We start from the raw sequence: 57671 nt of genomic DNA, 5'->3' as shown, positions 1-57671 counted from the left end.
GCTAAACGAAGAGGAACAAAGCTATGCTACAGGATTAAAAAGTTCTTTTGAAGCTATGTCTGAAACGATGAATGGCTTCAATACCAGCATCGCCGATAACCGAATCGCTTTAATCCGCTTGTCCAGCGGGCTTGACTGGATTGATCTGGTTTCGAAGCTTCAAGAAACGATGAAAAGCGCATCAAAATAATGCATGAGCCGGCAGTCTGGTATTCCATTGGACTCGCTCCCGATTTTTCGTTATGATAAGAGAAGGTTATTGAACAGGGGGTGAATCACATGGACTGTATTTTTTGCAAAATAATCGAAGGCGCAATTCCGTCGAAGAAGGTTTTTGAGAACGACAGAATTCTCGCATTCCACGACATACAGCCAGCTGCTCCGGTACATATTCTCATCATTCCGAAGAAACATATTCCGACCATGAATGACGTAACCGATGAAGATGATCCGGTCGTAGCCGAGCTGTTCTCGGTAGCCCGCCAGATTGCCAAGGAGCAAGGGATCGCGGAGTCAGGTTACCGTCTTGTCAACAATGTTAATTCCGATGGAGGACAGCTTGTTTATCACCTGCATATCCATTTGCTAGGGGGAACAAAACTTTCTTCGCAGCTGGCAAATATCCAAAGTTGACACTGCCTTTTGGTTTGACATATAATGAAATTTGATAAACCGTGTTATAGCTCTGGACGGTCTGTTTCGGAGGGAGGGAAAACTGGTGTCTGAAACTAAAGTTCGCAAAAACGAAACTATTGATGCTGCGCTTCGCCGCTTTAAACGTTCCATCGCTAAAGATGGAGTTCTAGCTGAGGTGAAAAAACGCAAGCATTATGAAAAGCCAAGTGTGAAGCGCAAGAAGAAGTCTGAGGCTGCGCGCAAGAGAAAGTTTTAGGAGGATCCTTCCATAATGAACCTGAGCGAAAGATTGACCGACGATATGAAGCAAGCCATGAAGAATCAGGACAAGTTTAAGCTTTCCGTAATTCGTATGATGCGCGCGTCAGTGAAAAACTTGGAAATCGATCTCAAGCGTCCTTTGGACGATAAAGAAGTGCTTGATATATTGAGTCGCGAAATCAAACAACGTAAAGATTCCCTCCAAGAATTTAAAAAAGCCGGCCGTGATGATTTAGTAGCGGGTCTTGAGGTCGAAATTGAAATTATTAGTCAATACCTTCCCGAACAGCTGACTGAAGAAGAGATTCAAGAGATAGTAACGCAGACCATCCATGAACTCGGTGCTTCTTCCAAAGCCGATATGGGAAAAGTTATGAGTGCCCTTTTGCCCAAAACAAAAGGACGCGCTGACGGTAAACTAGTAAATCAGCTCGTACAGCAACATCTCAACTAACTAAACATTCGGACTCACAAAACACCCCTTAACGGGGGTGTTTTTTTGTTTGTTCTGGTTCGAATGGTATAGTATGGAGAGCGAACAATGAAACTTTTTGGCCAGTTGTACGTAGTAGGGAACAATACATGAAAAGAAGGAGGAAGCTTCTTGCACATGAACCGATGGCGAAGAAGATTGTCCACCGCACCTATTGCACTGCTTACGGCTATTTTTCTGGTGACGCTTGCAGGCTTGTTCGTCACTCCGGCGGAGCAGGCGAAGGCGGCGAATGAAATCGGTCCCGCCGTTTATGTTATCCCAGTAAAGCAAACGGTTGAGTCTGGGTTGCAATCGTTTTTGGAGAGAGCGTATAAAGAGGCAGAGGAAGCGAAAGCAGAGCATGTCATTCTCGTAATTAATACGCTTGGCGGCAAAGTGGTGAACGCAGAGAGCATCGGCCATTTTATTCGGGAGAATAAAATTCCGACAACGGCGTTCGTTGAAGGCAAGGCGGTATCGGCAGGCACATATATCGCGCTCAATGCAGATAACATCGTCATGCAGCCTGGCAGCACGATCGGTGCCGCTGCGGTTGTAGATGGATCGGGTAATCTGATTGAAAATCCGAAGACGATCTCATTTTGGACTTCCGAAATGGCCGAGTCGGCGGGCTTGCAGGGGCGTGACAAAAGCATCGCTGCGGCGATGGTTGATCCGAATGTGACGCTGCCTTTGAAGGATAAGATTGGCAGAGACAAGCTTAAGGGCGAGATCCTTACTCTGACAGCCAGCGAAGCGGAGAAGGTCGGCTATTCCGAGCATACGGCTGCTTCTGTCGATGAAGTGGTGAAGTGGCTTGGCCTTGATGGCCGCACGCAGATTGAGGTTGCTCCGTCTCTTGCCGAAAATGCGGCCAGATGGCTCATCAATCCAATCGTTATGACGGTGCTGCTCATCCTAGGCATTGCAGGCATTGTCATCGAAATGCTCGTTCCTGGCTTTGGCGCTCCAGGCATAATCGGGCTGTTGTCGTTTGGCCTTTATTTCTTTGGCCATTACGTTGCCGGATTTGCGGGGATGGAATCGGTTGTCCTGTTCGTAATCGGGATTGCGCTGCTGATTATCGAGGTATTTGTACCGAGCTTCGGAATATTGGGCATACTCGGAAGTGCGTCGCTCATAGCGGGTGTAGTCCTGGCGGCGAATGATCCGATGACGGCATTCATCTCGATTGTCATCGCTCTTGTAGGTGCGATCATTCTGATTGCCATATTCGTAAGATTGAACAAAAAACGCGGCATTTGGAACAAATTTATTTTGCGTGACAAGCTGACGACGGAGCAAGGTTACTTGTCTGCTGATGTGAAGGATTCACTTCTAGGGCTCGAGGGGATGACGATTACGCCGCTGCGCCCAGCGGGTACAGTATTAATCGGCGATAACCGCATCGATGTGGTCACATCCGGCGAATTCGTCGATACGAATCGTTCCGTCAAGGTTATCAAGGCAGAAGGAACCTGGGTAGTCGTCAAAGAAATCGTAAAATAGAGCTGACAATTTAAATACATGGAGGTTGGACAAATGGATCCATTGGTTTCCTTTTTGATTTTGGCCGTAGTCGTTATTATCGTGCTGTCCGTATTTCTAAGCTTCTTCCCGATTATGCTTTGGATTTCGGCACTGGCATCAGGCGTTAGAGTAGGCATTATTACGCTCGTTGCGATGCGCTTGCGCCGGGTTGTGCCAAGCAGAATCGTTAACCCGCTAATTAAAGCGACTAAAGCGGGACTTGGGCTAAACATTAATCAGCTTGAGAGTCACTTCCTTGCTGGCGGTAACGTTGACCGTGTTGTAAACGCGTTGATCGCCGCGCAGCGCGCGAACATTCCGCTTATATTCGAACGTGCGGCTGCCATCGATTTGGCTGGTCGCGATGTGCTTCAAGCGGTTCAAATGAGCGTTAACCCTCGTGTTATTGAGACGCCTATCGTTGCGGCGGTGGCAAAGGACGGCATCGAGGTAAAGGTTAAAGCGCGAGTAACGGTACGTGCCAATATTGAACGTCTCGTCGGCGGTGCGGGTGAAGAAACAATTATTGCCCGTGTCGGCGAAGGTATCGTAACGACTGTCGGTTCGGCTAGTTCCCATAAGGATGTGCTTGAGAATCCGGATATGATATCGCGTACGGTGCTCGGCAAAGGGCTTGATGCGGGTACAGCGTTTGAAATCTTGTCGATTGATATCGCGGACGTAGACGTGGGCAAAAACATTGGCGCACACCTTCAAACCGAGCAAGCTGAGGCGGATAAGAAGATCGCTCAGGCGAAAGCCGAGGAGCGCCGCGCAATGGCTGTCGCGCATGAGCAGGAAATGAAAGCGAAGGTCGTCGAGATGGAAGCTCGCGTAGTCGAGTCGGAATCACAGGTTCCGCTTGCGATGGCTGAAGCGCTCAGAAGCGGGAAAATCGGCGTTTTGGATTATATGAACTTGAAGAATATCGAGGCTGATACGCAAATGCGCAGCTCCATTGGCAAGCAGGATAACTCCCCTGACCACAAAGAAGGCCGCTAATGCGATCGTTTGCAGCGAATAGCGTGACCGAGCCTTGGAGGTGAAGGCATTTTGAAAATTATTGAGTTTCTGATGAATAACATCTTTATCGTTGTCATAATTTTCGGAGCGCTTGCTTCGCTATTTGGCAAAGCAAGCTCGAAGAAGAAGCCAAGGCAAATGCCGGACTTTGGCGGAGGAGGGCTGCCTCGAACCTTGTTTCCGCAAAGCGAACGGGAACCAAGCCTAGATCCGCCCCAGCAGGAGCATACGGAGGGACAGCCCGTTTACCGGACTGATTCTGATCCGCAGCGTCAGCGTTCAGCTTATCCATCGCAATTAGCTAGAGAAACAGACGAGGCCGCAGGAACGTCTCAGATCGCGTCTCTGCAGCGTTCGCTTGAGCGGGCATCGGCAAGCAAAGCATTGGCCCAGGCTACAGCAGAGCGCAAATCAGCTGGTCAGAGCGCTGCTCGAACAACTGTGCAAGCTGACGATCTGCGCAACGCGGTCATATGGGCTGAAATTTTGGGTCCGCCCCGGTCCAAGAGACCGTATCGAAAATAATGAATGAACCGCCTGAGCATACCGCTCCGGCGGTTTTTTTGTTTTCCAAGGCGCATAAGCTTTATGTGGGAGATTCATCTCATAAAAACGTTAACTCTCGCATATTTTGGTACAGTACATGAAAACCGCCAATCCTTTGCTTTGCTCTGGCAAGGCTTAGCTTATGCTTGCTTACATAGCAGGTTTGCTCAACGAACCTTGAAGGAGGCAAAGATTCTTCCATGCGCCGTATAAAAAAGAAATTTCGCAAAGTGACAGCAGAGCTATTGGATATGCCGCATGATGTCGTCTTTGATTTGCCGCGTCTAACGATGATCGGCGATTGCCAGTTATATATCGAAAACCATCGGGGAGTCGTTCATTTCTCGAGCGAACGCTTGCGGCTCGCGCTAAGCAAAGGAGAGCTGGAGGTTACGGGCACCTCGCTCGTCATCCGCACCATATGGACGGAGGAAGTGTTTGTAGAGGGTCAAATCACTAACATTCAACTGATACCCTAAAATAGATGAAAGCAAGCTTGTTTTGCAAAAAAAAAATGTATCGGAGGCGAACGGAATGAGCGGACAAGGTGCCGATTGGTTAAAGGGAATGGTTACCGTTCACATAAGGGGAGGACAACCGGAGCTGCTCGTCAACCGTGCGCTCTCCGGCGGCTTGCAGCTGTCTTCCATTAGATGGACAAGCAGCGGCTTGCTCGAGTTCGAGATCTCGGTTAGCGACTTTTTTGGTCTTCGCCCGTATTTAAAGGAGACAGGCTGCCGGGCGCATGTCACTAAGCGCAAAGGGCTGCCGTTTCTGCTCGTGAAAGCGGAGCGCAGAAAACTATTTGCAGCCGGTATCGTTTTGTTTTTTGCAATCATATTCATGCTTTCGTCCTTGGTGTGGAGCGTTGAGGTGCAAGGCAATGTAAAGCTGACCGAGGATCAAATCCGTCTCGCCGCAAAGCAGGAGGGATTATATCCGATGCAGTGGTCGTTTCGCCTTGCCGATGCCGATGTTTTGTCCAAGCAGCTTGTGCGCAAGCTTCCGGGCTCAACATGGGTTGGCGTAGAGAAGAAGGGCACGAAGGTTATTATTCAAGTGGTGGAAGCTACGATCCCGAAGCTGGCTTCTTTGCAAACGCCGCGTCATCTCGTAGCATCGGCAGACGCTGTCGTGACAGAAATTATCGCGGAGGCGGGCAGGCCCGTAGTCAGAAAAAATACGAAGGTGAAGCAAGGGCAGACGCTGATCTCCGGAACCATTGGCGGAGAAGAGTATTCGCGAACGATCGTTGCCAAAGGCAAAGTAAGAGGCCTCGTCTGGTACGAGTTTGAAATCGCCTCGCCCATGGTTCAGCATGTTAAAGTATACACAGGCGAAAAGAAGACAAAATGGTTTGCGGTAATAGGCTCGCGCGCCCTCCAAGTAAGCGGCTATGGCGATAATCCCTTCAGCGATTCTGAGGCGATACGCCATGAGGAGAAGGCGGCATGGCGCAATTGGTCGCTTCCGATCGGCCGCATGAAGGAAACGATTATGGAGACGCGCATGGAGGAGAGGACGCTGACGGAAGAAGAGGCGAAGAGCGCCGGCATCCTGCAGGCAAAAGCCGATGTGCTCATAAAAGCAGGAAGCGATGCGGTCATCCGAGATGAAATTGTTTTGCATGAAAAGGCGGACAATGGTAAAGTTTATATGAAAGTTCTTTTTGAGGTCGAGCAATCTATCGTTAAGGAAATGCCACTAGTCCAGATGCAGGGAGAATGAGGATTGTTGCAAATTGAGACGAAAGTAGTAAAAATACCTCTAGGCAACGCAGCGGAGGGACTGGCTGTATTCGGACCCCAAGACAATTACTTGCGGCTTATTCAATCGCAGGTTGAATCATCGGTTACATCACGTGAAGCGGAAATTGTCATTTCAGGTCCATCTGAAGAGGTTGATTCGCTAGAACAGCTTTACAATGTGCTCATACAGCTCGTACGCGGGGGCTATCAGCCTTCCGAGAGAGATGTAGCATACGCGCTTGAACTCGCAAGGTCAATGCAAGCAGAAGAGCTGTTAGACTTGTTTAAGAAAGAAATTACGACGACGTACCGCGGCAAGCCGATTCGTGTGAAGACGATTGGGCAGCGCCATTATGTGAAGACCATCCGCAAACGGGATATCGTATTCGGGATTGGTCCCGCGGGAACGGGCAAAACCTATCTTGCCGTCGTATTAGCTGTAGCAGCGCTTAAGGAAGGCTCTGTGAAGCGAATCGTACTGACAAGGCCTGCTGTCGAAGCGGGAGAAAATCTCGGATTTTTGCCTGGCGACCTGCAGGAAAAGGTAGATCCATACCTTCGTCCGCTATACGATGCTTTGCATGATGTGATGGGCCCAGATCAAACAGTCAAAGCGATTGAGCGCGGCATGATCGAAATCGCGCCTCTTGCATACATGCGGGGGCGTACGCTCGACGATGCCTTTATTATTTTGGATGAAGCGCAAAATACAACACCGGAGCAAATGAAGATGTTTTTGACAAGGCTTGGCTTCGGGTCGAAAATGGTAATTACAGGGGACGTTACGCAAATCGATTTGCCGCGAGGCAAAAATTCGGGCTTAATCGAAGCGCAGCGTATTTTGAAAAACATAGAGGAAATAGGCATTATCCTTTTCTCTGAGCAGGATGTCGTGCGTCACTCGTTAGTGCAAAAAATAATTGTAGCCTACAACTGGGATGCTGAAAACAAAGCCTAGAAAGGAATGTCTGCTGCATGAACCAAAACCAGACCGGAAAACAGGAGAGCTTGCGGCCGTCTAAAACGGCGGGCTGGAAGCAAAGCACAGCCGTTCGCTGGGTGCTGATGTTTATGTTTGTGCTGCTATTCTATTTCAGCTTGGCTCCGCATCTCGTTCCCGAAACCTATGATATTGAGGAGGGCGCTGTAAGCGAGAAGGATATTAAAGCGCCCTTCCAAATAAAAGACGAGAAGGCGACAAGGCAGGCGGAAGAGGATGCCGCTGACAAGATCGACGTTATTTATTCGATCGTGCCGGTACGAAACGAGGCGCTGGTTGAGCAAATCTTTGTTCGGATTGAGCAGTTGAATTTGGATGACCAAGTGACCGTTCAAAATAAAATCGATATTTACCGAAATGAAATTCCAGGTCGCTATTCGGAATTCGTTGATAATTTTGTGAAGCTTAACAAGGGCAAAGGCACTTACAACGATACGCTGCTGGAAGAAATGTCGGTCATTACGAAAGAGCAGCAATATACGATTCCGGAAGAAACGTTCTACAAGATGCCGAACTTAACTTCCGAAACCTTAACCGAGATGCGCAAAGTAGCTCGGGATATTGTGCGTAAGCTGTCAGGCGAGCAGCTTCGCGAGGCGGAGACTGCAAGAACACAAGTCGCTGAGCTCGTAAACGCAAGCTCGTTATCTAGCCGGACAAGCAGAGAAATCGTGCAGGAGCTGGCAAGATTCGCGATTATGCCAAACAAGTTTTTGGACAAAGCGGCAACGGATGAGGCTAAAGTGCAGGCGAAGCAAAATACGCCGCCTGTCGTCATTAAAGAAGGGGATCTGATCGTCAAGCGCGGCCAGACGATAACGCCTGATTTGTACAAGCTGCTGGTAGATTCCTCGCTGCTGCAGGATAAGAAGAACTATTGGCCGCAGCTGGGGCTGTTGATTATGTCCTTGATGTTCATCGTTGTGATTTATGCTTATTTGCATCAATCCGGAAGCATCAACGGCATAAAGCCGAAATATAACAATGCGTCGCTGCTTATGTTGTGGCTCATCTTCCTAATAAATGTGATCACAATCCAGATTGTTTCATTGACGCAGACGGATGCCGCGCCGTATGCTGGCTATTTGGCACCTGCCGCGCTTGGAACGATGCTGATTACGCTGCTCCTTGATATGCATTTAGCGATGATCAGTTCGATATTATTTGCGATTATGGGAAGCATTATATTAAATACCAGCCAGAACCAAATTTTCGATTTCCAGTACGGCTTTGTCATTATTGTCGTTTCGTTTGCCGCTATTTTCTCGATACACAGGGCGAGCCAGCGGTCTACCATTTTGAAGGCAGGTATTATGGTGAGCTTGTTCGGCTCCTTTTCCGTCATTACGGTTTTGCTGCTGTCCGAGCAGATGGATCGCATGCCGTTCATTTATTCGGTCGCATTTGCTTTCGGAAGCGGACTAATAACGGCGGTTCTGGTTATCGGCCTAATGCCTTTCTTTGAAATAACGTTTGGCATTTTGTCGGCGCTCAAGCTTGTGGAGCTGTCGAATCCGAACCATCCGCTGCTTCGCAAGCTGCTGACGGAAACGCCGGGCACGTATCATCACAGCGTAATGGTCGGCAATTTATCGGAAGCGGCGGCCGAAGCAATTGGGGCAGATGGCTTGCTGTGCCGCGTGGGTTCGTTTTACCATGATATCGGGAAGACGAAACGGCCGAATTATTTTATCGAGAATCAGACGAATATTGAAAATCCTCACGACACGATCGATCCAAAGCTTAGCAAATCGATCATTGTTGCGCATGCTAGAGATGGTGTGGACATGCTTAAAGGGCATAATATCCCTAAGCCGATCCGGGATATCGCCGAGCAGCATCATGGGTCAACCTCGCTGAAGTTCTTTTATTACAAAGCGGTTAAACAGGCGGAGGAGCAGGGAGTGGAGCCCGCGTTTACCGAGGATGATTTCCGTTATCCTGGTCCGAAGGCGCAATCGAAGGAAGCGGCAGTCGTCGGCATTGCCGATTGCGTGGAGGCGGCGGTGCGCAGCTTGCGCAATCCAACTGTGGAGCAGGTAGAGGCGATGATCCACAAAATTATTAAAAGCAGGCTGGATGATAATCAGTACAATGAATGTGATTTGACGTTGAAGGAGCTTGACAAAATTGCGCAGTCGCTTAAAGAAAGCGTAATTGGCATTTTCCATTCGCGTATTGAATATCCAGATGACGTGAAAACAAAGGAGCGCTTGGCATGAGCTTGCAGCTAGGTTGGAGCAACGAGCAGGATAAATTAGAAATACCTGAGCAGTGGATTACAAAATTAGAACAGCTGTTGCAGCTTGCAGGCGAAGCGGAAGGCATTACGGGCGGCGAGGTATCGCTGACGTTCACGAACGATGAGGAAATTCATCAGCTTAACCGCGAATACCGCGGCATTGATCGTCCTACGGATGTCTTGTCGTTTGCCATGCAAGAAGATGGCGTGGATGAGCTTGACATCATCTTCGAAGTAGAGAGCGAGGACGAGGTTGATCCGATTTCCGGAATGCTTGGCGACATTATTATCAGTGTCGATACGGCACAGGCACAAAGCGAGGAGTATGGCCATTCTTTGGAGCGTGAAATCGGCTTTTTGTTTGTCCATGGTTTTCTGCATCTCATCGGCTATGACCATCAAGACGATGCAACGGAAGCAGAAATGACCGCGAAGCAGGAAGCGATTTTGCAGAAAGCTGGCCTTTCCCGGTAATGAGTAAGTTTATTCATAGCTTCGCTGTTGCGATATCCGGGATCGGCTTCGCGCTACGAACGCAAAGCCATATGCGGTTTCATGCCGTTGCTGGCTTGGCGGCATGCCTTTTAGGGCTAATCGTGTCGCTTGAGCCGTTGGAATGGGCGATTATTTTGCTCGCTATCGCCGTTGTCATAAGCGCGGAAATGATCAATACGGCTGTTGAACAAGCCGTTAATCTGGCTAGCCCGGACATTCATCCGATAGCTAAAGTAGCGAAGGATGTTGCGGCGGGAGCCGTGTTAGTTGCGGCAGCGATCTCGGCTATAATAGGGCTGCTCATCCTTGGGCCGCCCTTATGGCATTTAATGGTGAAATAAGCTGGAATAAAATGAGGGGGATGGTCAGAATGGTATACGAAGGGTTATCGGAGCCGTACACGGAGCTGCTGCTTGCAGCGAAGGAAGCGATGTCTCGTGCATACGTGCCTTACTCCAATTTCCAAGTAGGCGCAGCGCTGCTCGATGATGAGGGACATGTCCATTACGGCTGTAATGTGGAAAATGCGGCGTATAGCCCTACCAATTGCGCGGAGCGCACAGCTTTGCATCGCGCAATCGCAGATGGAAAGCGCCCAGGCCAATTTCAGGCAATTGCCGTAATGGGAGACACGGATGGACCAATCGCGCCATGCGGCGTTTGCCGTCAAGTGTTGGTGGAGCTCTGTGCGCCAGACATGCCCGTTATCATGGGGAATTTAAACGGTCAATGGACGATATCGACCGTATCAGAAATATTGCCGGGAGCTTTCACGCCGGCTTCACTAGTAGATAATAGGGAGCGTTAATTAAACATATGAATCGAACAACATCAAATGAGCGTGACAACAAAAAATTCCGATCCGGCTTCGTCGCTATTATAGGCAGACCGAATGTCGGCAAATCGACGCTGATGAATCATCTAATCGGCCAGAAAATTGCCATTATGTCGGACAAGCCACAGACGACACGGAACAAAATCCACGGGGTCTACACAACGAACGATACACAAATCGTATTTCTGGATACGCCGGGCATTCACAAGCCGCAATCAAAGCTTGGAAACTACATGATGCAAACGGCTGAAAGCGCGCTTCGAGAGGTTGAGGCGGCGCTATTTTTGATCGACGCAGCCGAAGGACTTGGCGGCGGCGACCGCTTCATTATCGAGCAGCTCAAAAAAGTAAAAACGCCTGTTTTTCTTGTTATGAACAAGATCGATAAGGTAGAGCCGGAGCAGCTTCTGCCGATGATTACGCAATACAACGAGCTTCATGATTTTGCGGAGATCATTCCGATCTCAGCGCTCAAAGGAAATAACGTAGAAACGCTGCTCGAGCAGCTGTCTCGTTATTTGCCGGAAGGTCCGCAATATTATCCCGCGGATCAAATTACGGATCACCCTGAGCAATTTGTTTGCTCGGAGCTGATTCGCGAGAAAATTTTGCATATGACGCGAGAAGAAATTCCTCATTCCATTGCGGTTACGATCGAGGATATGCGCGTGAAGGAAAATGGCGTCGTATATATCGGAGCGGTTATATTTGTCGAACGCGACTCCCAAAAAGGAATCATTATCGGCAAAAAAGGCGAACTGCTCAAGGAAGTCGGAAAACAGGCGCGCAAGGATATCGAAGCGCTTCTCGGCTCACGCATTTACCTTGAGCTGTGGGTGAAAGTGAAGAAGGACTGGCGCAACCAGGAACGCGTATTGAAAGATCTTGGTTATCGCCACGATTAACATCAATTGACGTTTTTTGTTAAGGATAGATTGAAGCGGATTATCGCATCCTATTACCGTCTGGAGCAGCATTTCTTGGGACGGAAAGGGATGAATACGTATGCGAAATTTTTCGTGGAAGTATTTTACGTTGACCGGGGATGTCGAGTCCTTCATGCTTTACAAGGAAATCAATCAATTTGGGGCCGATGACTCCAATGCGTTAGCTGTTGATCAAGACGAGCTTGCCATGATGGAATTAGAAGATACATCAGGCTAATGGATCAAAGGTATTATTGAATCGAATGATCAGGTATAGAAGGTTTGAAAAGATAAGCGGGCATAATTTGGATCCAATATGCAATGCTTGTTTTTAACCGCTAAGCGGAGGTTCGCCGCCATGGGACGGCGAATCTCACGTTTTTGCTTTCAGGGGAGAGTTTGCAATATGCTGTATCGTGTCGAGGGAATTGTCATTCGAAGCATGGATTATGGGGAAGGCAACAAAATTGTTACACTGCTCACGAAGACAAACGGCAAAGCGGGTGTTCTTATCCGCGGCGCGAAGAAGGTGAAGAGCAAACATTCTTCACTCGCGCAGCCGTTTACATATGGAGAGTTCGCTTATTTCCGCACAAGCGGACTCGGCACGCTTAATCATGGTGAGATCATTGAATCTCACCATGTTTTGCGTGAAAAGCTTGATTTGGCGGCATATTCCTCTTATGTAGCGGAGCTGACAGACCGCTCCTTGCAGGACGACGAGGCCACAGGTTTTCATTTTGAGCAGCTTAAGGCTTGTCTTTCGGCTTTCCAAGAGGGGAAAGATCCTCAAATTGTCACCCATCTATACGAAATGCGAATTTTGGACCTGTCTGGCTATGCGCCGGCGTTAGATGAATGCGTAAGCTGCGGCAATGTCGTCGGACCCTTTAAGCTCTCTCCCTATATGGGAGGCATTCTATGTACGCGATGCTCCGGCAAAGACCCGCATGCGGTGCTGCTTGGAGAAGGCGCATACAAGCTGCTTCGATTGTTTCGCAGAATGGATATGAGAAGGCTTGGCTCGATCCAAGTTAAACCCGAGACCAAAGCAGAGCTTAAAATTGCGATGCGCAAGCTAATGGATACGCATCTAGGTCTCCAGCTGAAATCACGTAACTTCCTCGATCAGCTTGATAAGCTGATGTAAGCTGTAATGGATTAATATGGTTTTTTTCTACATCTGAGGTCGTAGACCATGCTCCTACTTTTGCATGTTTACATGAATGGAGCGATTGATTTATGCTAGATGATGTCGTTTGAGACTAGTATTTAATTGGAGGGATTCACCTGATGTCAGCAAGGCAAAATAGGCTGGGATTCGTTGTTGCCGGGCTTTTACTTGGCATATTGGTCGCATCGATCGATAATACGATCGTGTCAACCGCCATGGCTACCATCGTGTCCGATCTAGGCGGTTTGGACAAATATGTATGGGTTACATCCGCATATCTCGTAACGGAAATGGCGGGTATGCCTATTTTCGGAAAGCTGTCGGATATGTACGGAAGAAAACGTTTTTTCGTATTAGGCATTACATTGTTTTTACTTGGATCGGTGCTTTGCGGCACGGCGGAGTCGATTACTCAATTGACCATTTACCGCGCTATCCAAGGTATAGGCGGCGGCGCTATGATGCCAATTGCTTTTGCTATTGTTTTTGATATTTTTCCTCCTGAGAAGCGCGGAAAAATGGGCGGCTTGTTCGGAGCCGTATTTGGCACTTCAAGCTTGTTCGGACCGCTAGCAGGGGCATACTTAACGGAATACATCAATTGGCGCTGGATTTTTTATATCAACGTACCGATTGGGCTTGTCGCTCTTGCTTTCATCGTTATTTACTATAAGGAATCGCATTCCCATTCCAAACAAAGAATCGATTGGTGGGGCGCTGCGACGCTTGTTGGGTCAATTGTCTGTCTCATGTTCGCCCTTGAGCTTGGGGGTTCGGAATTCGCTTGGGATTCTGCGCAAATTATTGGCTTGTTTGCCGGATTTGCCGTACTGCTTGGCATTTTCTTATTCGTGGAAACGAGAGCAGCCGAGCCAATTATATCATTCAACATGTTTAAGCAGCGTCTGTTTGCTTCAAGCACGGGTGCCGGCTTATTTTATGGCGCGGCGTTTATTACAGCAGCTTTGTACATTCCGATGTTCGTGCAGGGTGTTTTTGGCGGAACAGCGGTTAGCGCAGGCTTAACTTTGCTGCCTATGACGCTTGGCTCCGTTATCGCAGCACAGCTGGGCGGCGTGCTGGCTAACAAAATGCCGTACCGGAACGTAATGACGTTATCCGCTGTCATCTTCATCGCGGGCATTGTACTGCTTTCTACGATTACGCCGGACACGACACGCTTTATGTTGTCTGTGTATATGTTCCTGACAGGCTTCGGAATCGGTTTCTCCTTCTCGGTTCTTGGCATGTCGTCGATTCACGGCTTCGATATGAGACAGCGGGGAAGCGCCACTTCCACGATGTCGTTCGTTCGCTCGCTTGGAATGACAGTCGGCATTACGATATTTGGCATCATTCAGCGGAATCATTTTACGAGCGGCATGGCCGATGCTTTTGCTGGAAGCGAAGGCGCCGGCCCGATGACGGAAAATGCCCGCGAGCTGCTATCGCCTGAGAAGCGTGCGGAAATTCCGGCGCCAATTATGGAGAAAATCGTTGCGGCTCTGTCCGAATCGGTGTCGGTAACGTTTCTGTGGTCGATCGTTCCCGCAGGTCTAGCCTTGGTTTGTGTGCTTATGATGGGTAACGCAGGCATGAAGGATATTATCGGTAACCGTACCGGCAAAGCGATTCCTGCTGAAGAGATTCGCGGCCACTAATCTTTGGGTGACGTTGTTTGAATTCCTTGTTTGACAATTGCGCTAAAGAAGCATAAAATAGTGCAATATAAATATTGGGCAATGATGGAGAAAGTAATCGTTTCGTGTCGACAAGATTAGCGAGCTGGGAATAGTGAAAGCCCAGTTGGACAAAGCGGTGAACGGGCACTCCGGAGTCGTATCGAACAAAGAGGGTTTGCTCGAAAGCGAGCTAACCAAGTAGGGTGGAACCGCGGGATTATAACTCTCGTCCCTACGTCTGGCAGCAGGCGTAGAGACGGGAGTTTTTTGCATGTCTTCGCCTTTGCCAGAAAATGTCCGGAACAGGACGAAAACAGAGGAAAAAGGAGAGGGTCAGTAATGAATTTTCAAAAAATGATTTTGACGCTGCAGCAATTCTGGGCCGAGCAAAACTGTATACTAGTGCAGCCTTATGACGTGGAGAAGGGTGCGGGAACGATGAACCCGATGACCTTCCTGCGTTCCATTGGTCCTGAGCCATGGAATGTAGCTTATGTGGAGCCTTCCCGCCGTCCGGCAGATGGCCGTTATGGCGAGAATCCGAACCGTCTTTACCAGCATCATCAGTTCCAAGTTATTTTGAAGCCGTCGCCAGACAACATTCAAGAGCTTTATCTAGAGAGCTTGAAGCAGCTTGGCATCGATGCAAATGACCATGATATCCGCTTCGTTGAGGATAACTGGGAGTCGCCAACGCTTGGCGCTTGGGGCCTTGGCTGGGAAGTATGGCTTGATGGCATGGAAATTACGCAATTCACATACTTCCAACAGGTTGGCGGCATTGACGCTAATCCGGTTGCAGTAGAGATCACTTACGGTATGGAGCGTCTTGCTTCTTACATCCAACAAAAAGAGAATGTATTCGATCTGGAATGGGTAGAGGGCGTAACGTACGGAGACGTCTTCAAGCAGCCAGAATACGAGCATTCCAAATATACGTTTGAGACTTCAGATACAGCGATGCTGTTCTCCTTGTTCAACATGTACGAGGAAGAAGCCAAAAAAACGATGGAGCATCATCTTGTGTTTCCGGCTTACGACTATGTGTTGAAATGCTCGCATACGTTCAACCTGCTTGACGCTCGCGGCGCGATCAGCGTAACGGAAAGAACAGGCTACATTACAAGGGTTAGAAATCTAGCGCGCGCTTGCGCATCGACTTATTTTGAGGAAAGAGAACGTCTTGGATTCCCGTTGCTGAAGAAAGGAGTGGAGCAGCATGACTAGAGATTTATTGCTTGAAATTGGTCTAGAGGAAGTACCGGCTCGCTTTGTTCGAGGCGCTATGAATCAGCTTAAGGATAAAATGGTGAAATGGCTGGCGGATTCCCGCATTCAGCATGGCGAAGTTAACGTATACGCGACTCCTCGCCGAATTGCGGTTCTGATTCAGGAAGTTGCTGAGAAGCAATCCGACATGAATGAGGAAGCAAAAGGTCCTTCACGCAAAATCGCGCAAGACGATCAAGGCAATTGGAGCAAAGCTGCGCTAGGCTTCGCACGCAGTCAAGGCGTGGAGCCCGAACAGCTTTATTTCCAAGAGCTTGCTGGCGTTGAATATGTATATGCCAACAAGAGCAGCATCGGCGCAGAGACGGCAGCCGTATTGCCAGAGGGCTTGCTATCGCTTATTACGTCGATGTCGTTCCCGAAAAATATGCGCTGGGGAAGCTATGAGCTTCGATTCGTAAGACCAATCCGCTGGTTGGTTGCGCTATTTGGCCAAGATGTGATTCCGTTTGAAATTACGGGCGTCCAAACAGGAAACGTATCTCGCGGACATCGCTTCCTAGGAAAAGAAGCAACTGTGTCGGCACCTGCCGAATACGTGGAACGGCTGCGCGAACAGCATGTTATCGCAGACGTTAGCGAGCGTGAGCAGCTAATCGTTGCACAGATTGATCGCCTAGCGAAGGAAAAAGGCTGGGAGATCGCAATCAAGGAAGATTTGCTCGAAGAAGTGCTGTTTTTGGTTGAATATCCAAACGTCTTGTTTGGCGGCTTTGATCCGGCATTCCTTCAAATCCCGCAAGAAGTGCTGATTACTTCGATGCGCGAGCATCAAAGATATTTCCCGGTATTTGATGGGGAAGGCCAGCTACAACCGTTCTTCGTAACGGTTCGCAACGGCGATTTGAAATCGATTGAGCTTGTTGCAAAAGGTAACGAGAAGGTGCTTCGCGCAAGGCTTTCGGATGCGAAGTTTTTCTATGAGGAAGATCATAAGCTTACGATTGAGCATGCTCTCTCGAAGCTTGAAAATATCGTGTACCATGAAGAGCTTGGCAGCGTAGCTGACAAAGTAAGACGGATTCGCGCTACTTCCGATCTGCTTAGCAAGCAATTGCTGCTGGATGAGCAGGTAACGAAGGAGATTAGCCGCTCCGCCGATATTTGCAAATTCGATCTCGTATCGCAAATGGTATATGAATTCCCAGAGCTTCAAGGCATCATGGGTGAGGATTATGCTCTGAAAGCAGGAGAGAGCAAAGCGGTGGCGAAAGCGATTAACGAGCATTATCAGCCACGTTTTGCGGGCGATCTAGCGCCATCTGAAATTACGGGAGCAATCGTAAGCTTAGCTGACAAAATAGATACGATCGTAGGCTGCTTCTCGATCGGCATTATCCCGACCGGCTCGCAAGATCCTTACGCACTCCGCAGACAAGCGGCTGGCATCGTGCAAATTATTTTGGCACATGGTCTCAAGCTGCAGTTGAACGAATTGTATGACGCGGCTCTTTCCGTGCATGAAGCTCGCGGCCTAAAACGCGACGCTGCGGAAATTCGCAAGGATCTTTCCGATTTCTTCGCGCTTCGTGTTAAAAACGTATTGTCTGAGCAAGGCGTTCGTTATGATGTCATAGATGCGGTTATGGCTTCGGGCTTTGCCGATCTGAAATCAACAATCGAGCGTGCTACGGTTGTGCAAGCGCTGGCTGCCAGCGATGACCGTTCAGAGTTCAAGCTGTCGGTTGAACAGTTTAACCGCGTCAGCAATCTGGGGTCCAAAGCAGATGGCACAACGGTTGATCCGGCTTTGTTTGCAGAGCAGGTAGAAACAGAACTTTATGAGAAATGGCTGCAGCAGCGGCCGGCATTTAGATCGGCGATTGAAAGCGGCGATATGGCAAAAGCCGTTCAAAGCTTGTCATCTCTGAAGCCTTTTATTCATACTTATTTTGAGAAGGTTATGGTTATGGCGCCGGATGAAGCTGTACGCGCAAACCGTCTGTCTACGCTTGCAGGAATCGCTGAAGATATTGCGATTGTTGCCGATTTCTCGAAGCTAGTTTGGTAATAGGCCCAGTAAGGGAGGATGATGGATCATGTCTCGTTCTAATCCGGAAGTGATCGTATATGTGGTATCCGATGCCGCAGGAGACACAGGGGAGCTTGTTGTACGCGCGGCGATTGCACAGTTTCATCCGATTAATACAGATATCCGCAGAGCTCCTTTTATTACGGACGAAGCCAGCCTCCAGCGGATCGCAGAGCAGGCTAAGCAAGCCGATGCAATTGTGTTGTATACGCTAGTTATTCCGCATCTTCGCGACTGCATGCGGAAGCTGGCTGAAACCTACGCCGTTGTCGCCATCGACCTTTTGGGCTCTTTTATCGAAACGCTGGAGCAGCGAACAGGGCGCAAATCCCGTCAAGAGCCTGGTCTTAACCATGTTCTTGACGCGGACTACTTCAGAAAAGTAGAGGCTGTCGAATTTGCTGTAAAATACGATGACGCAAGGGATACATCCGGTGTTCTGAAAGCCGATATCGTTCTTGTAGGCGTATCGCGCACTTCAAAAACACCTTTGTCCATGTATCTGGCGCATCAAAAATTTAAAGTTGCCAATGTACCGCTTGTGCCGGAGCTAAAGCCGCCTGACGAATTGTTTAAGCTTCCAAAACGCAAAATAATCGGGCTTACAATTGGAGTGCCTTATTTAAATACGATTCGTAAGGAACGGCTCAAAGCACTTGGTTTGCCGAATAATGCATCCTATGCGACTCCTGACCGTATAGAGAAGGAGCTTCATTATGCCGATACCATCATGAAGCAGCTCGGATGCGTCGTCATAGACGTATCTCACCGGGCGGTTGAAGAAACGGCAAGCTTAATTATGGAATATGTACGAATGCCTTAACGGCAGGAGGCAGGATTTTTTATAGTTATGCCGTATATAATAGTACAGGATAAGAATTTGAATTCGAGCGGTGATCTCATATTCGACTAATGCAACCTACTATTGTGGTCGACGCGGATGCATGTCCGGTAAAATCTGAAATAGGCGAGACGGCGAGACGTTTCTCGGTTCGCGTGCTGATGGTCGCCTCTCATGATCATCGCCTTGAGCCGCAGCCTGGCGTGGAAATCGTCCAGGTGGATCGAAGCAATCAATCCGTTGATCTGTACATCGTGAACCATATCGTTCGCGGAGATATCGTCGTAACGCAGGATTTTGGACTGGCATGCATAGCGATCGGCAAAGGCGCCATCGTATTGTCTCCTAGGGGAGAGCAATACTCGGATGAAAACATCGATTATTTGATGGAGCGTAGACATGAGCTTGCAAAACGTCGACGTACCGGAGGCAAAACAAGAGGCCCGAAAGCGATGAATAATGACGATCGTGATCGTTTTCAACAAAAGTTGACAAAAGTTTTGCGAAATGAGCAGGAGAACCATGACGTATAGCGAATATTATTTACGTGTTACTAGGATGAAGGTGATGAACGATGACATACGGTAATAAAATACCGGAAGAGGTCATTGATGCGGTACGCAAGCATTATGACATCGTAGAGACGGTCGGGAAATATGTTCATCTCACGAAGCACGGCAAATATATGAAGGGGTTATGTCCGTTCCATTCGGAGAAGACTCCCTCGTTTACGGTTACGCCGGAGCTCCAAATTTACCATTGCTATGGCTGCGGCAAAGGCGGCAACGTCATTCGCTTTGTTGAGGAAATGGAAGGTTATTCATTTCCTGAGGCGGTACGCGTGCTCGCTTCTGACGCAGGAATGCCCGTCACTTGGGCAACGCCCGACGGGGGCAAATCGACGCCGCATGATGCGGATCGAGCCAAGATCATTGAGGCGCATGAGCTGACCATTAAGCTATACCATCATGTGCTCAATAATACGAAGCAAGGACAAGCTGCAAAGCAGTATTTGCGGGAACGCGGACTCACCGATAAGCTGATCGATCATTTCATGATCGGTTATGCTCCTGAGGAGTGGGACTTGCTGGCTCGGTTTCTAACGAATCGCGGCTTTGATTTGGCTTTAATGGAAAAAGGCGGATTGCTTTCGGCTAAATCAGACGGGAGCGGGTATGTGGATCGGTTTCGCAATCGCATCATGTTTCCGATATGGGATCGAGACGGCAAAGCTACCGCGTTTGCGGGTCGCATTATAGGCGAAGGACAGCCGAAATACTTGAATACCTCGGAGACGATGCTTTTTACGAAGAGCAGGACACTATACAACTTGCATTATGCGCGGCCAGCCATCCGCAAAAGCAAGCAAGTCGTATTGTTTGAAGGCTACATGGACGTCATCAAATCATGGAGTGCAGGCGTGAAAAACGGAATTGCAACGATGGGCACGGCTTTGACCGATGAGCATTGCGCGATTCTTAAGCGGCAGGCTGAAGAGGTTATTGTATGCTATGACGGAGATGACGCAGGACAAGCAGCAGCATTTAAATCAATTCCGATGCTAGAGAGCGCTGGCTTGAAAGTATCGGTGGCGATGCTTCCGAAAGGAAAGGATCCCGATGATTATATAAGCGAATATGGACCGGAAGCATTCTTGCGAGAAACCATGGATCAACCGGTATCTGTAACAAAATTTAAGCTTATATATTCAAGGAAAAACCATATACTGCTAAAAGAAGAAGGTAAAAAAAATTATCTGCTTGAAGCAGTGCAAATTGTTGCGGAGCTTGATTCTTCAACGGAACGCGAGGTCTACTTGAAAGAAATATCCCGCGAGTTCGATATCTCCCTTGACGCCTTGAAGCAGGACTGTCACCAAATCAGACAGGAGCTGCAAAAAAAGAAACCGCAAGGGGATAATAACGACAATTCGTGGAATAATGGTAGGAATGAAAAGCCCAGAAAATCTGGACCGCCCACTCTTATGCCCGCTTACACTCATGCCGAACGAAGGTTGCTGCATGTTATGATGCGGGATAGGGAAGTGGCTCAATCGGTACATGAACGGCTGGGCGATGCGTTTAATGTGGAGGATCATGCAGCGCTTGCTGCTTATTTATACGCTTATTTTGCACAGGGCTACGATCCGGATGTCAGCCGATTTATTGCAACACTGCACGACGACCGATTAGAACGCGCAGCTGCATCTATTCTGATGATGGACGGTGACTTCCCGTTCGACGAAACAACAATGGACGCTTATATCCAGGATATTATCAAAGTACCGCAATATCGGGATATCGAGCGCAAAAAGGAAGAGATGGTACGTGCTGAGCGTACCGGCGATTTTTTGGCAGCAGCACAAATAGCAAGTGAGATTATAACCCTAGAGAGACAGCTTAAAGGGCGACAGGAAGATCGTTTCTAGGGGGGAGGGAGTCGGAACATGGCGAATGATCAACATACTGAACTAGATACCGAACAAAAACTGGATCATGTGAAGGATCAATTGATCGAACAAGGTAAAAAGAGATCTTCTTTGACGTATAAAGAAATTATGGATAAGTTGGCTCCGTTCGATCAAGACCCTGAACAAATTGATGAATTTTTCGAACAGCTCGATGATTTTGGGATTGAGGTACTGAACGAAAACGACGAAGAAAATCCACTCGCAGCCCAAGGGGAAGAGCAAGAGCGTGAGCAGGACGACTTCAATTTCGATGATGATCTTGCATTGCCACCGGGTATTAAAATTAATGATCCGGTACGGATGTACTTAAAAGAAATCGGCCGAGTTCCACTTCTTTCTGCGGATGATGAGGTTGAGCTTGCACAACGGATTGAGAATGGCGACGAAGAAGCAAAGCGGAGACTTGCGGAAGCAAACCTGCGCCTCGTGGTCAGTATCGCAAAACGTTATGTCGGCAGAGGCATGTTGTTCCTTGATTTGATTCAAGAAGGCAACATGGGTCTGATCAAAGCGGTTGAGAAGTTCGATCACCAAAAGGGCTTTAAATTCAGTACGTACGCAACTTGGTGGATTCGTCAAGCCATTACTCGCGCGATTGCTGACCAAGCACGTACGATCCGGATTCCGGTTCATATGGTTGAGACGATTAATAAGCTGATCCGGGTTTCCCGTCAATTGCTTCAAGAACTTGGACGCGAACCGACGCCAGAGGAAATTGCTGCTGAGATGGAGCTTAGCACCGAGAAGGTTCGCGAGATTATGAAAATCGCGCAAGAACCGGTATCGCTGGAAACTCCGATTGGGGAAGAAGATGATTCTCATCTTGGAGATTTCATTGAAGACCAAGAAGCGCTTGCTCCAGCTGATGCTGCTGCATACGAGCTCCTTAAAGAGCAGCTAGAGGATGTGCTTGACACCTTGACCGAGAGAGAAGAAAATGTACTGCGTCTTCGCTTTGGTCTTGATGACGGCCGCACTAGAACGCTTGAAGAGGTTGGCAAAGTGTTTGGCGTTACGCGCGAGCGTATCCGTCAAATTGAAGCTAAAGCTTTGCGCAAGCTGCGCCATCCAAGCCGCAGCAAACGTTTGAAGGATTTTCTCGAATAAAAACTTTATGTTATACAATAGTGACCTTTCTGCACGTGCAGCGAGGTCTTTTTTCTAAGAAACAGACCTTATACATAAGGACTTGTGGATAGGCAAGTCGACCGAAAGGATAGCGGGATTCTATGAATCAGGATCGTCGGCAAATTATCGTGAAAGAAATTGATCACTGGCGGAGAAGCAAGCTGCTGCCGGATCAATATTGTGACTTTCTGCTGAATTTATATGCTGATCAAGAAACGATCCATACAACCAAAGAACAGCATCATACAGTAGGAAAAGCGATTGCTGCTGTTTCAAGAGCAACGGGCATGCAATGGCTGCTTACATTTGGAACTTTTACCTTAATTTCCTTTGTTGTGCTTTATTTTAACGAATTTCATCCTTTATTGCAAATGGCTGTCGTGATAGGCGGAGCGGGCGTTTTTCTAAGGATTGGGCAACGGCTTCGCAAGCGGAATGAAGCGGCTGGATTGGCCATAACGAGCACGGGCATGCTTTTGATTTTAGGCGGCGGATTGTATATGCTGAACGTCCACGGCCTGGATCAATGGGGCTGGAAAACGGGGCTGCTTGCTTTCTGCTCGCTCTTTTGGGTCATTTATGGCATTGCAGCGCGCATTCCCATTTTGCATCTGTGTGGCTGGCTGGCTGCTCTGCTCGTTTACGCTTGGCTGCTGTCGCAATTCATGGAGCATTCCAAATGGTATGAAGTTCAGCTTTACTGGCTTCCGATCGCTTGTTTGTTCGGCTGGAGCAGCTGGTTTGTCAACCGGTGGTCGAAGCAGGTGTCCGCGGTACTATTCTTGACTTGTGCGCTCGTTTGGTTTATGCCTGAGCTTTATGCGATGATGTTTGTAGATGATGCTATTCTACTGCAGTTGCAGCTCATCATAAAAATTGCAGTCGGCGGGATATTATTATTTTCTATGCGAAAAAAATGGATGGTGTGGGTTGTATAATGTTAAAACTTTCAAGACGTCTGCAGCGTATTGCGGATTATGTAACGACAGGCTCGCGTGTCGCTGACATCGGCTCCGATCATGCGATGCTTCCGGTTTATTTGCTTCAAATCGATAAATGTCCTTCTGCGATTGCAGGGGAACTAAATCTTGGTCCCTTCGAGGCTGCAAGAAAACAAGGCGCTGACGCCGGCTTAACTGCCCGCCTAACCGTTCGCCAAGGCGATGGATTAAACGTGCTGCAGCCTGGCGAAGCTGACACCGTCACAATTGCCGGGATGGGCGGCAGCCTAATGAGCTCCATTCTCGAGGCTGGACGGGCAGCAGGGAAGCTTGAAGGGGTTAAGGAGCTAGTGCTGCAGCCCAACGTTGGGGAGGAAGCGGTGCGCGAATGGCTGCTTTTGCATGACTGGCAGTTAACCGCGGAGAGTATCCTTGAGGAAGACGGTAAAATCTATGAGGTTATGCATGCGATCAAGGCTTCGGATGCCAAAAGTCGCAATAGCGAGCTGTATGATGGAAGCTTCTTGAAGCTTAGCCTTGAGACGGATACGATTTTTAAAGTATTGAAGCAAATGGGGCCTTATTTGCTACGTGATCCAAAGCCGGAGCTGTTCAAAAAGTGGCGCCATGAGCTAAATAAGCTTGATCGCATTTGCGAGCAGCTTGCCGGCTCTGAGCTACCGGAGTCCGCTAGCAAGCGTGAACAATTTTTGGCGGAGAAGCATGTGATTGAGGAGGTTTTGTTATGTTTGCCCACGGTCAAACCGTAATTCAGCTGATGGAGCAGCTTGCTCCAAAGCACTATGCGGTTGAAAATGATAAAATAGGGCTTCAGCTCGGCACATTAAATAAGCCGATTACGAAGATTCTGGTTGCGCTTGATGTTACCGACGCTGTCGTAGATGAAGCGATTGAACATGGCGCTGAGCTGATCATCGCGCATCATGCGATTATTTATCGCCCGCTGGCTAAGCTTGATACGTCGACGGCTGCCGGACGCTTATATGAGAAGCTTATCAAAAATGACATTGCGGTTTACATTTCGCATACGAATCTCGATGTAGCGGACGGAGGCATTAATGATTGGCTTGCTGATCTTATCGGTATCGTTCCAGAAGGGCGCCAATGCTTAGAGGAGGTCCATACGGATAAGCTTTACAAGCTTGTCGTATTTGTCCCGGAGAGCCATCAAGAGCAAGTGCTGGAAGCGATTTGGCGCGCAGGCGCAGGCGAGATCGGCAATTACAGCAATTGCAGCTTCAACATAAAAGGGACTGGCACATTTGTTCCCGGGCCGGGTACAACGCCTTTTTTCGGAGCGCAAGGCAAGCTGGAGCAGGTTGATGAGATCCGAATTGAGACGATCGTTCCCTACAGCGTTCACCGCAAAACGGTGCAAGCGATGCTGAAGGCGCACCCTTACGAAGAGGTTGCTTATGATCTTTATCCAATTGATTTGAAAGGCCGTTCATTTGGTCTAGGCCGAGCAGGCAAGCTTGTGCAGCCTGTGACGCTTGGAGAGCTTGCTGAGCAGGCTAAGCAAATATTTGATGTGCCGGCAGTTCGCGTCGTCGGACCGCTTGACCGCGTCGTGCGGAAGGCTGCTGTGCTTGGCGGCTCGGGCGCCCGGTATGTGCGGCATGCGGTTTTTGCCGGTGCGGATGTGCTTATAACCGGAGATATCGATTACCATACGGCGCATGACGCGCTTGCGGCAGGCATGACTATTATTGATCCTGGCCATAACATCGAGAAGGTTATGAAGCAGCAGGTTGCGGATTGGCTAAGCAAGCAGCTTGCGAGCAGCAAATCAGAAACAGAAGTGATCGCTTCAACACTGAATACAGAGCCCTTTACCTTTGTATAAAACTCATTTAAAGTTCGTTTGGCGAAGTTGGCATTTACTATAGGGTTGAACTTTTGTGAAATATCTTGTATACTTATCGACGCTACGGAAAGTTTGACAGACAATCGCTGGCGGCCTTGTTGCCGCGAGAGGAAAGTCCGGGCTCCGCAGGGCAGGATGCTGGATAACGTCCAGTCAGCGCGAGCTGAAGGATAGTGCCACAGAAATGGACCGCCGATGGCCGGCTTTAGAGCCGGTACAGGTAAGGGTGGAACCGTGGTGTAAGAGACCACGAGGAGCATAGGTGACTATGTTCCTGGTAAACCCCATCTGGAGCAAGACCGAGAGGACGCCGCAGCCCCTAAGCTGCAGCCTTAGCCTGAGGCGCGTCCGGGTTGGTTGCTGGAGCCGTATAGCAATGTGCGGCCTAGATAGATGATTGTCGCTTCATCGTGGGAGGGTCGTTCCCGTTTGGACCACCAGAAGTACAGAACCCGGCTTACGGCAAACTTTCCGCACGACCTAACTAACTATAATAACAAAGAGCACCCATCGCATGCGATGGGTGCTTTATTGTTTAAAGAACTTAATGCTCGTATTTCGTTACGATGTGATCCAGCCTGCGTTTAACTTGATCCGGATAGGTTTGAAGAGCGCCTCCGAATTTTGAAGCAGCGTGAAGCGCTTTGTCGACATCGATCTCGCCATAGCCAAAATAGTTGTCCTTGCCTTTATCTCCTAAATCAATCGCTGATTTACGCATAATCTCCATGACCTCGACATTGGACAGCGCCGGATTGACGGAACGGATCAAACCTGCAAGTGCCGCAACATGCGGGCTTGCCATAGAAGTGCCTGATAGCGCTGCGTACTGACTGCCTGGATAGGTGCTCGCTATGCTGTCGCCTGGCGCGGCAACGTCAATGTAGTCGCCATAGTTGGAGAAGGAAGCTTTCTCCTTGCTGCTGTTCGTTGCAGCGACAGCGAATACCTCCGGATAAGCAGCAGGATAGCCTGGGCGATCCGTATTATCATTACCGCTGGCAGCGATCATAACGACGTCATGCTCATAAGCATATTTTATGGCGTCGTGAAGGAAGTCAGCCTGCGCATAGTTGCCTAAGCTCATGTTAATGACTTTGGCGCCGTGGTCAACCGCCCAAATGATTCCTTGGGCAACGGAATAGGTAGAGCCTGCACCGCTGCTGTCGAGTACCTTGACCGGCATAATTTTGTTATACCAGGATAGTCCGGCCACACCCTCGCCATTGTTAACGACGGCTCCGATAATGCCTGATACATGCGTACCATGGCCTACATCATCATCCGGGTCTGCTCCTTCATTAACGATATTGGTGCCTTTCGTAATTTTTCCCTTTAAATCAGGGTGATTGCTTTGCACGCCGGTATCAAGCACAGCAATGATAACTTGGTCATTGCCCTTGGATACATTCCAGCCCTTCTCGGTTTCGATGGACGGTAAATTCCATTGGTATTCCGAATAGAGCGAGTCGTTTGGAATGATGGCATCAGTTGTTTCATTCGTCATATACAGGTAATGCGGCTCTGTATATTCGGTATTCCAAGATTGCTTGAAATATTGGACAAGCTGATCCGTTTCAATGTTTTTGGAGCGGAATATAAACGTATCTCCGACTTGCTTGACCGATTCGGCGCGGATGTCCTTCTTCACGCGATCAAGCTCGTCCGGAGTAAGCGGCTTAGTGAAATGGACAACGACATCGCGTACATGATAGTGGCTGGCATTGCCATTGTCTTCGCCGGTGCGGACCGTCGTATCGGTCGTTGAGTTCGGCTTCACGGATTCAATTTTGTAATTGCCTTCGGCTGGATATGGAACAAGCCTGAGATTACGCAATTGGTGCTTCTCGACAGACTTTACAATATCCTGCTTAATGACGCCGACAACCCCGATGCTGGCGTGCTTGGAATCAGGCACGCCAAGCACCATGTAGCGACTGCCGTTTTTCGCTGTGAAGGCAGGCGATTCATATTTTGCGCCTTTGCTTACTTGTGCTTTGGCCTCGGCGACATACGTTTCGACTTGGCCTTTTTCCGTGGCGGGCAATGTACCGCGGTTAACGCTGCGTTTGCCGGAAATCCAGCTAATATAGGACATGTGCATGTGCTCGTGCATCATTTGCTTGATTTTTTCATCTGCTGCTGGTTTGGAGCCCATGCTTGTGCTCATAAGCTTTTGAAAATCTTTGGAACATTCCGTTGTGCAAAGCATGGAAGTTGCCTTCATGTCATTTTGTAGGGTAGCCATTTTGAGCGTGTGCTCACGCTTAACAGAGAAGCTTGAGCTTTGAGGCGTTTTTTTGACATCCTTTGGAGCAAATATTGACGTTGTAGGTATAAGCAGTGCAGCTAAGGCTAAAATTGTAAGGGCACCAATCCATTTTCTAGACATGCTTGAAACCTCCATTGATCGTTCTAATTGGGCTGTGTCTAATCTATAGGTTCGGGTTTCAAAGCGGAAAATATGCGGACAAAAGAGTCAATCGCCAGTACCACTTCCATGTAATTTGTGGTACGATATTGATGACTGTAGTTTTTACGTGTGTTTGGACTATGAAAGGGGAACTACCTATATGCCATCTGCTAACGTCAAATCGCTAACTGATTCAACTCGAACGAAGCTAAAGGATGCGGTAAATCAACTTGAACCGTTTCTGAATAACAATTCTCTGCTTACATTAACTAATGATGATCAAGGTGAAGAAGCACAAACGTTCTATAAAGGACTATTATCCGATTTGAGACATTTATTGGTGTTTTCTGAAGTCGCGGTTGAAAAACTGGGAGTTTTGCTCAGACGCCCCAATTTTGATACAGATTATGCGGAACGGGTGCTGTATGAGGTTTACCATCAATGCGTAAGCGCGTTTTTCTACCCGAAGAATGAGTGTTATTCCGAGGATGGCCGTTACGCGTATACCGGTCAAGATGCAATTCGTTTCCGTTTCAAACCGAGCCGCGACTCCCGCGATATCGTACTTAACGTTTCAAAAATTTTCGAGGAACTGCGTGACGAATTGGCCTACTACGAAAATGACTACATGACGCAGCGCCGCATGCAAGGACAAAAATAAGGCAGAATGAATCACCTCCGGTCAGGGAAACTTGATAGTGGAGGTGATTTTTTTATGCCAAAAGGCGTGACTTGTAGTGTCGCTAACTGCAGCTTCTGGAAGGAAGGCAACAATTGCGGGGCAAGTGCAATCAATGTTGAAATTGATCAGCATGCCAACGCCCATTTAAACGAAGAGTTTGCCGGGGATGACCTCGGGCTTTATCATCAAGACCAAGCGGAGCAGTCCAAGTCAACTTGCTGTCTTACCTTTAAACCAAAGGAGTGATGGTCGATGGGTAAATATGAGGATGATTATAAACAATTGCTGGATGATCGTGATGATTTTGAGGAAAAAAGCCATCCTATAGTGGGGTCGGATCGCTTGCTTGATGTGAATGAAGAAATGGCAGCGGATTTTGCAATAGGCAATTCTGGCGTGCATGGGGAGCGGAGAGAAGACCGGTACGTTGAAGTGGAACGAACAGATCGGGGAGAACGGGAAGTTGCTCGTTCAGGCGGTTATGCGCTTGGCTGGGTGTCACTCGTATTTGCGATTGTGTCATGGTTTATTTGGCCGGTATTGATGGGAGCTACAGCAGCCGTGCTTGGCTTCATCGCTTATCGACAAGGCGCACGCGGACTCGGTGGTTGGTCTATGGCGATCGGATTAATTGCACTTGCATTAAATTTAATTATCGTGCCCTTTTATTATGCGATTACCTAACTAATATGCAATAAAAAAAGAAGCTCCTTTCCAGCGAATGGGAAGGGGCTTCTTTTTTTGTTATTTCAAGGCTTGCTCACGATGCTTCTGCACCTCTACATTTAATGCCAGCATTTGCCTGTCCAGCAAATGGATCATATCGGCCGAGCCTTTAAGCTGCTCCTGAATATGTGGCGGAATTTGCTCATTAAATTTATAATAGATCTTGTGCTCCAAGCTCGCCCAGAAATCCATCGCAATTGTGCGGATCTGAATTTCGACGAGAACGTTTTCCGTCCGATCCGTAAGGAATACTGGAATTTCAATAAGCAAATGAATGCTTTGGTAGCCATTAGGCTTCGGATTGATCACATAATCCTTAAGCTCAACGACTCTAACATCGCTTTGCTTGCTAATCATATCGACGATTTGGTAAATATCGGTTGAGAAGGAGCAGATCACGCGCACCCCCGCAATATCGCGGATATGCTCTTTGGCATCCTCAAGCGTTATATCTAGACCTTTGCGTTGCAGCTTCTGCATAACGCTTTCCGGCGCTTTAATTCTCGTCTTCATATGTTCGATTGGATTGTAGTCATGAATAAATTGAAATTCTTCATTTAGAATGTTAAGTTTCGTTTCTACGGCATCAAGCGCAAATTTATAAGTTAGAAAAAAATGAGCCCATTGCTTTAGCTGATTGGTTTTCATTTGTAGATCACTCCTGAACTAACGTTTATGTATATGCTTATAATGGTCGATATTATAGGCCAAGTCAAATTTACACCAAACAGAGCTGTCAACAGATAGGAGACTAAACGATGATTATTGACATTCATAACGTATCTTGGGATCGAAACCATAAACAAATTTTGAAAAATATAAATTGGCAGGTGAACGAAGGCGAGCACTGGTGCCTGCTTGGGCTAAACGGCTCTGGGAAAACGACGCTGCTGAATATGATAAATGGGTATATATGGCCAACTGAAGGCAGCATGGCGGTGCTCGGCAAAACGTTTGGGGAGTTTGATTTGCGCGAGCTTCGCAAAAGCATTGGCTGGGTCAGCACCTCGCTGCAGCAGAAGCTGTATGGCAGCGAAACAGCGATAAAGATCGTGCTTAGCGGCAAATTTGCTACAATTGGCTTGTATGACCAAACCGATTCAGAGGATCTCGGCCGAGCGGAAGCTTTAATGAAGGCGCTGGGCTGTACGGCATTGATGGAGAGGACTTATGATACATTGTCACAAGGAGAGCGGCAGCGCGTTTTAATCGCTAGGGCGCTAATGGCGTCGCCGAAGCTTTTGATTTTGGATGAACCGTGTACCGGCCTTGATGTATTTGCGAGGGAGCAGCTGCTGCAGATGGTCGCTGCCGTTGCGGCCGAGAGCAATGCGCCGACGATCATTTATGTGACGCATCATGTTGAGGAGATTTTGCCCGTTTTTACGAAGACGTTATTAATTAAGGAAGGACAAGTCTTCGCAGCCAATGAAACGTCCGACGTGCTGACTTCAGCTCTAATGAGCGAGTTTTTTGAAGTGCCGGTAGATATTCAGCGTCGAGACGGGAGAAACTGGCTGTCTGTGAAGGGGGATTTATGGAATTAGGCTTACAAGACACGGAAATACAACGATACGAACCAAGCAAGTGGGAAAAAACGAAAACATGGCTAACAAACCGGTATGTAACAAGAAATGCCCGTGATCATCTCGTATGGCGAACGGCTACCGGCAGCACCGCCTTGTTCGGATCCTTATCGATGCTTGCTGCTGTCCTTGGGATGCCGACAGGTCTTGGCACAGCAATAGACATCATTATATTTTTAGCTATTAACGCTGCTGCTATGAGCATAGCTGCTATCTTGCTATCATTCCTTTTGAATCTAATGTATCTGCCTTTGCCGCGAAGATTCACAGCAGTTTGGATCTTTGTGCTCGTTGAAACATATATAATCTTATATTTTGCCGAACTTGGCATTATGATGTCGATTGTCGTTTCATTGGCGTTCACACTAGCAGGTGCATTTGCTGGAATTTTACTAGGATTACTATTCAAAATGCGAATAAAACCGGGCAGCAAGGCGCTTCTTGCATTTGGCTTTGCCTGTTTGATAGCCTTTGGTTATGTCTTTATTGATTGGCCGGGACCAGCGGCTGTGCCGCAAAGGGAAAGCACGTTTAACGATCAATTAGCCGATAGCGTTGTTTCTTTGGACTTGCCCAATCCTGCGGAGCAGGGAGCATTTACTTTCCAAGCCTTTACTTATGGAAGCGGGCAAGACAAGCATAGAGCGATTTTTGCGGATGAAGTCGGTGTGAAGACTACCCCAGTCGATGCGTCTGCCCATATAAGCAAATGGTCATCACTCAAAACAAAGTTTTGGGGTTTTGATGAGCATGATCTTCCTTTGAATGGTCGGGTTTGGATGCCAGAAGGTGATGGCCCGTTTCCAATTGCGCTAATGGTTCACGGCAACCATCTTATGGAAGATTTTTCTGACGGCGGATATGGCTATCTTGGTGAAATGCTTGCCAGCAAAGGCATTATAGCCGTTTCCGTCGATGAAAATTTTCTTAATTATTCGGTATGGTCGGGAATTCCCAATAATGATATGAAGGTGCGTGCTTGGCTGCTATTAAAGCATTTGCAGCAAATCAAGCAGTTAAACGATTCAGCAGGAAATCCTTTTTCGGATCGCGTAGATTTAGACAAGGTTGCCTTGATCGGGCACTCGCGAGGCGGGCAGGCTGTTGCGATGGCAGCGGATGCCATGCGGTGGTTCAAAGAGGATAAAACAATGAACAGCCTAAAAGACATTTCGATCCAATCCGTAATCGCGATCGCGCCTACGGACAAGCAGGTAGATGATAAGTCTGCCCGGTTAACCGATGTTAACTATTTAACGCTTCAAGGGGCTAGAGATGCTGACGTGAACAATTTTTACGGCGATCGCCAGTACGGCAGAACAGCCTTCACGGAGCAATCGGATAAGTTCAAAGCGGCATTATATATAGCTGACGCGAACCATAGCCAATTCAATTCAGACTGGGGAAGGATGGATGAGCGCCCGCCCGGCGGCTTGTTCTTGAATCGCCAGGATCTATTGGAAGCTGAGGAGCAGCGCCAAATATCAAAGGTGTATGTCTCGGCATTTCTGCAAGCGACATTACTCGGAGACGAGAGCTACAAGCCTTTGTTTAAAGACTATCGCACGGGATTAGCATGGCTGCCGGAAACGGCATATGTGAATCGATACGAGCAATCCGCTTTTACCGAAATCGCCCGCTATGACGATGGCAAACGGAAAACGGTGCTTAAGGACGGAGGCAAGGCTACTGCGACAGGCATGAAGGAATGGCAGATTGAATCTGCCGAGGACCGCGACGGGAAAAACAAAGGCACAAAAGGAATCGAACTGGAATGGAATAAACCCGGGGCACAATATGAGCTGGAGCTTTCTCCTAAGACGAGTATCGAGGCAGAAGGTTTAACGGAAGGCAATCTTGTGTTCTCTATGGCCAATCTTGAGCGTGATCTTGCCTCGCAAGTGGTTGCAGAAGATGAAGCTGAAACGTCAAACGCTGCAAATGACGCAGATGCCGCCGCTGCGGACACGGGATTGCCGCCGCTGCCAGCAGTTGAAATCGAGCTAACAACGGTGAACGGGGAAAGTGTGGAGCTGGTGCTAGACGATATTATGCCAGTAGCTCCGCCAGCATACACAGCCTTTATGAATCTGTCTTGGCTGGAAGAGCGAATAAAGGAAGAGAAATACAAAGAAGCGACAGAGCCTGTGTTCCAAACCTATGTGCTGCCTATAGATGAGTTTGGCACGGAGGGGAAGCCGATTTTGGCTCAAGAAATCAGCCGGATTACGTTCCGGTTCGTGAGCGAATCCGGGAAAGTCATGCTCGATGATATTGGATTTATGCCATAAGGATAAAAAAAAGCGGGATGCCTGGCAGAAGGCAGTCCCGCTTTTGTATCCTTATTTAACTTAAGCAGCCGAGCTTTCCTTCTCTTCTTTGAAGGTGAAGCTTCTTGCCGCATATAAGAACGGTGTCGAAACAAGGGAAACAATAAATTTAATGACATAAGTCGACAAGAAAATCGACAGCCAAAGCTTATTGTCATAGCCTTCAGCGCCAGCGAATGCAATCGTACAAAAAATGAACGTATCAACAAGCTGGCTTACTACCGTACTTCCATTGTTGCGAATCCAGAGCTGATTTGGAGCAGGACACAGACGTTTTAATACAGAATAGATCTTAACGTCAAGGAACTGGCTGACAAAATAAGCACACAAGCTAGCTAAGGCAATGCGAGGCATAAGCCCGAACAACGTTTCCAGCGCGCCCTGAACCTCAAGCGGAAATGGCTCGTTCAGCGGATTAAAGAGCAGCGCCATTTGCATAATAATAGTTGTGGCAATAAGGGTGAAGAAACCAAACCATACCGCTTTTTTAGCCGCTTTCTCGCCATATTTCTCGTTTAATAGGTCAGAGGCTAAATAAATCGTGCCGTACATGGTGTTGCCGAGCGTAATCGCTATAATCATGCCAAAAGCATGGATATCGATTGTTTTGACTACTTGAATATTGGCAAGCACGGTGGCCATGCCGATCCAAGCGTATATGCCTATCCGCCCGAAAAAACGGTAGGATAAAAGAAATAACGAAAAATGCACGAGCATAAAGATCGCGCCAAACCACAAATTAAACATCTTACATGTAACCTCCTAGTTTTGATAACGCGGGAGTTTTCGAACCGCGGATTGCAAGTATAGTGTATCAATTGACCTGTTTTTCTGCCTTTGTCATTATAAACGCTTCTTATGAGCGCGGCAATAGATTTTCATAAGGCGTTTCACATAGGCGGCAGAAGATGGTAGAATGGATGTTCCGTTTTAGGAATGGTATGATTATGTACTGGTTAGCCTTACTAAATAGTTAAGGAGTGTTATCATGACGAATCCAAATGAACAGTTGCAGCAAGAGCAGCAGCGTGTAAATGGCGTGACGGGGATCATCCGCTCGCGAATAGAGGAATTTCAAAAACAGGTAGGCGGGATGCGCGAGGATATTGTTGATATTCGTCGTAATTTCTGGGATGACGTAACGCTCAATTTTGAGGATGCGGCAGAATCAGCTGAATCGCACGCGAGCATGAAGCAGCAGGCAGAGGTGCTGTCGGAGCGCGAAAGAAGCCATCGCCATGCCGAGGAACAGCTCAAAACGCTATTAAAGCTGGAGCATTCCCCGTATTTTGGCCGAATCGATTTTGTGGAGCAAGGACAAACAAATTCGGAGCCGATTTATTTAGGCGTGGGCTCGCTGCTTGACGAAAGCGGCTATGATTATTTAATTTATGATTGGCGCGCGCCTGTCTCCAGCCTATATTATGATTACGGCCCGGGACCGGTCAAATATGAAACGCCGAGCGGATCGATAAACGGCGAAATGCTGCTCAAGCGGCAATATATTATCCGTGACGGACAGATTCGCAGCATGTTCGATACGGGCGTTACCATTGGCGATGAGCTGCTTCAAGAGGTGCTGGGCAAGCAATCCGACGCTCAGATGAAGAGCATTGTCGCCACCATTCAGCGGGAGCAGAACCGGATCATTCGTAATGAGCGCGCGCGTCTTCTCATCGTACAAGGCGCGGCTGGAAGCGGGAAAACGTCTGCTGCATTGCAGCGCGTGGCTTATTTGCTTTATCGTTATCGGGGCTGGCTGAATGCCGATCAAATCGTTTTATTTTCCCCCAATCCGATGTTCAACAGCTACGTAGCAACGGTGCTGCCTGAGCTTGGCGAACAAAATATGCAGCAAACGACGTATCAGCAATACCTTGAGCACAGGCTTGGACAAACATTTGCGTTAGAGGACCCTTTTTCACAGATGGAATATACGCTCGCCGCTGATCATGACAGCGAATATGAGGCTAGAATCGCCGGCATTACCTACAAATCCGGCGCCGAGTTTATGCGCCTGATCGATGGCTACGCTGCCGCGCTTGGCCAAGAAGGGTTGGTTTTTAAAGCCGTCACCTTTAAGGGGCGTACGCTCATTTCCCAATCGGACATTGCGGAGCAATTTTATAAAAACGACCGTTCCATTTCAATCGGCAACCGCATGCGCTTAACGGCTGAATGGATGTTGAAGGAGCTTACGAGACTAAGCCGAGAAGAGCGCGAGCAGGAATGGGTTAAGGATCAGATCGAGCTGCTGGACCAAGAGGCGTATGCCAAAGCCTTTGAAGAACTGCAGCGAAAAAATCGTTTTGCCGGCAATTCCTTTGATGACTTTGATGCGGAGCATGAGTATTTAGCGGCTATGGTCGTGCAGGCGAAATTCAAAAAGCTGCGCAGACGGGTGAAGCGTTTATCCTTTCTGGATGTGCCCGCGATTTACAGGCGCTTGTTTGAAAACAATCATTCCCTGCTGGAGCGCGTGAACGCGAGCGAGCATAAGCTCCCGGACAAGTGGAAGGAGATCAGCGAGCAAACGCTTGTTATGCTTAAAAGCGGGAATATTTTCTACGAGGATGCGACGCCATTTTTGTATTTAAAAGAAAAACTGGAAGGCTTCCATACGAATACGTCGGTGAAGCATCTGTTTATCGACGAGGCTCAGGATTATTCACCGTTCCAGTATCACTACCTAAAGCGCATTTTTCCTAACTGCAAAATGACCGTGCTCGGTGACCTTAACCAGTCGATATTCGCGCATGCCGTCGCAGGCAACGGATTCGATCCTTTATCGGAGCTTTACAGCGAGGAAGAAACGGAGAAGATCATTCTTACTAGAAGCTACCGGTCTACGCGGCCAATCGTAGCCTTCACGAGCCGAATGATTGACGGAGGCGACCAAATCGAGCCATTTAACCGTGACGGCGAAGAGCCAACGATTACCAAAGCTGATGATGAATCGCAGCTAGCGAACAAGATGAAGGACCGAATCGATCAATTGGTGCAGTCGGGCTATCAATCGGTGGCGGTCATTTGCAAAACAGCTGCTGAAAGCAAACGCGTGCACGCAGCCTTGCAGACTCATCTGCCTAAGCTGCGTTTGGTCGAGAAAGAAACGGTTACCTTTGAGAAAGGGATTATCGTCATTCCTTCTTATCTCGCCAAGGGCGTCGAGTTTGATGCGGTGCTTATTAGCAACGCCAGCCAATCCTATTACGGGCATGAAAGCGAAAGAAAGCTGTTTTACACGGCCTGCACAAGAGCCATGCATGAGCTGCATCTGTTTTATACCGATGAGCTCACGTCATTTATCCGTTAGTTTTATTTTCTTATTTCCGACCATATCTCATGAACTTCAATTTGAAGCTCCGAAGCGATCAGCTCTGCTGTGAGCCTTTGGGGCTTTAATATTTTTCCGTTGCGCAGCTTCGATATCGTTTGAATCGAGATGCCGGTTAAGGCAGATAGGTGACCTGCGGTTATATCTCTTTTGGCCATCCAAATGCGGAGCTTTACCGAGGCGTCGATTTGGTTGTCTATGGGGCGTAAATCCCAGATCACGAAGGCAAACTCGGACACGTCGCCATAGCCGTCGATGATAGGGGCGAGCGTGACGGACATTTCAAGCTCAATGCCGCTTTGCTTGCTTGTTGTAATCGTTATGCTTTTCTCTTTTTTATACTGATAGGCTTCCCGGAGCACTTCTCTCATGGAACCGTGATCCGTATCGGCGATAAACTGCATGAGCGTCTCGTCCTTTAAGTTGCGATCCGCTTCAAACAACAGGGGAGCGAGGCCATCTCTCACAAAACGGACATGCTGGTGGCTGTCCACAATACCGCTGATCAATACTTTGTTTCGTTCCGCTTTCTGCTCAATCCATTTGTAGGGGGTTAAGTCTTCAAAAATAACAAATGCGCGAATACGTTCATCTTGGCTGGATTTGGGCAAGGGCTGCTGATCAATGCGAACGGTGACTTGGCGCTTCAGCTTCGTATAGATGTTTACTTCGCTTTTTAATACTTGCCTGGAATTATCAATTTTATATTTTTTAAGCAAATAGCTGCTTTTTTTGGATTGCAGCTCCGCAAGCGTGTAGCCGGTTAACCGGAGAAAGGCTTGATTGGCATCATCGATACGCACCTCTCGGTCATTTTGACTCAAGAGAATCATCGGCTGATCCATCAGTTGAAAAATTTGGCTATAAATCGACAAAAATGAACACTCCTCTAACTACCATTCCGTTCCTTAACAAACAAGTAAAAGTATAAAATAGCCGAAGGGGACAAACAAGCCCATGAATTTGACATTTTCGTTTCAGTGATTCAAATGGGCGTTTTAGGTTTAATTAATTAAACTCGGTAGCTTAACGCTTACAAATCACGTGCATTTGGTGTTTTGCTTGTAATTAATCGCTCTTAACAAACGTACAGCAGGCTTTATTCTATTTTCATTTCCCGATAATATGGATAGCAGACAACTTCTATCAATAGGTATGAGCTATCAGGCAAACACACAGGGGAGACTGAATATGAACCAATGCAGCATAGAAAACTGTTTGAAGCCGATTAAAGCGAAGGATTTGTGCGCCATGCATCATCAACGACTGCTGCGCCACGGAGATCCCCATACTGTAAGGCCTCGACGCGAGAAGCAAGCCCCGAACTGCAAATGGATCAATTGTCCTAAACTATCGATTACGAAAGGTTATTGTTCTAAGCACTATTACATACAGCGTGTAATGGGGACAGGTCAGATCAATGTCACGAAATCTGACATAAGATAAATGAAGCTGTCGAATATCTATGAAAACAACTGTGTTTTTTTCATCAAACCATGTATAATGTGGTTACGGTAAATCAAGCACAGCTGTTTTTTGCCTATTCATAGATCATCCAACTGGGAGGTGAAACCACGAATGGTTCAAACGGCACCTAACGGATTATCGCACAAGGACCTCTATTTATTTAACGAAGGCAGCTCTTATCACAGCTACCGTTTTATGGGTGCGCACCTCGTCCGTGTGGGCAGAAATGATGGCGTCCGATTTACTGTATGGGCTCCAAATGCAGCAAAGGTTCGAGTTATCGGCGGTTTCAACAAGTGGGATGGGAAGCTTCATCCGATGGAACGTATCGGTACGACGGGCATCTTCACCTTGTTTGTTCCAAAGATCGGCGAAGGCGAATTGTACAAATACGAGATTGTGACTTCCGAAGGGAACGTCATTCGCAAGGCTGATCCGTATGCGTTTTTTGCCGAGCTTCGGCCTGGTACGGCCTCAATCGTAGCGGAGTTGCGCGGTTATGAGTGGGAGGATGAAGAATGGCAGCTTCAGAAGCGGGAGCTTCCAGCCTATTCGAATCCGCTGCTTATCTATGAGGTACACGCAGGCTCTTGGAAGATTAAAGGCAAAGAAGACTTTTTTACGTTTGATGAATTGGCTGATGATTTGATTCCTTATACAGTGGAATTGGGTTATACCCATATCGAGCTGATGCCCATCTCAGAGCATCCACTTGATCAATCATGGGGCTACCAAATTACTGGATTTTATGGCGTAACAAGCAGATACGGCACGCCTAAGCAATTGATGCGTTTTGTTGACAAGTGCCATCAGTCCGGGATCGGTGTTATTTTAGACTGGGTACCTGGACATTTCTGCAAGGATGATCACGGCTTGCGTCTATTTGACGGAAAGCCGATCTTCGAGGGTGCTGACGCTAAGCGCGCTGAGAAGCCGCTCTGGGGAACGCTTGCCTTTGATTTTGGCAAAAATGAGGTCGTAAGCTTTCTAATCTCCAACGCCATGTACTGGATGGATCTCTATCACATCGACGGCTTGAGAGTGGATGCTGTCGCCAGCATGATTAATTTACATATGGACAAACCGCCAGAAATGCACACTTACAACTACCTCGGCGGGCCAGACAACCTAGATGCTCTTCGCTTCATCAAGAAGCTCAATGAAACGGTGTTTCATTATTACCCCGATACCCTTATGCTTGCTGAAGATTCTTCCGCTTGGCCCGCAGTCACAGCACCAACCTACAGAGGCGGCCTCGGATTTAATTTTAAATGGAATATGGGCTGGATGAACGATATGCTGCGCTATATGGCGCTCGATCCGGCCGAACGCTCGCACCACCACCATCTCATCACGTTCTCGCTCCTATACGCATTCTCTGAAAATTATGTTCTACCTCTTTCACATGATGAAGTTGTACACGGCAAACGCTCGCTCTTAAACAAAATGCCTGGAAGCTATGAAGAAAAATTCGCGCAGTTGCGATTGTTTTACGGATATTGGATGACGCATCCCGGCAAGAAATTGTTATTTATGGGCAGTGAATTTGGTCAATTCGACGAGTGGAAAGACGGCGATATGCTCGACTGGATGCTCCTCGATTACGATACGCACCGCAGCATGCAACGATATGTAAAGTCGCTCAATCATATGTACAAGAATGAGCCTTCGCTCTGGGAGCGAGACAGCGATCCCGCATGCTTTGAATGGATTGACGTTCATAATTCAGCACAATCTGTCATATCCTTTATCCGCCGCGGAAAATCCAGCTTTTCCATCATCATTGCCAATTTCTCTAGAAATGACTATCAGCCATTTCGTATCGGTGTTCCAGAGCCAGGTTCTTATCGCTCTTTCATAAATAGCAATGACAAGCAATTTGGCGGAACGGAAACACAAACACAGCTATGCTACAGCAGCGAAAACGTCGCTTGGCACGGTCACGATCAGAGCATTGCGCTTCATTTACCCCCCTTTACATTCCAGTTCATCACCTTAGATCTGGGGGATACACATTGAGAGGGAGTTGGTGTCCATGGGCCGAAAAGAAATGATCGCTATGCTGCTCGCAGGAGGCGAAGGAAAAAGGCTAGGCGTGCTCACTAAGGATTTGGCAAAGCCAGCTGTCTATTTTGGCGGGAAATACAGAATTATTGATTTTACCTTAAGCAATTGCGCGCACTCAGGGATTGATACGGTGGGCGTATTGACGCAATATCAGCCGCTTGAGCTTAATCGCTACCTTGGAATCGGCAGTCCTTGGGGACTTGACCGCCGTGATGGCGGGATGACGATCCTGCCTCCGTTTATGAAACAAAAGGGCGGCGTCTGGTACAAGGGAACGGCGAATGCCATTTATCAAAATATGTCTTTCATTGAACCTTATAATCCTGAATATGTCCTCATTATTTCGGGAGATCACATTTACAAAATGGATTACGAGCTGATGCTGCAGCATCATAAGCGCTCTGGCGCCGACGTGACGATCGCAGGCATCGAGGTGGATTGGAAAGAAGCAAGCCGCTTTGGCGTGATGCACATCGATGATGAGGATCGCATAACCTCATTCGAGGAAAAACCGAAAAATCCAACGAGCAACATCGCATCGATGGGCGTTTATATTTTCACATGGTCGGAGCTTCAAAAATATTTGATTTACGATGAGGCAAGCCGCAGCTCCAATCATGATTTTGGCAAGGATCTGATTCCTGCCATGATGAGGGACGGAAAACGTCTGCATTCCTATCCGTTCAAGGGATACTGGAAGGATGTTGGTACGATCGAGAGCTTATGGGAAGCGAACATGGACCTCATCGCCGACGAGCCGCCGCTAGAGCTTGCCGACGCCGACTGGCGCATCTATTCGGTTAGTCCTAATCAGCCGGCACAGCATATCGGATCTACCGCGGAAGTATCCGCTTCGTTAATAACGGAAGGCTGCATGATTGAAGGCATCGTGGACCGATCCGTTCTGTTCTACGGCGTCAAAGCAGCAAAAAACACGGTTATTACCGAGTCCGTAGTCATGCCTAATGTACGTATAGGTGAAGGCGCGCGCATTTATAGAGCTATCATTGGCGAAGGGGCAGTCATACAAGCGGGCGTTACGATCGGCAGCCCTGATGATGATGCCATAACCGTTATTGCTGTTGATCAATACGTGACGAACGACCATTTGCTGCAGGAGGTGGAGCACTCATGAAGCATAAAGTCATGGGCGTCATCAATCTAATTCATGAGACTGACGAGCTTGAACGACTTACACAGGGACGCTGCCTCGCAACGGTACCCTTTGGCGCACGCTATCGCTTAATCGATTTTGTTCTGTCGAGCATGGTCAATTCGGGCATTTCTAAGGTAGCCGTATTCGCTCATACGAAATACCGCTCGCTTATGGATCATCTTGGCTCAGGCAAGCACTGGGATTTACAGCATCGCCAGAGCGGATTATTTGTGCTACCGCCGGCAACGGACGATATTCAGGAGATCAGCCGCGGCGATCTGTACCATTTCTATCAGCAGCGTGATTATTTTAATCGCTCATCGCTCGATTATGTGGTGATTACTCGCAGCCATATGGTGTGTAATATAGATTTTGAGAAGGTCATTCAATTTCATCTGGAGAAAGAAGCCGATATTACGGTTGTGTGCAAGCAGCAGGAGGATTTGCTGTCGGGCAAAGCCCGCAAGGTGCGGATGAATGATGAAGGCCGCATCACCTCGATTCAAGATCACTATGGACGGATGACCAGCGATATCAGCTCCATGGAGATGTACGTTATGCGCAAGGATTTGCTTATGGAGCTGGTAGAAACCTCGCTTGCGCAGGGCCAGGATCATTTGGTTCGCCATGCTATTTTTTCCAGGCTCGACAAGCTGAACGTTTATGGGTACATGTATGAAGGCTACTTGGGTGTCGTCAATACGCTGAGCAGCTATTATCGCAATAATATGAATTTACTCGATCCCGACGTGTGGAAAGAGCTTTTCTACCAGCCAGGCCCTATCTTTACCAAGGTTAAGGATGAGCCGCCGGCACGGTATTTAGGAAGCTCCAAGGTTACGAATTCGCTTATTGCGAACGGCTGCCGCATTGAAGGCACGGTTACCAATAGCATCATATTCCGCGGGGTACATGTTCAAAAAGGCGCGGTCATCAGCAACAGCATCGTTATGCAAAACGGCGTTATCGGGGAAAATAGCTTCCTCTCGCACAGCATCTTGGACAAAGATGTTCGCGTTGAAGCGGATCGTGATATTAGAGGCGCCGCAAGTTCGCCGTTTCTAGCAGGAAAACGGAAAATCATATAATACAATTTGCTCGCTAGAGCCGTCCTAAAGATGAGACTCCAGTTGGGTTGTTGAAGGCGCTCATACCGCGTCAATTAGAAAGGAGAATCCTATGAACATATTGTTCGCAACCTCTGAAGCGGTGCCGCTAGCGAAGACGGGTGGTCTCGCCGACGTTGCAGGGGCGCTCCCTAAGGCGCTGAATAAACGGGGCGTTGATACCAGAGTCGTATTGCCAAAATATGAAGAAATTCCAGCCGCACTTATTGGGCAGTTCGAGCAAATTGCCCATTTTACCGTATCGTTTGGCTGGCGCAACCAATATTGCGGCCTGCTCAAAGCGGAGTTTGACGGAACGATTTATTATTTGATCGATAACGAGTTTTATTTTAAGCGAAAAGGGCTTTACGGCTATGGCGATGATGCGGAACGGTTCGTTTTTTTCTGCTTTGCCGTGATGGAAGCGGTCCGATATATGGAATTTCATCCTGATATCGTGCATTGCCATGATTGGCAAACCGGCCTCATCCCGTTCCTGCTGAAGACCCGTTATTATTTCGATCCGGCGTGGGCCTACACCAAATCGGTATTTACGATTCATAACCTGAAGTATCAAGGTTTGTTCGGCATCGACCTGCTGAAGGATCTGCTGGGAGCGGGCGATGACATGTTTCTTACCGACAGCTTGGAATTTCATGGTGCCGGCAGCTGCATGAAAGGCGGTCTCGTATATGCAGACAAGCTGACAACGGTCAGCGGCACATACGCGCAAGAGATTCAAACCGAATATTTTGGCGAGAGGCTGGATTCGCTGCTTAGATACCGTTCAGGAGATTTGATCGGAATCGTGAACGGCATCGATGACGAGCTGTTTGATCCGATGAATGATAACGCGCTAGAGGTGCCATACCGGAATTCGATCAGCCGCAAGCGAAAAAATAAAGTAGAGCTCCAGCGCGAGCTGGGACTGCCGCAATCCGAAGAGGTGCCTCTTATCGGAATTGTATCCCGGCTTGTGGAACAAAAGGGCTTTGATCTGATCGCCGCTACTTTCGAGGAGCTGCTTCAAGAGGACGTTCAATTTGTAATCTTAGGTGCGGGTGAAGGGCGTTATGAGCATTTCTTGAATGATGCCGCATATCGCCATCCCGATAAGGTTGCAGTATGGATAGGCTACGACGACAGGCTTGCCCGCCGCATCTATGCGGGCTCGGATATGTTTGCGATGCCTTCTCAATTTGAACCCTGCGGTCTAAGTCAGCTGATTGCGTTGCGCTACCGTACCGTGCCGATTGTTCGCGAGACAGGAGGACTTAAGGACACGGTACAAGCCTACAACGAATATACTGGCGAAGGTAACGGCTTCAGCTTTACGAATTACAATGCGCACGATTATATGTACACCGTACGCAGAGCGTTAGCTCTTTATCGTAATGAGGAAGCTTGGAAGCAAATTGTGTTTAACGGCAACAAGGAGGATTACAGCTGGAACCGTTCTGCCAAAGCCTATATATCCGTTTACTCACAACTTGCAGCGCATCGAAAGGAGAAGGAATCATGGCCCGTCATCTTGTAATCGGCAACGGAAAGATGCTTCTTAATTTGGATCAGCACTGTTATATTCGCGATATTTATTATCCGTACGTTGGACAGTTGAATCATGTAGGCGGTCAGTATTGCCGCTTAGGTGTCTGGGTGGAAGGCGCTTTTAGCTGGCTTGATGAGCCGGAGTGGAGATTCGATTTGGATTATATCGAGGATTCCTTAGTGACGAACATTACAGCGAAGCATGATGGACTGGGAATCGAGCTTCATATGAATGACGGCATTCATCAGCGCGAGTGCATTTATATCAAGCGGGTTGTCGTCCGCAACAGAACAAACGATCCTAAAGAAGTCCGTTTGTTCTTCCATCAGGATTTGATGATCGATGGCACGGAGGTTGGAGATACCGCCGTCTATTATCCGGAGAATCATACCCTGTATCATTACAAACGGAACAACTACTTTATGTTCAACGGCTTCTCTGACGAAGGCGGCATGACGCAATACTCGACAGGCATAAAAAGGTTTCAATCCGCAGAAGGCACTTGGCGCGATGCGGAGGATGGCGTGCTGATGGGCAATTCGATTGCCCAAGGGTCCGTGGACAGTACGATCAGCTTCCGAACGGTCGTTCAGCCGAACAACGATAAGACGATTTATTATTGGATGTCTATCGGCCAAAATCTCGAAGAAGTAAAAGAGCTGAACCAATACGTACAGGAAAATCATCCGGAGAAGCTTCTCAGCCGAATGGTTATTTACTGGAAGCATTGGCTGCGCCGCGCAGAATCCGATCTTGGCGATTTGCCGCATGATGTTGTGAAGATGTTCAAGCTAAGCTTGCTGCTTGTTCGAACGCAGGTTGATGAACGCGGAGCAATATTGGCTGCGAATGATACCGATATTTTGCAGTACAATCGTGACCATTACAGCTATATGTGGCCGCGTGACGGCGCCCTTATTGCTGACGCCATGTCGATGGCCGGCTATCAAAGCGTGATCGCTCCGTTTTTTCACTTTTGCGCGCAAGCCTTATCGCCAGATGGGTATTTGTATCACAAGTACAACCCGGATGGCACCGTTGGCTCCAGCTGGCATCCTTACATCGTGCAGGGAAGCAGACGTTTGCCTATTCAAGAGGATGAGACAGCTCTCGTGCTGTTTGCCTTATGGAAGGACTATTCGCGCAATCAAGTCATTGAGCTGCCGCAGTCGCTGTACAGCAATTTAATTCGAAAGGCAGCAACCTTTCTAAGCTCCTATATGGAGCCATCCTTGTCGCTGCCAAAGCCAAGCTACGACCTGTGGGAGGAGCGCTACGGCATTTGGACGTATACGGCTGCTTCTGTCTATGGCGGCTTAATGGCTGCTTCGTTCTTCACCGATCTGTTCGGCGATTATGAGCGCAGCGACCATTACAAAAAAACGGCAGAAGAGATTAAGCACGGCATCATTACCCAACTGTGGGATGAAGATGCCGGACGGTTCGCGCGCGGCCTTATTCAGAAGGACAATCGCTGGGTGAAGGATATGACGCTCGAGAGCAGCTTGTTTGGCGTTCTTGAGTTTGGCGTATTGCCTGTTGATGATTACCGCGTCGTGCAAACGATGCTGGCGATTAAGGAAGGTTTGCAGGTGAAAACTCATATCGGGGGCGTCGCTCGCTACACGAATGATTATTACTTCCAGCAATCCGGCGAAATTGATAAGGTTCCCGGCAACCCATGGATTATTTGCACGCTTTGGGTAGCTAATTTCGAGATTGATTCAGCCAAATCGCTTGAAGAGCTGGAAGGACCGCGCCGCACGCTGCAATGGGTATCCGATCATGCGCTCAAAAGCGGCTTGCTGCCGGAGCAGCTTAATCCGTTTGACGGATCGCCGCTATCGGTAGCACCGCTAACGTGGTCGCATGCGACGGTAGTCCACAGCGTAAGCAAGTATGCGGCAAAGTATAAGCGTCTTCGATTGGAAGCTGAGGCTAACGGTTTGCTATAAAGCTTCAAAACAAAGAATGAAATAAACTTAAAAAAAGCCTGTATGCATTTTTACGCATGCAGGTTTTTTCTTGATTATTTAGGTTTTTACCGAAAAAACGATCAACTGCATGAAATGGCAAATAATACTCATAATAAGGAACGTTATTTCGACAGAAATAATAAAATATTTTTTCTTTAATGATATTGATTTGAGAAATATTTTTTCATATAATTGAAAAGCTGCTCAGCATTCTTTAAAGACAACTTAGGAGGGCATACCATGTTATTACTTATCGTTTTGGCTGCTATTGTAGTGCTATTGCTGCTCATAACAGTAGCGAAGCTGAATCCGTTTGTCTCGCTTATCGTGACAGCAATTGGCGTCGGGCTTGCTACAGGAATGCCGTTGTTCACGTCAGAAGCAGGCGGGACAGGCATCATCGACTCCATTAAGACAGGCATGGGCAATACGCTTGGTTTCTTGGCTATCGTACTTGCTTTAGGTACGATGCTCGGCAAAATGATGGCGGAGTCCGGCGGTGCCGAGAAAATCGCGCAAACGTTAATTAAACGTTTTGGCGAAAAAAATGTGCACTGGGCGATGATGTTTGTTGCTTTCATCGTGGGTATTCCGGTCTTCTTCCAGGTCGGCTTCGTATTGTTGATCCCATTGGTATTCACGATCGCTCGCCAAACAGGCGTGTCGCTTGTCAAAATCGGCGTACCGCTCGTCGCCGGACTTTCGGTCGTGCATGGCCTTGTGCCGCCGCATCCGGCTGCTATGGCTGCGGTAGGCATTTTTAACGCTGATGTTGGACTCACGATCTTGTATGCGATTATCGTCGGTCTTCCTACAGCGATCATCGCAGGTCCATTGTATGGACAGTGGATTGGCAACCGGATTCATAAATCGGTACCTAAGGAAATCGGGGAGCAGCTGACAGAGGCAGATCCTAACAGGCAGCTGCCGGGCTTTTTCAATACGGTATTTACCGTTCTGGTCCCGGTCATCCTTATGCTCGCTGCCTCCATTGCGGAGCTGTTTCTTGCCAAGGAGAGCTCCTTGTACCAAGCGCTGCGCTTTATCGGAGACCCGGTGACCGCTTTGCTAATCGCAACTGTATATTCCTTCTTTAGCTTAGGGTACTTCCGCGGCCTCAGCAGGGAGAAGGTACTGAAGTTTTCGAATGATTGCTTGGCGCCTACGGCGACGATCTTGCTGGTCATTGGGGCAGGCGGAGCTTTCAACCGGGTGTTGCTTGATTCCGGCATTGGTGAGTATATCGCGGATTTAGCTACATCCTCAAACATTTCTCCTATTTTGCTTGGATGGGGAATTGCGGCGCTCATTCGTGTTGCGACAGGCTCAGCTACCGTTTCGATGATGACAGCGGCCGGCATTGTTGCTCCGATTGCTGCGATCGTGCCGGGAGCTAATCTTGAGCTGCTCGTACTCGCTACGGGCGCAGGATCGCTCATCTTGTCTCACGTGAACGATTCGGGCTTCTGGATGATCAAGGAGTATTTCGGGATGTCGGTCAAGGAAACGCTCTTGACATGGACGGCGCTGGAAACGATTATTTCCGTCGTCGCGCTTGCTTTGATCCTGGTCGTAGACATTTTCGTTTAGCTTTCCATAAAAAAAGGTGAACCGTTAACATTGCAGTCAATGGCTCACCTTTCTTCCGTAAAATGAGACGCGATTAAATTCGGGTTTCCGAGATGGCTTCCCGTACTTTTTCGAGCGATGCTTTCGCTTTATCTTTGTTTAAGAGCATGACATTGACATACAGGGCATCAATTAAGCTAAGCTGCCCAATTCGAGATGCGAGCGCTTCTGAGCGGTAAACCGTTTCCTCTGAGCTTGTATGGAGCGATACATCTGCATGCTGGCTGATTGGCGACTTAGGGAAGCCGGTTATCGCAATTGTTTTTGCGCCATTCGCTTTTGCCGTTTGCAAGATGCGTATCGTGTCTTTATTCGTGCCCGAATGGGAAATGACGACCGCAACATCATCCTTCGTCAGCTGAGCTGCCGACATGAGCTGGAAATGCGCATCCGTAAATGCGAAAGCTTGTTTTCCAGAGCGGATAAATTTATGGAAAGCATCCATCGCGATAACGCCGGAGCCGCCGATGCCGTAGAAGTGAACGCGGTTTGCAGCAGCGATGACGGATACCGCTTTGGCGAAGTCTTCGCCGTCTAAAATTTGAAACGTATTTTCAAGCGTTCGAATGTTTGATTTAAATACTTTCTCGGCGATCGTCTTCTCATCGTCCTGCTCATTGATTTCTTCATAAATTTGCTCGCTTGGCGTCATAATTTCCGAGGCAAGGGCGATTTTCATCGCTTGGTATCCTTTATATCCGATACGCTTGCAGAAACGAAACACGGTTGCTTCCGCAACATTCAAATCTTCGGCAACCTCATTAATGGTGCTATGAATGATTTTTTCGGGATTATCTAAAATATAGTTTGCGATTTTTTTTTCCTTTTCGCTGAATCTTGCATAATAAGAACGGATTTTTCCAAACATGTTTTGCACCATGATCGTTGCTTCTCCTCGCGTAGCAGCTTATTTCAGAAGAAGTATAACATAAATGGAATGTTGATCCTATATTTCATACGTATGCGTTTAGATAGATAACTTAGATTATAAAAATGATTGGGAGATGAAAGATCATGCAAATAGGCATAATTGGTTTAGGGAAAATGGGTTATAACTTGATGCTGAATGTACTGGAGCATAATCATAAAGCGGTTGTTTATGACGTCAATACAGCGGCGATTGAGAAAGCCGAAGAGGATGGGGCGCAAGGCGCAAGCTCCATTAAACAGCTGGTTCAATCGTTATCGGCTCCGCGTGTAATTTGGATGATGGTACCGGCAGGCGAGCTGACGGAGGCTGTAATTCAAGAGGCTGGCGAAGCGCTTGAATCCGGAGATATTTTGATAGACGGCGGCAATTCTAATTATAAAGATACGACTAGACGAGCGGAGAAGCTTGCCGAACAGGGCATTCATTTCCTTGACGTTGGCACAAGCGGCGGAACTTCCGGTGCCAGATCGGGCGCATGTACGATGATTGGCGGCAATAAAGCGGCATTTGAATCAGTCGAGCAGCTGTTCAAGGACATTTGCGTTGCGGACGGATATTTGCATGCAGGGGAAAGCGGCAGCGGACATTTTCTGAAAATGGTCCACAACGGCGTTGAGTACGGCATGATGCAGGCGATTGCGGAAGGGTTCGAGCTGCTGGAAAAAAGCGCATATGACTTTGATTTTGAGAAGGTCGCCCGGGTATGGAACAATGGATCGGTCATCCGGTCGTGGTTGATGGAGCTAACGGAAAATGCATTCGCTAAGGATGCAAAATTGGATGGCTTAAAAGGTATCATGCATTCTTCGGGAGAAGGCAAATGGACGCTGGAGACGGCGCTAGACCTGCAGACGGCAACGCCGGTCATCGCTTTGTCGCTATTGATGAGATACCGCTCGCTTGAAGAAAATACGTTCTCGGGCAAGGTCGTTGCCGCGCTGCGCAATGAATTCGGTGGCCACAGCGTCGTAAGCTCCTAAAGCATCGGATTGAATAAATGCTGGAAGAACGGTATTGTAACAATTGTAGAGCGAACGAATACGTTGCCAGCTATTTGATTGGCATAAGTATGTGGAGGTATAAAGATGACTACTAAATATGTTATCGGTGTTGATATCGGAACGACAAGCACGAAGTCGGTGCTCTTCACTTCTAAAGGCGCTATAGTCGCAAGTCATGGCATTGAATACCCGCTTCACTCGCCGTCTCCGGCTATTGCTGAACAGGATCCGGATGAAATTTTTAATGCCGTTCTCAAAACGATTGGACAAGCCGTTGCTAAAAGCAACGTGCAGGCCCAAGATATTTTGTGCGTTTCCTTCAGCTCAGCGATGCACAGCGTCATTGCTGTAGATCAGGCAGGCGAACCGCTCACAAAATGTATTACGTGGGCTGATAACCGCAGCATGGAATGGACGAATAAAATTAAAAACGAATGGAATGGCCACGAAATCTACTTGCGTACGGGCACGCCGATCCATCCGATGTCTCCCTTGTCGAAGCTCACCTGGCTGCGTCATGACCATAAAGAGCTGTTTGACCGCGCTTATAAATTTATATCGATTAAAGAATATGTATTTTATAAGCTGTTTGGCCGTTACGTCATCGATTATTCCATTGCTTCTGCTACTGGGATGTTTCATTTGAACAACTTGCAATGGGATGAGGAAGCGCTTCGGGTAGCCGGCGTTACGGCAGAGAGATTGTCCGAGCTGGTTCCTACAACGTATAAGCTGGAAGGATTGGAGGAGCCTTATGCGAAGCAAATGAATCTGCTCGCCTCCACGCCTTTCGTAGTCGGGGCAAGCGATGGTGTGTTGTCCAATCTTGGCGTCAATGCGATTGATCCGGGAGTGGTCGCGGTTACGATCGGCACCAGCGGCGCTATCCGCGCGGTAACGGACAAGCCGGTCACGGACCCGAAGGGCAGAATTTTTTGCTATGCGCTGACGGAGAATCATTGGGTTATCGGAGGCCCGGTGAATAACGGAGGCATGATTTTCAGATGGGTGCGTGATCAAATCGGTACGGAAGAGATTGCTTCGGCGAAGCAGCTTGGCATCGATCCTTATGAGCTTCTTACAGAGCTTGCTGCCAAAGCGAGGCCGGGCTCTGACGGGCTGATTTTTCACCCGTACTTAGCTGGCGAGCGAGCTCCACTGTGGGATGCAAATGCGCGCGGCTCCTATTTTGGACTGGGGCTGCACCATAAGAAGGAGCACCTGATTCGAGCGGCGCTAGAGGGCGTTATCTATAATTTGTACAGCGTGCTTATGGCGCTTGAGGAATTGACAGGCAAACCTACCAAAATTCAAGCGACCGGCGGTTTTGCAAGATCCGAACTATGGCGTCAGATGATGGCTGATATTTTTGACCAGGAGCTGCATGTCCCGGAAAGCATTGAAAGCTCTTGCCTTGGCGCAGTCATCTTGGGGTTATACAGCTTAGGCGAGGTGGATTCGCTGGACGTCGTTGCCGACATGGTCGGGGGATCGCATTTTCATCTGCCAAACAAACAAAACGCTCAAATCTACTCCGAGCTGATGCGGATCTATATTCGCGTTTCTCGTTTGTTGACCGAGGAGTACGCGAATATTGCTGCTTTTCAGCAAAAGTGGGTATAGCATAAACGAAAAAAACAGCCGAGCTTGCGGGCTGTTTTTTTTCATGTAGGCGAGGCGAGCATTAGGAGCCGTATTTTTTCAAAATGGTTGAAAGCGTGAGAAGCGGCCAAATATAGTTGTTGCTCGGATAAAAAACGTATACGCTGCCTGGCAAGGCGGCGCCTGTCGGATAGAAATAAGTCCAGTCTCGCCGCTCGAGTGACTGCAATAGCGCTTCAACGCCACGCTCAATCGCTGCATTCGGTTTTGCATGCGCTGCTGTCAGAGCATCCAGCGCCCAAGCGGTTTGAGAAGGCGTGCTGGCATGGAGCGGCATGTAATGCTTCACTTTATCGCTAAGGCAGGATTCGCCCCAGCCGCCGTCTTCATTTTGAATTTCCAACAGCCACTTGATTCCCTTCTTAATGGCGGGATGATCATTTGGAACACCAACAGCAGTCATTCCTTGAATGGCAGCGCCTGTGCCATGAATATAAGCAATTCCCCAGCGGCCGTACCAGCTACCGTCTCGTTCTTGCTGCGAGAGCACCCACTGCACGCTGTCGTCGAGCCATTGGTGGCCGATTGTCATATCGAGTTCATTGCCTAGAAAACTTAGTACACGGCTCGTTAAGTCAACCGTCGAAGGATCGGTAGAAATATCAGCAGAGCCCTCGAACGTAAAAAAGCTTGCCGGCAGCTGCGTGCCTTCCCGTTCGAAAGCGGGCCAGCCGCCATCATCATTCCGCATAGCGAGTACCCAATTGAGGCCTCGCTGCCAGTTCGCATGTAAACCATTGGTGACTGAAGTGTAGTGACGTATGCTCCGAAGCGCGGCTACACTGTCATCGACATCGGGATACAGCGTATTCACGTTGGAGAAGCCCCAGCCGCCTGCCGGCGTATTGGGCAACCGCCGAGCCCAGTCGCCAAGCCTTACCTGCTGCCTGTCTAGCAAATAGTGCCCTGCACGCTCCAAGGCGTTGTGGTTAGGCTGCATTCCTGCTTCACGCAAAGCGTAGCTTAGCATAGCGGTATCCCAAACTTCTGAGGATGCCACTTGAAGATGGGGACGATCTGCGCATATTAATGAAATGGCTCCAGCGAGCAGTTGATTAACAGCATGCGATTGAGGGGAATAGTCGAGTGCAAGCAACGATAATATCATTAATATCGTCGCCGTCGAGAAAGTCAGCAGCGTGCCGTTAGGCTCTATTCGCTCGAACATAAACGCCTCAGCCCGCTCTAAAGCAGTAGGAGAGCTTGGCGGAAGCAGGCTCGTTAAAGGCAAGCTTGCGATAAAGCCGTTCAAAGCCGAAATCCAAGTTGCATCATTTGTGAATGCACGCGATTGGCCGACAAATAAATCGGTTAAAAGCGGCATCGATGGCGTGCGGCGCGCAAATGATTTATTCGCCATAATGAGTGTCGGAACAAGATGGACGCGAGCGTGGCCTGAAAGAGAGAAGAGGTCTAGTCCGATCCCTAGATCGGAGAAAAAAGCTTCCAGCGGAATACGCAATAATCGCGGCCATTCGGCTTGGCCAGTCGCAGCAAAGATGACTTGAGTGAGCAAGTTTTTGGCTTCCGAGAGACCGCCTTGCTTTAAAATAAATTGCTTGGCCATAACCATGCGCGGATCTGATTCATGGTAGAACCTCGCACAGAGCAATGCGTAATAGGCTTCTGCAGTCGCCTCTAAATTCCCCTCTGCTTCATCGGGGTATACCTTCCACGCGCCATTCGTTTCCTGTCTGGATGCGATGCGCGCCGCAAGGTTGCGAATCAAATGCTCATCCGGCCTCTCAAGCAGGCGCAGCAAAATAATAAGATAGCTGTCGGTCATCGTCCCTGAATCAAAGCACATTCGCCAAGCGCCGTCACGCGATTGCTGCCGAAGCAGATCAGCGGTTATATCATCTATCCGTTCACGAATTCGTTTCATATCCATTTGGCGCATTCATCCTTTGCAACCTTAGTTGCTATATATATATGCGCTAGTAATCAGTAACAGTCGGGTATCATTGGGGGCGAATCGGAAGTTGCTGCTGGATCTTAGTCACTGGCGAGAAGCAGCTTTTGAACAAAAACATCGCTTGCCATCGTCGCTGCTCCTTCTCTATGACGGATAATAGAGAAGCTGCGTTCAAAACGATCCCTATTTAAACGCAATTCGCCCATTTCCCCGGATTCCAGCTCTCTTCTGACAACCCAGCGAGAAAGCATCGCGATTCCAAGGCCGGAAATTACCGCTTCTTTGACGCTTTGGCTGCTGTTAAAAACGTAAGAGCGTTTTTGGACAATCTGGGCGTCCTGAGTGAACTGATCGCTGAAAGCACGTGTGCCAGAGCCGCTTTCCCTTAGCACCCATACCTCATTTTGCAGCATATCCGCATCGACAAAATGCGCAGATGCGAGAGGATGGGCAGCGGGGGCGATCAAAATCATTTCATCTTTCATATAGGGTGTTATGACCAAGTCAGCAGCGTTTGCTTCTCCTTCGATAAGCCCCAAATCTAATTCGTTTGCCCGGACTGCTTGCACAATTTCCTCCGTATTTCCAATGGTGACCTGCATCTCAACGAGCGGATATTGCGCAGCGAACGCAGCAAGCCGTTTAGGAAGTACGTATTCTCCGATTGTAAAGCTGGCTCCGATTTGAATCGTCCCCGTCACCTTATCCTGCAGCCGATGAATGTCCTGCTTCGTTCCTTCGTACAAGGATAAAATTTGCTTCGCCGTCTTGTATAGCATATCGCCTGCTTCGGTCAGCCTGACCTGCTTGGGAGAGCGGTGAAGCAGCTTGGCGCCAACCTCATTCTCCAGATTGCGAATATGCAGGCTTACGCCAGGCTGAGATATATTCAGAAGATCTGCCGCTCTTGAAAAATGGCTTTGCTCCGTAACGGTTACAAATACGCGAAGTGCTTCGATAATCATTATAATCCCTCATTGTTAGTTTTGAATTTAGTATGTTTTTCTTAATAATAGCTTGCGTGAGTGACTAATTCAAATTCAATCATAAGTAATCCTGATGATAAAGATCGTGAATAAGTATTTCACTTCATGCTGCCAGAGCCGTATAGTGAAGTCATGCCACACAGCAAGTTTCAGACTGATCGCAGAGGTGAAAGACATGATTACCAAAAACGTAATAACTAATCATTCTTATAAGGGCGTTGGTTTTACGCAGGGCGTTGCAATCACATTGACCATTGCCATTGCGGCTAAATATATCGCGATGCTCCCTTTTTTTAACGTGATGGGACAGCTGGTCGTTGCGATTTTGCTAGGAATAGCCTATAAAGCAATGGCAGGAATACCGGAGCAAGCGGCAAGCGGAATTGCGTTTTCGAGCAAAAGGCTGCTGCGTTTCGGCATTATTTTGCTGGGCTTGCGTCTCCATTTATTCGACATCGCTGCTGCCGGACCAAAGGTGATAGCCATCGCCGCAATCAATATCGCATTTACGATATTTGTAGTGTACGGATTAAGCAAATGGCTGAAAATCGACAAAAAGCTCGGTATTCTTACAGCTTGCGGAACAGCCATCTGCGGCGCTGCGGCGGTCGTTGCGATTGCTCCACAATTGAAGGCAAGCGATAACGAAACAGCCATCAGCGCTGCGACGGTTGCGATCCTCGGAACGATATTTACATTAGTGTATACGATCCTTTATCCTATCCTACAATTAAGCGACGCTGGATACGGCATATTCGCTGGCGCGACGCTCCATGAGATCGCCCATGTCATTGCTGCGGCAGCTCCGGGCGGAAGCGAAGCGGTGGATCTTGCCGTCATTGTCAAAATGTCGCGGGTAGCAATGCTTGTCCCAGTCGCCATTATTATAGGGTTCTGGAACAATCGCCAGACGAGCAAAACAACAAAGACCAGCTTTAAAAATCTGTCGATTCCATGGTTTATTGTTGGTTTTCTAGTTATGAGTGCCGTAAAGACGGCTGGCATTCTCCCGGAGGCGCTCACCGGGCAGCTAATTGTAGCAGCTTATATGCTTATTGCAATGGCGATGGCGGGGCTAGGCCTTGGAGTCGATCTTGTCATGTTTAGAAAATGGGGCAAAAAAACGTTCGTAGCCGGTTTGATCGGTTCGATCTTGCTAAGCGGGCTTGGACTGCTGCTTGTTCACAGCTTTCATTTGGTTTAAGAATCAGCATAGAAAAATGGCGGTACAGGAAAAGCAACCTGTACCGCCATTTTTCAGACGAGCTCGCTGCTTATGAGACAGCATCTACCCAGAATGCTCAACAACCTATCGGGGGATATGGTTTTTGCCGAGGGTACTGTCGAATATTTTTGATGCGTGAATCCGCCTTTAAATCCATCTCATTGCCAATAAGCACACTTGTTGAAGAGGCGATGGCAATGATTGCAATAAGCCCGACTGTAATATTGGGGATGCAATTTGTGCGCTCGAGCCGAATGACCTGTCCGTTATCGAAGTCGGGATCATTAAGAACGGGCAGAGGGTTAGTATACATCGGATAAGACTCAAAAAAAACATCGCCTGCTGTCGTATGGCTTTCTCGGCGCTGCACCGCTATCGCGATCAGTTTGGCATCGGTCTCGGCGCGGTCGCCAAACTGCACGATACAAGCCTCCCCCACGCTTATAATGCTCACCATACCTACATTAGCTGTCCGAATGGGGTAGTCGTTCATTCGCCTATCGCTTCGCTTGATTGGCCAGGCAATGGAAAAGGAGCTAACGGGCCAACGATGACCGATTCCGGGGGCGTATCGAACATAGAATACAAGGATACGGTATCGGTATCGCCTACCTGCAGCATCGATGCGCTGGATACGCCGAGAATTTCAATTTGGCCAACACATAACAGATGGTTAACAACTTTAAAATGAATCATTTATGCCATTCCTCCTGATGCAGGCTCACCAGTCTGCAGCTGCCGCATATAAGCGAGCATTGCAGCGTCGGAGTCCCTTATTGTTTTGGAGAGGACGTTCCCTGCGATAGATGGATCGTTGCTTGCAGCCGTTTGATCCACCGAGCCTTTCATGGATTGCTGCATATAATATTGAATGCGAGTCGGCACCTGTTTGCGGATATCCTCCATAATAATTCTTCTATGGTAAGGATCCAGCGGGATGCAAAGCTCATTCTCATAGGCGATCAGCCTTTGCGGTGCCTCGTCATCCAAATAACGGTTCATTCCTGCAAAGACATCATTGTATAATCCGCTTGGAGGGGGGATAGACGGCCCGGCAGACGGAAAAACCTCAGGTTTTGAAACGGCTAATTGCTCGATGTTGCCGGGAAAGGAATCTTCGTCCGTGCCAGGAGCAGTCATGCCGATATTTAGCGTGCCGTCCAGCTTCTCTACCTTCAATTGATCAAAACGATATTCTATTTTATCTATACTGTAAGTAGGACGTGCTTCAAGCTGCTTTACCTGATCACATAATGCGGCAACTTTCGCTTCAAGCGCTTCGAGTTGTTCTTGCTGCTCTTTGAGCTTATGTTGGACTTCAAGCGACCACACTTGCCAAGGGGAAAGCGGATTAGGCTGCTGCATGAGACTGCTCCTCCTTCATATATTGTAATGATCCGTAGTTGCTAAGTAGGATTTGGCAACGGCACGAACGAGAGCGGATTATCCTGACTGAGCTGCGGAGCGGGACCTGTGAATCCGCCGGTATTGTAGAGCTGAGACAAAGAGCGAATCGATCCTGCACTGCCGACTTGCAGGACCGAACTGTTCGATACGCTCTCAACACGAAGCTGATGAATCGTAATTTGTTGATGTATCGTTAGATTCATATCGCATTCAACTCATTATTCGAACTATCTTGCACATCCGGATCAAGGGTGTTCGTAGCGCTGACAGCATTATTGGAGTTCGTTAAGCTGCCGGTCAAGAAAGATCCTGATCCCGCATACGTTTTGGAAGCGCTGTTTGGCGATACTTCTAGAGAGTCACCGAATTGTACAATGGAGCCAGAGCCAGTACTGACTATTTTGACAAAGCCGACAACAGCTGGCATAAGCATCCTCCTTCTTGGTGTGCTGTTTTGGATTAAATAGCTGAGCGTGCTATATCTTATGCGGCATTCGCCCATATGTTCCTGCTGCGCATGTATCCTGAATGCAGCTAGGCGCATATGATGGTAGAAGTGCTGGAAGGCGGGTGTTTGCTTGTGGCATCCAAATGGGATGATATGGAGAGATGGATGGAGAGGCAGCAACTTCCTAAAGGGTTCGAGCTGCTGCGCGATCCTGACTGGGTGGAGCAATATGTGCGCAAAATGATGACGAAATCGCTGCCTGAGGCAGCAGGCGCTTTAATTGGAGGAGGTTCTGCTACCTTCTCTGAGACTCGCCATTTTGTTCATGTTAAAATAAATTTGCCAAATGGTTATGACAAAGAGCTGTTGAGATTGTTTGTGCGCGAGGATCGGCTGCGTCTTGATGGGTTGCCGGGCGGCAAGAGCGAGACGATCAAGCTGCCGAAGCTGGTGAAGCCGCGTGTCTGCAAAACGCTTGTGAAAAACGATGTGCTTCACGTCAAACTTCAGAAGCGGCCGACCAATCGCAATTATCACGAGGCCATCGTGCGCTTTTAATAGATGACGGAGAAGCAGGAAGAGCACGCACAACTTGAATGTGTGCTCTTTTTGTCACGAAATCGACAGGGTTTGCCGCTGGCTAATGGCTCTGCTATCCCTTATAATGTCTAATGAACATGTACATATTAGCAAAAAAGGGAGTGTGTTCGGTGTCACTAGTTGATGTAAGCAGTGTTTCTGCTTCTTTATTCATACTCGGAATCGTTTTTATAATGCTCGTATTCGGATTGCTTAGCTTCGGAATTTTACGCATGTTCCAGCAGCGGTTCCGGACAGGCTGGTTCAGCTTCGGCGGGGCGGTCGTCAGCTTTGTCGTATTTATGTTTATACTAAACAAGTGGTATCTAT

At 48.3% G+C, this 57671-nt stretch carries 56 protein-coding genes and 1 other RNA gene (2 of these 57 cut by a window edge); 45 read left to right on the top strand and 12 right to left on the bottom strand.

Translation table 11 applies throughout. From position 1 onward, the window contains the following. The 28 genes from A7975_RS31470 to rnpB all read left to right on the top strand — a co-directional run. Window positions 1-190 carry the 3' end of a hypothetical protein gene (locus tag A7975_RS31470; protein WP_065387758.1) on the top strand. The gene continues 413 nt to the left of window position 1, outside the view, so only the last 190 of its 603 coding nucleotides appear in the window; its start codon lies beyond the left edge, outside the window; its stop codon occupies window positions 188-190. 89 nt (window positions 191-279) lie between these two features. Continuing rightward, entirely contained in the window at window positions 280-633 is a 354-nt protein-coding gene (locus A7975_RS31465; RefSeq protein WP_053376825.1) for a histidine triad nucleotide-binding protein, read from the top strand. Window positions 634-718: 85 nt separating this feature from the next. Further along, entirely contained in the window at window positions 719-892 is a 174-nt protein-coding gene (gene rpsU, locus A7975_RS31460) for a 30S ribosomal protein S21 (RefSeq protein ID WP_005547957.1), read from the top strand. A gap of 15 nt (window positions 893-907) precedes the next feature. Beyond that, window positions 908-1351: a GatB/YqeY domain-containing protein gene (locus A7975_RS31455; protein ID WP_053376824.1), complete on the top strand. Its 444-nt coding sequence runs from the start codon at window positions 908-910 to the stop codon at window positions 1349-1351. 156 nt (window positions 1352-1507) lie between these two features. Beyond that, window positions 1508-2881 carry an NfeD family protein gene (locus A7975_RS31450; protein ID WP_065387757.1) on the top strand — a complete coding sequence of 458 codons (1374 nt, stop codon included), beginning with the start codon at window positions 1508-1510 and terminating at the stop codon, window positions 2879-2881. 33 nt (window positions 2882-2914) lie between these two features. Beyond that, window positions 2915-3904 carry a flotillin-like protein FloA gene (gene floA, locus A7975_RS31445; RefSeq protein WP_053376822.1) on the top strand — a complete coding sequence of 330 codons (990 nt, stop codon included), beginning with the start codon at window positions 2915-2917 and terminating at the stop codon, window positions 3902-3904. Window positions 3905-3955: 51 nt separating this feature from the next. Beyond that, entirely contained in the window at window positions 3956-4450 is a 495-nt protein-coding gene (locus A7975_RS31440; RefSeq protein WP_053376821.1) for a hypothetical protein, read from the top strand. 221 nt (window positions 4451-4671) lie between these two features. Continuing rightward, complete coding sequence (gene yqfC, locus A7975_RS31435; protein WP_053376820.1) at window positions 4672-4950, top strand: sporulation protein YqfC; 279 nt, start codon at window positions 4672-4674, stop codon at window positions 4948-4950. 55 nt (window positions 4951-5005) lie between these two features. Then, window positions 5006-6199 carry a sporulation protein YqfD gene (yqfD, locus tag A7975_RS31430; protein ID WP_053376819.1) on the top strand — a complete coding sequence of 398 codons (1194 nt, stop codon included), beginning with the start codon at window positions 5006-5008 and terminating at the stop codon, window positions 6197-6199. Between the two features lie 6 nt (window positions 6200-6205). Continuing rightward, the gene (locus A7975_RS31425) at window positions 6206-7177 is read left to right on the top strand and encodes a PhoH family protein (protein WP_053377870.1); all 972 of its coding nucleotides are present in this window, start codon (window positions 6206-6208) and stop codon (window positions 7175-7177) included. Window positions 7178-7194: 17 nt separating this feature from the next. Next, window positions 7195-9441, top strand: coding sequence for an HD family phosphohydrolase (locus A7975_RS31420; protein WP_053376818.1), 2247 nt, complete (start codon window positions 7195-7197; stop codon window positions 9439-9441). Beyond that, entirely contained in the window at window positions 9438-9935 is a 498-nt protein-coding gene (gene ybeY, locus A7975_RS31415) for an rRNA maturation RNase YbeY (RefSeq protein ID WP_065387756.1), read from the top strand. Before A7975_RS31420 ends, ybeY begins: the two co-directional genes overlap by 4 nt. After that, complete coding sequence (locus tag A7975_RS31410; RefSeq protein WP_053376816.1) at window positions 9935-10297, top strand: diacylglycerol kinase family protein; 363 nt, start codon at window positions 9935-9937, stop codon at window positions 10295-10297. The genes ybeY and A7975_RS31410 overlap by 1 nt, the downstream gene beginning before the upstream one ends. A gap of 29 nt (window positions 10298-10326) precedes the next feature. Further along, the gene (gene cdd, locus A7975_RS31405) at window positions 10327-10764 is read left to right on the top strand and encodes a cytidine deaminase (protein ID WP_053376815.1); all 438 of its coding nucleotides are present in this window, start codon (window positions 10327-10329) and stop codon (window positions 10762-10764) included. An 8-nt stretch (window positions 10765-10772) separates the two neighbouring features. Continuing rightward, window positions 10773-11696, top strand: a complete 924-nt coding sequence (gene era / locus A7975_RS31400; protein WP_053376814.1) for a GTPase Era — start codon at window positions 10773-10775, stop codon at window positions 11694-11696. A 100-nt stretch (window positions 11697-11796) separates the two neighbouring features. After that, a complete protein-coding gene (locus A7975_RS33430) occupies window positions 11797-11955 on the top strand; it encodes a YqzL family protein (RefSeq protein ID WP_082198578.1) in 159 nt (52 codons plus the stop codon). Between the two features lie 168 nt (window positions 11956-12123). Next, complete coding sequence (gene recO, locus A7975_RS31395; RefSeq protein WP_053376813.1) at window positions 12124-12867, top strand: DNA repair protein RecO; 744 nt, start codon at window positions 12124-12126, stop codon at window positions 12865-12867. Window positions 12868-13010: 143 nt separating this feature from the next. Further along, complete coding sequence (locus tag A7975_RS31390) at window positions 13011-14552, top strand: MDR family MFS transporter (RefSeq protein WP_082198577.1); 1542 nt, start codon at window positions 13011-13013, stop codon at window positions 14550-14552. A 360-nt stretch (window positions 14553-14912) separates the two neighbouring features. After that, window positions 14913-15800, top strand: coding sequence for a glycine--tRNA ligase subunit alpha (glyQ, locus tag A7975_RS31385; RefSeq protein ID WP_053376811.1), 888 nt, complete (start codon window positions 14913-14915; stop codon window positions 15798-15800). Continuing rightward, window positions 15793-17874, top strand: coding sequence for a glycine--tRNA ligase subunit beta (gene glyS / locus A7975_RS31380; RefSeq protein WP_053376810.1), 2082 nt, complete (start codon window positions 15793-15795; stop codon window positions 17872-17874). The genes glyQ and glyS overlap by 8 nt, the downstream gene beginning before the upstream one ends. Window positions 17875-17902: 28 nt before the next feature. Beyond that, window positions 17903-18718, top strand: coding sequence for a pyruvate, water dikinase regulatory protein (locus tag A7975_RS31375; protein ID WP_053376809.1), 816 nt, complete (start codon window positions 17903-17905; stop codon window positions 18716-18718). Between the two features lie 89 nt (window positions 18719-18807). Further along, window positions 18808-19269: a YaiI/YqxD family protein gene (locus A7975_RS31370; protein WP_065387754.1), complete on the top strand. Its 462-nt coding sequence runs from the start codon at window positions 18808-18810 to the stop codon at window positions 19267-19269. A 41-nt stretch (window positions 19270-19310) separates the two neighbouring features. Next, complete coding sequence (dnaG, locus tag A7975_RS31365; protein ID WP_053376807.1) at window positions 19311-21164, top strand: DNA primase; 1854 nt, start codon at window positions 19311-19313, stop codon at window positions 21162-21164. 18 nt (window positions 21165-21182) lie between these two features. After that, complete coding sequence (rpoD, locus tag A7975_RS31360; RefSeq protein ID WP_053376806.1) at window positions 21183-22313, top strand: RNA polymerase sigma factor RpoD; 1131 nt, start codon at window positions 21183-21185, stop codon at window positions 22311-22313. A 122-nt stretch (window positions 22314-22435) separates the two neighbouring features. Next, the gene (locus A7975_RS31355; RefSeq protein ID WP_065387753.1) at window positions 22436-23272 is read left to right on the top strand and encodes a hypothetical protein; all 837 of its coding nucleotides are present in this window, start codon (window positions 22436-22438) and stop codon (window positions 23270-23272) included. Next, entirely contained in the window at window positions 23272-24045 is a 774-nt protein-coding gene (locus tag A7975_RS31350) for a tRNA (adenine(22)-N(1))-methyltransferase (RefSeq protein WP_065387752.1), read from the top strand. Before A7975_RS31355 ends, A7975_RS31350 begins: the two co-directional genes overlap by 1 nt. Then, on the top strand, window positions 24021-25142 hold the full coding sequence (locus A7975_RS31345; RefSeq protein WP_065387751.1) for a Nif3-like dinuclear metal center hexameric protein: 1122 nt from the start codon (window positions 24021-24023) through the stop codon (window positions 25140-25142). The genes A7975_RS31350 and A7975_RS31345 overlap by 25 nt, the downstream gene beginning before the upstream one ends. Before the next feature lie 88 nt (window positions 25143-25230). After that, window positions 25231-25638, top strand: an RNA gene (rnpB, locus tag A7975_RS31340) — RNase P RNA component class A. 69 nt (window positions 25639-25707) lie between these two features. Here the strand turns inward: rnpB and A7975_RS31335 are convergent. Continuing rightward, window positions 25708-27555 carry a S8 family peptidase gene (locus tag A7975_RS31335; RefSeq protein ID WP_053376802.1) on the bottom strand — a complete coding sequence of 616 codons (1848 nt, stop codon included), beginning with the start codon at window positions 27553-27555 and terminating at the stop codon, window positions 25708-25710. A gap of 181 nt (window positions 27556-27736) precedes the next feature. Between A7975_RS31335 and A7975_RS31330 the strand changes: the two genes are divergently transcribed. The 3 genes from A7975_RS31330 to A7975_RS31320 are packed head-to-tail and all read left to right on the top strand — an operon-like array spanning window position 27737 to window position 28942. Further along, window positions 27737-28237, top strand: a complete 501-nt coding sequence (locus tag A7975_RS31330) for a YpuI family protein (RefSeq protein WP_053376801.1) — start codon at window positions 27737-27739, stop codon at window positions 28235-28237. 54 nt (window positions 28238-28291) lie between these two features. Further along, the gene (locus A7975_RS31325) at window positions 28292-28504 is read left to right on the top strand and encodes a DUF1540 domain-containing protein (RefSeq protein WP_065387750.1); all 213 of its coding nucleotides are present in this window, start codon (window positions 28292-28294) and stop codon (window positions 28502-28504) included. A gap of 6 nt (window positions 28505-28510) precedes the next feature. Next, complete coding sequence (locus A7975_RS31320) at window positions 28511-28942, top strand: hypothetical protein (protein WP_053376799.1); 432 nt, start codon at window positions 28511-28513, stop codon at window positions 28940-28942. Between the two features lie 60 nt (window positions 28943-29002). Here the strand turns inward: A7975_RS31320 and A7975_RS31315 are convergent, their stop codons facing one another. After that, on the bottom strand, window positions 29003-29632 hold the full coding sequence (locus A7975_RS31315; RefSeq protein ID WP_053376798.1) for a GTP pyrophosphokinase: 630 nt from the start codon (window positions 29630-29632) through the stop codon (window positions 29003-29005). Between the two features lie 110 nt (window positions 29633-29742). Here A7975_RS31315 and A7975_RS31310 point away from each other — a divergent pair, with 110 nt between their 5' ends. Both A7975_RS31310 and A7975_RS31305 read left to right on the top strand, forming a co-directional pair. After that, window positions 29743-30531 (top strand): ABC transporter ATP-binding protein, encoded by a 789-nt coding sequence (locus tag A7975_RS31310; RefSeq protein ID WP_176707850.1) that lies wholly within the window; start codon window positions 29743-29745, stop codon window positions 30529-30531. After that, the gene (locus tag A7975_RS31305) at window positions 30522-32861 is read left to right on the top strand and encodes a poly(ethylene terephthalate) hydrolase family protein (RefSeq protein WP_065387749.1); all 2340 of its coding nucleotides are present in this window, start codon (window positions 30522-30524) and stop codon (window positions 32859-32861) included. The genes A7975_RS31310 and A7975_RS31305 overlap by 10 nt, the downstream gene beginning before the upstream one ends. 60 nt (window positions 32862-32921) lie before the next feature. On the opposite strand, the gene A7975_RS31300 is transcribed toward A7975_RS31305, so the two are convergent. Next, window positions 32922-33647, bottom strand: a complete 726-nt coding sequence (locus A7975_RS31300) for a queuosine precursor transporter (protein ID WP_053376796.1) — start codon at window positions 33645-33647, stop codon at window positions 32922-32924. Between the two features lie 241 nt (window positions 33648-33888). Here A7975_RS31300 and helD point away from each other — a divergent pair, with 241 nt between their 5' ends. Continuing rightward, on the top strand, window positions 33889-36216 hold the full coding sequence (helD, locus tag A7975_RS31295; protein WP_065387748.1) for an RNA polymerase recycling motor HelD: 2328 nt from the start codon (window positions 33889-33891) through the stop codon (window positions 36214-36216). A 2-nt stretch (window positions 36217-36218) separates the two neighbouring features. Here the strand turns inward: helD and A7975_RS31290 are convergent, their stop codons facing one another. After that, window positions 36219-37112, bottom strand: coding sequence for a PAS domain S-box protein (locus A7975_RS31290; RefSeq protein ID WP_053376794.1), 894 nt, complete (start codon window positions 37110-37112; stop codon window positions 36219-36221). Window positions 37113-37815: 703 nt separating this feature from the next. Here A7975_RS31290 and glgB point away from each other — a divergent pair. From glgB to A7975_RS31260, 6 genes are all read left to right on the top strand, one after another. Continuing rightward, the gene (gene glgB, locus A7975_RS31285) at window positions 37816-39723 is read left to right on the top strand and encodes a 1,4-alpha-glucan branching protein GlgB (protein WP_053376793.1); all 1908 of its coding nucleotides are present in this window, start codon (window positions 37816-37818) and stop codon (window positions 39721-39723) included. 16 nt (window positions 39724-39739) lie between these two features. Beyond that, the gene (locus tag A7975_RS31280; RefSeq protein ID WP_065387747.1) at window positions 39740-40906 is read left to right on the top strand and encodes a glucose-1-phosphate adenylyltransferase; all 1167 of its coding nucleotides are present in this window, start codon (window positions 39740-39742) and stop codon (window positions 40904-40906) included. Next, window positions 40903-42015, top strand: a complete 1113-nt coding sequence (gene glgD / locus A7975_RS31275; protein WP_065387746.1) for a glucose-1-phosphate adenylyltransferase subunit GlgD — start codon at window positions 40903-40905, stop codon at window positions 42013-42015. Before A7975_RS31280 ends, glgD begins: the two co-directional genes overlap by 4 nt. A gap of 91 nt (window positions 42016-42106) precedes the next feature. Beyond that, a complete protein-coding gene (gene glgA, locus A7975_RS31270) occupies window positions 42107-43570 on the top strand; it encodes a glycogen synthase GlgA (protein ID WP_053376790.1) in 1464 nt (487 codons plus the stop codon). Continuing rightward, window positions 43552-45537, top strand: coding sequence for a glycoside hydrolase family 15 protein (locus tag A7975_RS31265; protein WP_053376789.1), 1986 nt, complete (start codon window positions 43552-43554; stop codon window positions 45535-45537). Before glgA ends, A7975_RS31265 begins: the two co-directional genes overlap by 19 nt. 261 nt (window positions 45538-45798) lie before the next feature. Next, window positions 45799-47148: a GntP family permease gene (locus A7975_RS31260; protein WP_065387745.1), complete on the top strand. Its 1350-nt coding sequence runs from the start codon at window positions 45799-45801 to the stop codon at window positions 47146-47148. Window positions 47149-47221: 73 nt separating this feature from the next. On the opposite strand, the gene A7975_RS31255 is transcribed toward A7975_RS31260, so the two are convergent. Continuing rightward, on the bottom strand, window positions 47222-48067 hold the full coding sequence (locus A7975_RS31255; RefSeq protein ID WP_053376787.1) for a MurR/RpiR family transcriptional regulator: 846 nt from the start codon (window positions 48065-48067) through the stop codon (window positions 47222-47224). 134 nt (window positions 48068-48201) lie between these two features. Here A7975_RS31255 and gnd point away from each other — a divergent pair, with 134 nt between their 5' ends. Next, entirely contained in the window at window positions 48202-49098 is an 897-nt protein-coding gene (gene gnd, locus A7975_RS31250; RefSeq protein WP_065387744.1) for a phosphogluconate dehydrogenase (NAD(+)-dependent, decarboxylating), read from the top strand. 105 nt (window positions 49099-49203) lie between these two features. Then, entirely contained in the window at window positions 49204-50742 is a 1539-nt protein-coding gene (gene gntK / locus A7975_RS31245; protein WP_053376785.1) for a gluconokinase, read from the top strand. 61 nt (window positions 50743-50803) lie between these two features. Here gntK and A7975_RS31240 read toward each other — a convergent pair whose 3' ends face one another. Both A7975_RS31240 and A7975_RS31235 read right to left on the bottom strand, forming a co-directional pair. Then, entirely contained in the window at window positions 50804-52672 is a 1869-nt protein-coding gene (locus tag A7975_RS31240; protein WP_255314627.1) for a prenyltransferase/squalene oxidase repeat-containing protein, read from the bottom strand. 104 nt (window positions 52673-52776) lie between these two features. Next, on the bottom strand, window positions 52777-53661 hold the full coding sequence (locus tag A7975_RS31235; RefSeq protein WP_053376783.1) for a LysR family transcriptional regulator: 885 nt from the start codon (window positions 53659-53661) through the stop codon (window positions 52777-52779). A 196-nt stretch (window positions 53662-53857) separates the two neighbouring features. Between A7975_RS31235 and A7975_RS31230 the strand changes: the two genes are divergently transcribed. Beyond that, window positions 53858-54886, top strand: coding sequence for a YeiH family protein (locus tag A7975_RS31230; protein ID WP_065387743.1), 1029 nt, complete (start codon window positions 53858-53860; stop codon window positions 54884-54886). Window positions 54887-54983: 97 nt separating this feature from the next. On the opposite strand, the gene A7975_RS31225 is transcribed toward A7975_RS31230, so the two are convergent. The 5 genes from A7975_RS31225 to A7975_RS31205 are packed head-to-tail and all read right to left on the bottom strand — an operon-like array spanning window position 54984 to window position 56741. Continuing rightward, complete coding sequence (locus A7975_RS31225) at window positions 54984-55400, bottom strand: spore germination protein GerPE (protein ID WP_141680467.1); 417 nt, start codon at window positions 55398-55400, stop codon at window positions 54984-54986. Next, a complete protein-coding gene (locus A7975_RS31220) occupies window positions 55397-55603 on the bottom strand; it encodes a spore gernimation protein GerPD (protein WP_053376780.1) in 207 nt (68 codons plus the stop codon). The genes A7975_RS31225 and A7975_RS31220 overlap by 4 nt, the downstream gene beginning before the upstream one ends. After that, window positions 55604-56272: a spore germination protein GerPC gene (gerPC, locus tag A7975_RS31215; protein ID WP_053376779.1), complete on the bottom strand. Its 669-nt coding sequence runs from the start codon at window positions 56270-56272 to the stop codon at window positions 55604-55606. Between the two features lie 41 nt (window positions 56273-56313). After that, window positions 56314-56517: a spore germination protein GerPB gene (locus A7975_RS31210; RefSeq protein WP_053376778.1), complete on the bottom strand. Its 204-nt coding sequence runs from the start codon at window positions 56515-56517 to the stop codon at window positions 56314-56316. Continuing rightward, on the bottom strand, window positions 56514-56741 hold the full coding sequence (locus tag A7975_RS31205; protein ID WP_053376777.1) for a spore germination protein: 228 nt from the start codon (window positions 56739-56741) through the stop codon (window positions 56514-56516). The genes A7975_RS31210 and A7975_RS31205 overlap by 4 nt, the downstream gene beginning before the upstream one ends. 117 nt (window positions 56742-56858) lie before the next feature. Here A7975_RS31205 and A7975_RS31200 point away from each other — a divergent pair, with 117 nt between their 5' ends. Both A7975_RS31200 and A7975_RS31195 read left to right on the top strand, forming a co-directional pair. After that, window positions 56859-57320 (top strand): Hsp20/alpha crystallin family protein, encoded by a 462-nt coding sequence (locus tag A7975_RS31200; RefSeq protein WP_255314626.1) that lies wholly within the window; start codon window positions 56859-56861, stop codon window positions 57318-57320. Window positions 57321-57472: 152 nt separating this feature from the next. Beyond that, window positions 57473-57671, top strand: partial view of a hypothetical protein gene (locus tag A7975_RS31195; protein ID WP_053376776.1) — the 5' portion only. 2 nt of this gene lie beyond the right edge of the window; only the first 199 of its 201 coding nucleotides appear in the window; it begins with the start codon at window positions 57473-57475; the stop codon is cut by the window's right edge — 1 of its three bases falls inside, at window position 57671.

Origin of the sequence: Bacillus sp. FJAT-26390 (assembly GCF_001682865.1) — a bacterium.
In the GTDB taxonomy this organism is placed as follows: domain Bacteria; phylum Bacillota; class Bacilli; order Paenibacillales; family Paenibacillaceae; genus Pristimantibacillus.
The sequence above is the reverse complement of the archived record's forward strand: the minus strand, read 5'-3'. Positions and strand labels throughout refer to the sequence as shown.

What these genes read in the sequence shown, in the direction of transcription:
- A7975_RS31375 (WP_053376809.1), top strand. Translation starts at nt 17,903, where the DNA reads ATGTCTCGTTCTAATCCGGAAGTGATCGTATATGTGGTATCCGATGCC.
- A7975_RS31355 (WP_065387753.1), top strand. Translation starts at nt 22,436, where the DNA reads ATGAATCAGGATCGTCGGCAAATTATCGTGAAAGAAATTGATCACTGG.
- A7975_RS31260 (WP_065387745.1), top strand. Translation starts at nt 45,799, where the DNA reads ATGTTATTACTTATCGTTTTGGCTGCTATTGTAGTGCTATTGCTGCTC.
- A7975_RS31305 (WP_065387749.1), top strand. Translation starts at nt 30,522, where the DNA reads ATGGAATTAGGCTTACAAGACACGGAAATACAACGATACGAACCAAGC.
- glgB (WP_053376793.1), top strand. Translation starts at nt 37,816, where the DNA reads ATGGTTCAAACGGCACCTAACGGATTATCGCACAAGGACCTCTATTTA.
- A7975_RS31420 (WP_053376818.1), top strand. Translation starts at nt 7,195, where the DNA reads ATGAACCAAAACCAGACCGGAAAACAGGAGAGCTTGCGGCCGTCTAAA.
- A7975_RS31450 (WP_065387757.1), top strand. Translation starts at nt 1,508, where the DNA reads ATGAACCGATGGCGAAGAAGATTGTCCACCGCACCTATTGCACTGCTT.
- gntK (WP_053376785.1), top strand. Translation starts at nt 49,204, where the DNA reads ATGACTACTAAATATGTTATCGGTGTTGATATCGGAACGACAAGCACG.
- cdd (WP_053376815.1), top strand. Translation starts at nt 10,327, where the DNA reads ATGGTATACGAAGGGTTATCGGAGCCGTACACGGAGCTGCTGCTTGCA.
- yqfC (WP_053376820.1), top strand. Translation starts at nt 4,672, where the DNA reads ATGCGCCGTATAAAAAAGAAATTTCGCAAAGTGACAGCAGAGCTATTG.
- A7975_RS33430 (WP_082198578.1), top strand. Translation starts at nt 11,797, where the DNA reads ATGCGAAATTTTTCGTGGAAGTATTTTACGTTGACCGGGGATGTCGAG.
- gnd (WP_065387744.1), top strand. Translation starts at nt 48,202, where the DNA reads ATGCAAATAGGCATAATTGGTTTAGGGAAAATGGGTTATAACTTGATG.
- A7975_RS31325 (WP_065387750.1), top strand. Translation starts at nt 28,292, where the DNA reads ATGCCAAAAGGCGTGACTTGTAGTGTCGCTAACTGCAGCTTCTGGAAG.
- A7975_RS31205 (WP_053376777.1), bottom strand. Translation starts at nt 56,741, where the DNA reads ATGCCAGCTGTTGTCGGCTTTGTCAAAATAGTCAGTACTGGCTCTGGC.
- A7975_RS31410 (WP_053376816.1), top strand. Translation starts at nt 9,935, where the DNA reads ATGAGTAAGTTTATTCATAGCTTCGCTGTTGCGATATCCGGGATCGGC.
- era (WP_053376814.1), top strand. Translation starts at nt 10,773, where the DNA reads ATGAATCGAACAACATCAAATGAGCGTGACAACAAAAAATTCCGATCC.
- A7975_RS31345 (WP_065387751.1), top strand. Translation starts at nt 24,021, where the DNA reads ATGTTTGCCCACGGTCAAACCGTAATTCAGCTGATGGAGCAGCTTGCT.
- A7975_RS31310 (WP_176707850.1), top strand. Translation starts at nt 29,743, where the DNA reads ATGATTATTGACATTCATAACGTATCTTGGGATCGAAACCATAAACAA.
- floA (WP_053376822.1), top strand. Translation starts at nt 2,915, where the DNA reads ATGGATCCATTGGTTTCCTTTTTGATTTTGGCCGTAGTCGTTATTATC.
- glyS (WP_053376810.1), top strand. Translation starts at nt 15,793, where the DNA reads ATGACTAGAGATTTATTGCTTGAAATTGGTCTAGAGGAAGTACCGGCT.
- A7975_RS31255 (WP_053376787.1), bottom strand. Translation starts at nt 48,067, where the DNA reads ATGGTGCAAAACATGTTTGGAAAAATCCGTTCTTATTATGCAAGATTC.
- A7975_RS31390 (WP_082198577.1), top strand. Translation starts at nt 13,011, where the DNA reads ATGTCAGCAAGGCAAAATAGGCTGGGATTCGTTGTTGCCGGGCTTTTA.
- glgA (WP_053376790.1), top strand. Translation starts at nt 42,107, where the DNA reads ATGAACATATTGTTCGCAACCTCTGAAGCGGTGCCGCTAGCGAAGACG.
- A7975_RS31330 (WP_053376801.1), top strand. Translation starts at nt 27,737, where the DNA reads ATGCCATCTGCTAACGTCAAATCGCTAACTGATTCAACTCGAACGAAG.
- A7975_RS31320 (WP_053376799.1), top strand. Translation starts at nt 28,511, where the DNA reads ATGGGTAAATATGAGGATGATTATAAACAATTGCTGGATGATCGTGAT.
- A7975_RS31455 (WP_053376824.1), top strand. Translation starts at nt 908, where the DNA reads ATGAACCTGAGCGAAAGATTGACCGACGATATGAAGCAAGCCATGAAG.
- A7975_RS31200 (WP_255314626.1), top strand. Translation starts at nt 56,859, where the DNA reads ATGATGGTAGAAGTGCTGGAAGGCGGGTGTTTGCTTGTGGCATCCAAA.
- gerPC (WP_053376779.1), bottom strand. Translation starts at nt 56,272, where the DNA reads ATGCAGCAGCCTAATCCGCTTTCCCCTTGGCAAGTGTGGTCGCTTGAA.
- A7975_RS31210 (WP_053376778.1), bottom strand. Translation starts at nt 56,517, where the DNA reads ATGAATCTAACGATACATCAACAAATTACGATTCATCAGCTTCGTGTT.
- A7975_RS31230 (WP_065387743.1), top strand. Translation starts at nt 53,858, where the DNA reads ATGATTACCAAAAACGTAATAACTAATCATTCTTATAAGGGCGTTGGT.
- A7975_RS31220 (WP_053376780.1), bottom strand. Translation starts at nt 55,603, where the DNA reads ATGATTCATTTTAAAGTTGTTAACCATCTGTTATGTGTTGGCCAAATT.
- recO (WP_053376813.1), top strand. Translation starts at nt 12,124, where the DNA reads ATGCTGTATCGTGTCGAGGGAATTGTCATTCGAAGCATGGATTATGGG.
- dnaG (WP_053376807.1), top strand. Translation starts at nt 19,311, where the DNA reads ATGACATACGGTAATAAAATACCGGAAGAGGTCATTGATGCGGTACGC.
- A7975_RS31240 (WP_255314627.1), bottom strand. Translation starts at nt 52,672, where the DNA reads ATGGATATGAAACGAATTCGTGAACGGATAGATGATATAACCGCTGAT.
- yqfD (WP_053376819.1), top strand. Translation starts at nt 5,006, where the DNA reads ATGAGCGGACAAGGTGCCGATTGGTTAAAGGGAATGGTTACCGTTCAC.
- A7975_RS31465 (WP_053376825.1), top strand. Translation starts at nt 280, where the DNA reads ATGGACTGTATTTTTTGCAAAATAATCGAAGGCGCAATTCCGTCGAAG.
- helD (WP_065387748.1), top strand. Translation starts at nt 33,889, where the DNA reads ATGACGAATCCAAATGAACAGTTGCAGCAAGAGCAGCAGCGTGTAAAT.
- rpoD (WP_053376806.1), top strand. Translation starts at nt 21,183, where the DNA reads ATGGCGAATGATCAACATACTGAACTAGATACCGAACAAAAACTGGAT.
- A7975_RS31265 (WP_053376789.1), top strand. Translation starts at nt 43,552, where the DNA reads ATGGCCCGTCATCTTGTAATCGGCAACGGAAAGATGCTTCTTAATTTG.
- A7975_RS31280 (WP_065387747.1), top strand. Translation starts at nt 39,740, where the DNA reads ATGGGCCGAAAAGAAATGATCGCTATGCTGCTCGCAGGAGGCGAAGGA.
- A7975_RS31350 (WP_065387752.1), top strand. Translation starts at nt 23,272, where the DNA reads ATGTTAAAACTTTCAAGACGTCTGCAGCGTATTGCGGATTATGTAACG.
- glgD (WP_065387746.1), top strand. Translation starts at nt 40,903, where the DNA reads ATGAAGCATAAAGTCATGGGCGTCATCAATCTAATTCATGAGACTGAC.
- A7975_RS31225 (WP_141680467.1), bottom strand. Translation starts at nt 55,400, where the DNA reads ATGAACGACTACCCCATTCGGACAGCTAATGTAGGTATGGTGAGCATT.
- A7975_RS31315 (WP_053376798.1), bottom strand. Translation starts at nt 29,632, where the DNA reads ATGAAAACCAATCAGCTAAAGCAATGGGCTCATTTTTTTCTAACTTAT.
- glyQ (WP_053376811.1), top strand. Translation starts at nt 14,913, where the DNA reads ATGAATTTTCAAAAAATGATTTTGACGCTGCAGCAATTCTGGGCCGAG.
- A7975_RS31335 (WP_053376802.1), bottom strand. Translation starts at nt 27,555, where the DNA reads ATGTCTAGAAAATGGATTGGTGCCCTTACAATTTTAGCCTTAGCTGCA.
- A7975_RS31370 (WP_065387754.1), top strand. Translation starts at nt 18,808, where the DNA reads ATGCAACCTACTATTGTGGTCGACGCGGATGCATGTCCGGTAAAATCT.
- A7975_RS31235 (WP_053376783.1), bottom strand. Translation starts at nt 53,661, where the DNA reads ATGATTATCGAAGCACTTCGCGTATTTGTAACCGTTACGGAGCAAAGC.
- A7975_RS31300 (WP_053376796.1), bottom strand. Translation starts at nt 33,647, where the DNA reads ATGTTTAATTTGTGGTTTGGCGCGATCTTTATGCTCGTGCATTTTTCG.
- ybeY (WP_065387756.1), top strand. Translation starts at nt 9,438, where the DNA reads ATGAGCTTGCAGCTAGGTTGGAGCAACGAGCAGGATAAATTAGAAATA.